This is a genomic window from Paenibacillus vini (assembly GCF_018403325.1).
Lineage (GTDB): Bacteria > Bacillota > Bacilli > Paenibacillales > Paenibacillaceae > Fontibacillus > Fontibacillus vini.
This window is the reverse complement of sequence record NZ_BOSL01000017.1, coordinates 1-56,493: the sequence shown is the minus strand read 5'-3', so window position 1 is coordinate 56,493 and position 56,493 is coordinate 1. Positions and strand designations below refer to the sequence as shown.

The 56,493-nt window shown below is 51.1% G+C and carries 66 protein-coding genes, 2 tRNA genes and 1 pseudogene (1 of these 69 only partly in view); 57 read left to right on the top strand and 12 right to left on the bottom strand.

Annotated elements, in window-relative coordinates; genetic code table 11:
• From KJS57_RS21485 to KJS57_RS21435, 11 genes and pseudogenes are all read left to right on the top strand, one after another.
• On the top strand, window positions 1–9 hold the end of the coding sequence (locus KJS57_RS21485) for a fumarate hydratase (RefSeq protein ID WP_213656306.1). The gene continues 1,539 nt to the left of window position 1, outside the view; the window shows 9 of its 1,548 coding nt (coding positions 1,540–1,548); its start codon lies off the left edge, out of view; it ends in the stop codon at window positions 7–9.
• A gap of 1 nt (window position 10) precedes the next feature.
• Window positions 11–1,825 (top strand): two-component system histidine kinase PnpS, encoded by a 1,815-nt coding sequence (pnpS, locus tag KJS57_RS21480; RefSeq protein ID WP_211021009.1) that lies wholly within the window; start codon window positions 11–13, stop codon window positions 1,823–1,825.
• 138 nt (window positions 1,826–1,963) lie between these two features.
• Complete coding sequence (locus KJS57_RS21475; RefSeq protein ID WP_211021010.1) at window positions 1,964–2,689, top strand: response regulator transcription factor; 726 nt, start codon at window positions 1,964–1,966, stop codon at window positions 2,687–2,689.
• Window positions 2,690–2,835: 146 nt separating this feature from the next.
• Window positions 2,836–3,945: a methyl-accepting chemotaxis protein gene (locus KJS57_RS21470; protein ID WP_213656305.1), complete on the top strand. Its 1,110-nt coding sequence runs from the start codon at window positions 2,836–2,838 to the stop codon at window positions 3,943–3,945.
• A gap of 149 nt (window positions 3,946–4,094) precedes the next feature.
• Window positions 4,095–4,850 carry a phosphate ABC transporter ATP-binding protein PstB gene (gene pstB / locus KJS57_RS21465; RefSeq protein WP_211021012.1) on the top strand — a complete coding sequence of 252 codons (756 nt, stop codon included), beginning with the start codon at window positions 4,095–4,097 and terminating at the stop codon, window positions 4,848–4,850.
• Between the two features lie 18 nt (window positions 4,851–4,868).
• Window positions 4,869–5,528: a phosphate signaling complex protein PhoU gene (phoU, locus tag KJS57_RS21460; protein ID WP_211021013.1), complete on the top strand. Its 660-nt coding sequence runs from the start codon at window positions 4,869–4,871 to the stop codon at window positions 5,526–5,528.
• 190 nt (window positions 5,529–5,718) lie between these two features.
• A pseudogene (locus KJS57_RS21455) lies at window positions 5,719–6,569 on the top strand (manganese catalase).
• Between the two features lie 202 nt (window positions 6,570–6,771).
• Window positions 6,772–9,432, top strand: a complete 2,661-nt coding sequence (gene polA / locus KJS57_RS21450; RefSeq protein WP_213656304.1) for a DNA polymerase I — start codon at window positions 6,772–6,774, stop codon at window positions 9,430–9,432.
• Between the two features lie 283 nt (window positions 9,433–9,715).
• Window positions 9,716–10,657 (top strand): DNA-formamidopyrimidine glycosylase, encoded by a 942-nt coding sequence (gene mutM, locus KJS57_RS21445; protein WP_213656303.1) that lies wholly within the window; start codon window positions 9,716–9,718, stop codon window positions 10,655–10,657.
• Window positions 10,654–11,250 (top strand): dephospho-CoA kinase, encoded by a 597-nt coding sequence (gene coaE, locus KJS57_RS21440; RefSeq protein WP_213656302.1) that lies wholly within the window; start codon window positions 10,654–10,656, stop codon window positions 11,248–11,250. The genes mutM and coaE overlap by 4 nt, the downstream gene beginning before the upstream one ends.
• Window positions 11,247–11,810 carry a lytic transglycosylase domain-containing protein gene (locus tag KJS57_RS21435; protein WP_211021018.1) on the top strand — a complete coding sequence of 188 codons (564 nt, stop codon included), beginning with the start codon at window positions 11,247–11,249 and terminating at the stop codon, window positions 11,808–11,810. Before coaE ends, KJS57_RS21435 begins: the two co-directional genes overlap by 4 nt.
• A 56-nt stretch (window positions 11,811–11,866) precedes the next feature.
• Here KJS57_RS21435 and KJS57_RS21430 read toward each other — a convergent pair whose 3' ends face one another.
• A complete protein-coding gene (locus KJS57_RS21430) occupies window positions 11,867–12,091 on the bottom strand; it encodes an alpha/beta-type small acid-soluble spore protein (RefSeq protein ID WP_211021019.1) in 225 nt (74 codons plus the stop codon).
• Window positions 12,092–12,224: 133 nt separating this feature from the next.
• Between KJS57_RS21430 and nrdR the strand changes: the two genes are divergently transcribed.
• From nrdR to pstB (KJS57_RS21400), 6 genes are all read left to right on the top strand, one after another.
• Window positions 12,225–12,695, top strand: a complete 471-nt coding sequence (gene nrdR, locus KJS57_RS21425; RefSeq protein WP_211021020.1) for a transcriptional regulator NrdR — start codon at window positions 12,225–12,227, stop codon at window positions 12,693–12,695.
• 59 nt (window positions 12,696–12,754) lie between these two features.
• A complete protein-coding gene (locus KJS57_RS21420; protein WP_211021021.1) occupies window positions 12,755–12,949 on the top strand; it encodes a hypothetical protein in 195 nt (64 codons plus the stop codon).
• A 163-nt stretch (window positions 12,950–13,112) separates the two neighbouring features.
• Window positions 13,113–14,051, top strand: coding sequence for a phosphate ABC transporter substrate-binding protein (locus tag KJS57_RS21415; RefSeq protein WP_213656301.1), 939 nt, complete (start codon window positions 13,113–13,115; stop codon window positions 14,049–14,051).
• A 77-nt stretch (window positions 14,052–14,128) separates the two neighbouring features.
• Window positions 14,129–15,031, top strand: a complete 903-nt coding sequence (gene pstC / locus KJS57_RS21410; RefSeq protein ID WP_211021023.1) for a phosphate ABC transporter permease subunit PstC — start codon at window positions 14,129–14,131, stop codon at window positions 15,029–15,031.
• Complete coding sequence (gene pstA, locus KJS57_RS21405; protein WP_211021024.1) at window positions 15,028–15,915, top strand: phosphate ABC transporter permease PstA; 888 nt, start codon at window positions 15,028–15,030, stop codon at window positions 15,913–15,915. The genes pstC and pstA overlap by 4 nt, the downstream gene beginning before the upstream one ends.
• Window positions 15,916–15,925: 10 nt before the next feature.
• Window positions 15,926–16,684, top strand: coding sequence for a phosphate ABC transporter ATP-binding protein PstB (gene pstB / locus KJS57_RS21400; RefSeq protein WP_211021025.1), 759 nt, complete (start codon window positions 15,926–15,928; stop codon window positions 16,682–16,684).
• 76 nt (window positions 16,685–16,760) lie between these two features.
• Here the strand turns inward: pstB (KJS57_RS21400) and baiCD are convergent, their stop codons facing one another.
• Complete coding sequence (gene baiCD / locus KJS57_RS21395) at window positions 16,761–18,686, bottom strand: bile acid Fe-S flavoenzyme BaiCD (protein WP_213656300.1); 1,926 nt, start codon at window positions 18,684–18,686, stop codon at window positions 16,761–16,763.
• 206 nt (window positions 18,687–18,892) lie between these two features.
• Between baiCD and KJS57_RS21390 the strand changes: the two genes are divergently transcribed.
• Together KJS57_RS21390 and KJS57_RS21385 are read left to right on the top strand one after the other, a co-directional pair.
• The gene (locus KJS57_RS21390) at window positions 18,893–19,432 is read left to right on the top strand and encodes a PadR family transcriptional regulator (protein WP_211021027.1); all 540 of its coding nucleotides are present in this window, start codon (window positions 18,893–18,895) and stop codon (window positions 19,430–19,432) included.
• 128 nt (window positions 19,433–19,560) lie between these two features.
• Window positions 19,561–20,202 carry a DedA family protein gene (locus KJS57_RS21385; protein ID WP_211021028.1) on the top strand — a complete coding sequence of 214 codons (642 nt, stop codon included), beginning with the start codon at window positions 19,561–19,563 and terminating at the stop codon, window positions 20,200–20,202.
• Window positions 20,203–20,235: 33 nt separating this feature from the next.
• Here KJS57_RS21385 and KJS57_RS21380 read toward each other — a convergent pair whose 3' ends face one another.
• Window positions 20,236–20,442 carry a hypothetical protein gene (locus KJS57_RS21380; protein WP_211021534.1) on the bottom strand — a complete coding sequence of 69 codons (207 nt, stop codon included), beginning with the start codon at window positions 20,440–20,442 and terminating at the stop codon, window positions 20,236–20,238.
• A gap of 203 nt (window positions 20,443–20,645) precedes the next feature.
• Between KJS57_RS21380 and KJS57_RS21375 the strand changes: the two genes are divergently transcribed.
• From KJS57_RS21375 to KJS57_RS21355, 5 genes are all read left to right on the top strand, one after another.
• Window positions 20,646–20,762 (top strand): sporulation protein YjcZ, encoded by a 117-nt coding sequence (locus KJS57_RS21375; protein ID WP_211021029.1) that lies wholly within the window; start codon window positions 20,646–20,648, stop codon window positions 20,760–20,762.
• Window positions 20,763–20,945: 183 nt separating this feature from the next.
• Complete coding sequence (locus KJS57_RS21370; RefSeq protein WP_211021030.1) at window positions 20,946–21,785, top strand: patatin-like phospholipase family protein; 840 nt, start codon at window positions 20,946–20,948, stop codon at window positions 21,783–21,785.
• A 518-nt stretch (window positions 21,786–22,303) separates the two neighbouring features.
• Window positions 22,304–23,653 (top strand): lytic polysaccharide monooxygenase, encoded by a 1,350-nt coding sequence (locus KJS57_RS21365; RefSeq protein WP_213656299.1) that lies wholly within the window; start codon window positions 22,304–22,306, stop codon window positions 23,651–23,653.
• A gap of 216 nt (window positions 23,654–23,869) precedes the next feature.
• On the top strand, window positions 23,870–24,367 hold the full coding sequence (locus KJS57_RS21360) for a DinB family protein (RefSeq protein ID WP_211021032.1): 498 nt from the start codon (window positions 23,870–23,872) through the stop codon (window positions 24,365–24,367).
• Between the two features lie 70 nt (window positions 24,368–24,437).
• Complete coding sequence (locus KJS57_RS21355) at window positions 24,438–25,430, top strand: helix-turn-helix transcriptional regulator (RefSeq protein ID WP_213656298.1); 993 nt, start codon at window positions 24,438–24,440, stop codon at window positions 25,428–25,430.
• Window positions 25,431–25,542: 112 nt separating this feature from the next.
• On the opposite strand, the gene fabV is transcribed toward KJS57_RS21355, so the two are convergent.
• Complete coding sequence (gene fabV, locus KJS57_RS21350; RefSeq protein ID WP_213656297.1) at window positions 25,543–26,736, bottom strand: enoyl-ACP reductase FabV; 1,194 nt, start codon at window positions 26,734–26,736, stop codon at window positions 25,543–25,545.
• A gap of 285 nt (window positions 26,737–27,021) precedes the next feature.
• On the opposite strand from fabV, the gene KJS57_RS21345 reads away from it, so the two are divergent.
• The gene (locus KJS57_RS21345; RefSeq protein WP_213656296.1) at window positions 27,022–28,011 is read left to right on the top strand and encodes a glycoside hydrolase family 43 protein; all 990 of its coding nucleotides are present in this window, start codon (window positions 27,022–27,024) and stop codon (window positions 28,009–28,011) included.
• 115 nt (window positions 28,012–28,126) lie between these two features.
• On the opposite strand, the gene KJS57_RS21340 is transcribed toward KJS57_RS21345, so the two are convergent.
• From KJS57_RS21340 to KJS57_RS21310, 7 genes are all read right to left on the bottom strand, one after another.
• A tRNA-Lys gene (locus KJS57_RS21340) sits at window positions 28,127–28,199 on the bottom strand.
• Between the two features lie 12 nt (window positions 28,200–28,211).
• Window positions 28,212–28,287 (bottom strand) — tRNA-Ala (locus KJS57_RS21335).
• A 225-nt stretch (window positions 28,288–28,512) separates the two neighbouring features.
• On the bottom strand, window positions 28,513–28,848 hold the full coding sequence (locus KJS57_RS21330; RefSeq protein ID WP_213656295.1) for a hypothetical protein: 336 nt from the start codon (window positions 28,846–28,848) through the stop codon (window positions 28,513–28,515).
• Between the two features lies 1 nt (window position 28,849).
• Window positions 28,850–29,605 carry a hypothetical protein gene (locus KJS57_RS21325; RefSeq protein ID WP_244861661.1) on the bottom strand — a complete coding sequence of 252 codons (756 nt, stop codon included), beginning with the start codon at window positions 29,603–29,605 and terminating at the stop codon, window positions 28,850–28,852.
• Window positions 29,606–29,675: 70 nt separating this feature from the next.
• Window positions 29,676–29,897, bottom strand: a complete 222-nt coding sequence (locus KJS57_RS21320) for a helix-turn-helix transcriptional regulator (RefSeq protein WP_213656294.1) — start codon at window positions 29,895–29,897, stop codon at window positions 29,676–29,678.
• Window positions 29,898–30,600: 703 nt separating this feature from the next.
• Entirely contained in the window at window positions 30,601–31,140 is a 540-nt protein-coding gene (locus tag KJS57_RS21315; RefSeq protein ID WP_213656293.1) for a hypothetical protein, read from the bottom strand.
• Between the two features lie 535 nt (window positions 31,141–31,675).
• Window positions 31,676–31,909, bottom strand: a complete 234-nt coding sequence (locus KJS57_RS21310; protein WP_213656292.1) for a helix-turn-helix domain-containing protein — start codon at window positions 31,907–31,909, stop codon at window positions 31,676–31,678.
• Between the two features lie 151 nt (window positions 31,910–32,060).
• On the opposite strand from KJS57_RS21310, the gene KJS57_RS21305 reads away from it, so the two are divergent.
• From KJS57_RS21305 to KJS57_RS21255, 11 genes are all read left to right on the top strand, one after another.
• The gene (locus tag KJS57_RS21305) at window positions 32,061–32,561 is read left to right on the top strand and encodes a hypothetical protein (protein WP_213656291.1); all 501 of its coding nucleotides are present in this window, start codon (window positions 32,061–32,063) and stop codon (window positions 32,559–32,561) included.
• A 96-nt stretch (window positions 32,562–32,657) separates the two neighbouring features.
• Complete coding sequence (locus KJS57_RS21300; protein WP_213656290.1) at window positions 32,658–33,011, top strand: glycosyltransferase family protein; 354 nt, start codon at window positions 32,658–32,660, stop codon at window positions 33,009–33,011.
• A 122-nt stretch (window positions 33,012–33,133) separates the two neighbouring features.
• On the top strand, window positions 33,134–33,469 hold the full coding sequence (locus tag KJS57_RS21295) for a hypothetical protein (protein ID WP_213656289.1): 336 nt from the start codon (window positions 33,134–33,136) through the stop codon (window positions 33,467–33,469).
• Between the two features lie 137 nt (window positions 33,470–33,606).
• The gene (locus tag KJS57_RS21290) at window positions 33,607–33,783 is read left to right on the top strand and encodes a hypothetical protein (protein WP_213656288.1); all 177 of its coding nucleotides are present in this window, start codon (window positions 33,607–33,609) and stop codon (window positions 33,781–33,783) included.
• 557 nt (window positions 33,784–34,340) lie between these two features.
• Complete coding sequence (locus KJS57_RS21285) at window positions 34,341–34,775, top strand: hypothetical protein (protein WP_213656287.1); 435 nt, start codon at window positions 34,341–34,343, stop codon at window positions 34,773–34,775.
• 139 nt (window positions 34,776–34,914) lie between these two features.
• A complete protein-coding gene (locus KJS57_RS21280; RefSeq protein ID WP_213656286.1) occupies window positions 34,915–35,805 on the top strand; it encodes a phage antirepressor KilAC domain-containing protein in 891 nt (296 codons plus the stop codon).
• Window positions 35,806–35,865: 60 nt separating this feature from the next.
• On the top strand, window positions 35,866–36,744 hold the full coding sequence (locus KJS57_RS21275; protein ID WP_213656285.1) for a hypothetical protein: 879 nt from the start codon (window positions 35,866–35,868) through the stop codon (window positions 36,742–36,744).
• A 60-nt stretch (window positions 36,745–36,804) separates the two neighbouring features.
• Complete coding sequence (locus tag KJS57_RS21270) at window positions 36,805–37,245, top strand: hypothetical protein (RefSeq protein WP_213656284.1); 441 nt, start codon at window positions 36,805–36,807, stop codon at window positions 37,243–37,245.
• A gap of 76 nt (window positions 37,246–37,321) precedes the next feature.
• The gene (locus KJS57_RS21265; RefSeq protein ID WP_213656283.1) at window positions 37,322–37,543 is read left to right on the top strand and encodes a DUF5659 domain-containing protein; all 222 of its coding nucleotides are present in this window, start codon (window positions 37,322–37,324) and stop codon (window positions 37,541–37,543) included.
• Window positions 37,506–37,979, top strand: coding sequence for a helix-turn-helix domain-containing protein (locus tag KJS57_RS21260; RefSeq protein WP_213656282.1), 474 nt, complete (start codon window positions 37,506–37,508; stop codon window positions 37,977–37,979). The genes KJS57_RS21265 and KJS57_RS21260 overlap by 38 nt, the downstream gene beginning before the upstream one ends.
• Window positions 37,980–38,636: 657 nt before the next feature.
• Complete coding sequence (locus KJS57_RS21255) at window positions 38,637–39,038, top strand: phBC6A51 family helix-turn-helix protein (RefSeq protein ID WP_213656281.1); 402 nt, start codon at window positions 38,637–38,639, stop codon at window positions 39,036–39,038.
• Window positions 39,039–39,190: 152 nt separating this feature from the next.
• Here the strand turns inward: KJS57_RS21255 and KJS57_RS21250 are convergent, their stop codons facing one another.
• The gene (locus KJS57_RS21250) at window positions 39,191–39,751 is read right to left on the bottom strand and encodes a recombinase family protein (RefSeq protein WP_213656333.1); all 561 of its coding nucleotides are present in this window, start codon (window positions 39,749–39,751) and stop codon (window positions 39,191–39,193) included.
• A gap of 463 nt (window positions 39,752–40,214) precedes the next feature.
• Between KJS57_RS21250 and terL the strand changes: the two genes are divergently transcribed.
• The 21 genes from terL to KJS57_RS21145 all read left to right on the top strand — a co-directional run.
• Window positions 40,215–41,930 carry a phage terminase large subunit gene (gene terL / locus KJS57_RS21245; protein WP_213656280.1) on the top strand — a complete coding sequence of 572 codons (1,716 nt, stop codon included), beginning with the start codon at window positions 40,215–40,217 and terminating at the stop codon, window positions 41,928–41,930.
• A 13-nt stretch (window positions 41,931–41,943) separates the two neighbouring features.
• The gene (locus tag KJS57_RS21240; RefSeq protein WP_213656279.1) at window positions 41,944–43,383 is read left to right on the top strand and encodes a phage portal protein; all 1,440 of its coding nucleotides are present in this window, start codon (window positions 41,944–41,946) and stop codon (window positions 43,381–43,383) included.
• Window positions 43,383–44,222, top strand: coding sequence for a phage minor capsid protein (locus KJS57_RS21235; RefSeq protein ID WP_213656278.1), 840 nt, complete (start codon window positions 43,383–43,385; stop codon window positions 44,220–44,222). Before KJS57_RS21240 ends, KJS57_RS21235 begins: the two co-directional genes overlap by 1 nt.
• Before the next feature lie 86 nt (window positions 44,223–44,308).
• Complete coding sequence (locus tag KJS57_RS21230) at window positions 44,309–44,929, top strand: phage scaffolding protein (RefSeq protein ID WP_213656277.1); 621 nt, start codon at window positions 44,309–44,311, stop codon at window positions 44,927–44,929.
• 43 nt (window positions 44,930–44,972) lie between these two features.
• Entirely contained in the window at window positions 44,973–45,884 is a 912-nt protein-coding gene (locus tag KJS57_RS21225) for a major capsid protein (protein WP_213656276.1), read from the top strand.
• Between the two features lie 14 nt (window positions 45,885–45,898).
• Entirely contained in the window at window positions 45,899–46,135 is a 237-nt protein-coding gene (locus KJS57_RS21220) for a hypothetical protein (protein ID WP_213656275.1), read from the top strand.
• Window positions 46,136–46,151: 16 nt separating this feature from the next.
• Complete coding sequence (locus tag KJS57_RS21215) at window positions 46,152–46,550, top strand: hypothetical protein (protein WP_213656274.1); 399 nt, start codon at window positions 46,152–46,154, stop codon at window positions 46,548–46,550.
• A complete protein-coding gene (locus tag KJS57_RS21210) occupies window positions 46,550–46,867 on the top strand; it encodes a hypothetical protein (protein WP_213656273.1) in 318 nt (105 codons plus the stop codon). The genes KJS57_RS21215 and KJS57_RS21210 overlap by 1 nt, the downstream gene beginning before the upstream one ends.
• Entirely contained in the window at window positions 46,867–47,289 is a 423-nt protein-coding gene (locus tag KJS57_RS21205; RefSeq protein ID WP_213656272.1) for an HK97 gp10 family phage protein, read from the top strand. Before KJS57_RS21210 ends, KJS57_RS21205 begins: the two co-directional genes overlap by 1 nt.
• Before the next feature lies 1 nt (window position 47,290).
• Window positions 47,291–47,713 carry a hypothetical protein gene (locus KJS57_RS21200; RefSeq protein ID WP_213656271.1) on the top strand — a complete coding sequence of 141 codons (423 nt, stop codon included), beginning with the start codon at window positions 47,291–47,293 and terminating at the stop codon, window positions 47,711–47,713.
• A 50-nt stretch (window positions 47,714–47,763) separates the two neighbouring features.
• Entirely contained in the window at window positions 47,764–48,810 is a 1,047-nt protein-coding gene (locus tag KJS57_RS21195; RefSeq protein ID WP_213656270.1) for a phage tail sheath subtilisin-like domain-containing protein, read from the top strand.
• A 14-nt stretch (window positions 48,811–48,824) separates the two neighbouring features.
• Window positions 48,825–49,274 carry a phage tail tube protein gene (locus KJS57_RS21190; RefSeq protein WP_244861660.1) on the top strand — a complete coding sequence of 150 codons (450 nt, stop codon included), beginning with the start codon at window positions 48,825–48,827 and terminating at the stop codon, window positions 49,272–49,274.
• 71 nt (window positions 49,275–49,345) lie between these two features.
• A complete protein-coding gene (locus tag KJS57_RS21185) occupies window positions 49,346–49,744 on the top strand; it encodes a phage tail assembly chaperone (RefSeq protein WP_213656269.1) in 399 nt (132 codons plus the stop codon).
• Between the two features lie 283 nt (window positions 49,745–50,027).
• Entirely contained in the window at window positions 50,028–52,037 is a 2,010-nt protein-coding gene (locus tag KJS57_RS21180; protein ID WP_213656268.1) for a phage tail tape measure protein, read from the top strand.
• A gap of 3 nt (window positions 52,038–52,040) precedes the next feature.
• On the top strand, window positions 52,041–52,715 hold the full coding sequence (locus KJS57_RS21175; RefSeq protein WP_213656267.1) for a LysM peptidoglycan-binding domain-containing protein: 675 nt from the start codon (window positions 52,041–52,043) through the stop codon (window positions 52,713–52,715).
• A complete protein-coding gene (locus KJS57_RS21170; RefSeq protein ID WP_213656266.1) occupies window positions 52,712–53,704 on the top strand; it encodes an XkdQ/YqbQ family protein in 993 nt (330 codons plus the stop codon). The genes KJS57_RS21175 and KJS57_RS21170 overlap by 4 nt, the downstream gene beginning before the upstream one ends.
• Before the next feature lie 39 nt (window positions 53,705–53,743).
• Entirely contained in the window at window positions 53,744–54,043 is a 300-nt protein-coding gene (locus tag KJS57_RS21165) for a DUF2577 family protein (protein ID WP_244861659.1), read from the top strand.
• A 2-nt stretch (window positions 54,044–54,045) separates the two neighbouring features.
• Entirely contained in the window at window positions 54,046–54,459 is a 414-nt protein-coding gene (locus KJS57_RS21160; protein WP_213656265.1) for a DUF2634 domain-containing protein, read from the top strand.
• Window positions 54,459–55,517 (top strand): baseplate J/gp47 family protein, encoded by a 1,059-nt coding sequence (locus KJS57_RS21155; protein WP_244861658.1) that lies wholly within the window; start codon window positions 54,459–54,461, stop codon window positions 55,515–55,517. Before KJS57_RS21160 ends, KJS57_RS21155 begins: the two co-directional genes overlap by 1 nt.
• A 26-nt stretch (window positions 55,518–55,543) precedes the next feature.
• Window positions 55,544–56,179 carry a putative phage tail protein gene (locus tag KJS57_RS21150; RefSeq protein WP_213656264.1) on the top strand — a complete coding sequence of 212 codons (636 nt, stop codon included), beginning with the start codon at window positions 55,544–55,546 and terminating at the stop codon, window positions 56,177–56,179.
• Window positions 56,172–56,493, top strand: a 322-nt coding sequence (locus tag KJS57_RS21145; protein ID WP_213656263.1) for a hypothetical protein, incomplete at its 3' end; no start/stop codon positions are given. The genes KJS57_RS21150 and KJS57_RS21145, both read left to right, overlap by 8 nt.

Below are 56,493 nucleotides of genomic sequence, written 5' to 3'. Positions count from 1 at the left end.
TTCAAATAACATGAAAACATTTCGTTCCCGCCTGATTTTCATCTTAATGAGTTTAATCGGAGTCTCAATGCTTGCGGCGGGATTGTCGATGGCGCAGGTGTTCAAGGATTCCCACATCCGTGCCCTGGAAGAAAATATGGCACGGGAAATCAATTTGCTTGAAAGTACATTTTCTTTTATTCCAGTGGATGACCCGGGAGCAGTATCATACTACACTGCCAAAGCGCAGGAACTGGACCAACTGATCGATTCCCGGATCACCTTTATTAATCTGGACGGCACAGTCATCGGTGATTCGGAAATGCTGCCCGGGGAGATGGACAACCACAAGAAACGCAAGGAGATCGAGTCGGCGTCCAGCGACAAGGTCGGCAGCGCAATCCGGCATAGCGAGACGATCGGCGAAGACATGCTCTATGTCGCCCGGCATGTGAAAACCGATGCCGGATTCGACGGTTATATCCGGCTATCGATGAGTTTGGCGGCCGTTGGCAAAGAATTGAATAAAGGATGGTACCTGATGGGAGGAGGTCTGTTGCTTCTTTTCCTGGCAGCAGCCTTCGTCAGTTATCGGGTAGCCTCAGGGCTAACCAGACCATTGGAGCATATCACCCGGGTTGCGAACCGGATTTCCGGGCTTGATTATGACGCCAGGGTGAATTTGGACCGCCGGGATGAAATCGGGCAACTGGGCCAGGCTATTAACGGAATGGCCGACAGTCTTCAGCAGCAGCTTAAGGTCATCCATGACAATGAAGACTTGATGCAAAGCGTGCTGGCTAATATGACCGGCGGCATCATGATGATCGATTGTGCCGGTAAAATTGCCTTGATCAACCGTGAAGCGGAATCCATCCTGCATGTCCGCAGCGAGCATATTCTTGGAATGCCTTATGAGGACTTGAAGCAGAATTACGAGTTCATGAAATTCGTTGAAGAAGGAATTTCTCGCAAGGAGTTCCTTCGCGTCGAGCGGAATGTATATGCGCCCGAGGAGAGGGTCCTTCAATTTGACGGGGTCCCTATGTTTGAAGATGACAATAGCTACAGGGGTATGCTGTTTCTCCTTCAGGACGTGACGGACATCCGGCGCCTGGAAGGCATGCGAAGCGAGTTTGTCGCTAATGTGTCCCATGAATTGAAGACGCCGATTGCGGCGGTCAAAGGGTTCGCGGAGACGTTGCTGGCCGGCGGCGTGCCGGATGAGGAAACCCGGCGCTCCTTCCTGCAGATCATCCATGATGAGGGAGAGCGTCTGAACCGGTTGATCGGCGACATTCTGGAGCTGTCCAAGATCGAATCGAAGCGGGTGCCGCTCGAATATGCGCCGGTCCATTTGAAGGAGCTGTTCGGCAGCATTTTTGAAATGATGCAGCCTGCCGCCGCCAAGAAGTCGATCGTTATGGTGCAGGATATTCCTGAACATCTGTTCATTGAAGGCGATGAGGACCGATTAAAGCAAATTTTCATGAATCTGCTCTCCAATGCGATCAATTACACGCTGGAAGGCGGCAGGGTTAAAGTTGATGTCGATGTTATCGACGTCGACGGGGATGAGGAGAAAGTCCGGATCGCAGTCAGCGACACCGGCATCGGGATTCCTAAGAAAGACCTGCCGCGGATCTTCGAAAGGTTCTACCGGGTAGACAAGGCGCGTTCGCGCAGCTCCGGGGGAACGGGCCTGGGGCTGTCCATCGTCAAGCATTTGACGGAGCTGCACCACGGCACGCTCCGCGTAGAGAGCAAGGTCGGCGAAGGCTCCTCCTTTATTCTGGAGCTTCCGTTTATGCAGCAGCATGAAGAGGAGGGCTATGAGGCCGAATAATTACATCAAGAAAACATAGTATGCGACTTTTCAGTATTTTTATATTTTTACACCCCGTTAACATATCCATGTTATGCTTGGCTTGTTTGATAACGTGTAACGGATAGGTCGTAACTTTTGGAGAAAATGGGGGTAACTATGACGCAGCGATTGTTGGTAATAGAGGATGAACCGACGCTTTCGAGACTGCTGTCTTACAATTTAACGAGTGAAGGATACCAAGTGGTTGTGGCCGAGCATGGGCAGATCGGCTTTGATACGGCGATGCAGGAGGAGTTTGATCTCATTTTGCTGGACCTGATGCTTCCCGGCATGAACGGGTTTGAAATCATGTCCAAGCTGCGGGGAGAAGGCGTAAAGACGCCGATCATTATTCTGACAGCCAAAAATGCGGAGGAAGAGGTCGTCGAGGGATTGAAGTCAGGTGCGGATGACTACATCACCAAGCCGTTCGGCGTTGCCGAGCTTTTGGCCAGAGTAGCTGCCGTTCTCCGGCGTTCGAATGGGCAGGAAGAGCGGGAGCCTTCCCCAGTGCAGTCTGAGGCTCAAATATCCCTTGGCGCATTGACGGTTTATCCCGAGAAATACGAAGTGACTCTTAACGGAGAACAGATCACGCTTCGGCCTAAGGAGTTTGAAGTGCTGCTGTACCTGGCCCGCAAGCCTGGGGTGGTAATGACCCGGGACGATCTGATGAACGCGGTCTGGGGATTTGATTATATCGGTGGCCAGCGCACGGTCGACGTACATGTCAGTTCGCTCCGCAAAAAGCTTGAGCTCGATCCGGGATCCGTTCATATCGATTCGATCCGGGGAGTCGGGTACAAGCTTGTGGTTAATAAGAAAAAAACGGTCCATCATTGATTTTGGAATGATGGGCTTTTTGTTTATCAAACCAAGGAATATCGGCCTATTTTACATAGTGCTTTCGTCCTGTAAACATTCCCCTAACACTATTGGTCTATCATTCAGGCATACTCTAGTTTTATTAGGGATGAGGAGTGGTAGAATTGAGCAACCAGGCAATCCTTGAATTAAAAAGAGAAAGTGGGGTCTCAGCGGAGGCTTATTGCCGGACCGTGCCGGTAATAAATCCACGGGAACTGTGCCAAGAGGTGCTGCGGATGTTTCAAAAACAGCCGGATCTTCCCTGTATCGTAATCTGTGATGATTATAGCTCTCCGGTCGGCCTGATTATGCGGGATACGTTTTACCGCCACCTGGCGGGAAGGTTCGCAGCCGACCTGTTCTATGAACGGCCCGCCAAGGACTTCTCGGAGCGGTGCCCGCTTGTATGCGAGCTGTCCATTTCCGCTGCGGAGCTGCTGGATGCCGCATTAAACCGTGAAGGCCACCAGTTCTATGACAGCATGATCGTAACGGAGCAAGGACGGTTTAGGGGCATATTGACCGTTCAGGATTTGATGCTGCTGTCGAGGGATCTGCAGCGGGAAGCGGAGCAAGCCCGCCGTTCGGCGATAAGCGAGACACGGAATCGGGTGGAGGAAATATTGCGTGCGGTGGAAGAGGCCTCGGGAGCATCGAAGCGGAACTTAACGGAATCCGGAAAAATGACTTCACTGGCCTCCGCAGGCAGGCTCGAGCTTGAAGAAGTGAAAGCTTCATTTACCCGGGTAGCGGACATGACCCGTTCGCAGGAGCAGCAGGTCACCGAGCTCAGCGCACGTGCTGCAGAGATATCACAGGTTGCCGCAAGAATCCGGGAACTGGCTGACCAAAGCGGTATGCTGGCGATGAATGCTTCCATCGAAGCGGCGCATGCCGGGGAGCATGGGCGCGGTTTCGCGGTTGTAGCCAGCGAAGTACGAAAGCTGTCCCAGCAGACGAAGAAGCTGTCCGGGGAAATCGGAACGACGCTGGAGCAGGTAGGCGGCCTGGTCGATCAAACCGCCAACTCCGCAGTGTCCACCGCTAAAGAAATGGAAGAGAGTCTAGGCAGGGTTGAGAAGGCCGAAAATACTTTCGGACTGCTTGTCGAGTCTGCTTACCAGAACGAGAAGCGGGGAGAAGAGGTTGTACGTTCATCCGGGACCGCTGCGCTCACCACCGGTTTGGTGCGCCGGGAATTATCGAGGCTTGCCGAAACGGGAGGAGTATAAATTTTACACAGCGTTTACAATTCAGCTTAATCCTCTTTACATAAGAAAGGTAAAATCGTCATGTACCTAATTACCTAAGATCCGGCACGGGCTCGCTTCAGGGCGATGTCCGTGTTTCATATTTGACAATATACTATGGGAGAAATGTCATGACGCCGATTATTCATATTGAAAATTTAAATTTGTATTATGACCAGTTCCATGCGCTGAAAAATGTTAAGCTCGACATTCCGGAAAAAGCGATCACCGCCTTCATCGGACCGTCGGGATGCGGGAAGTCGACCTTGCTCCGGACCTTGAACCGGATGAACGACATGATTCCGGCCACAAGAATCGAAGGGTCCGTTAAGATCGCAGACAAAGAAATTTACGGCGACGATGTCCAAGTGGAAACGCTGCGCAAACAGGTAGGAATGGTGTTCCAACAGCCCAATCCTTTTCCTAAGTCCATCTATGACAATGTGGCTTACGGTCCAAGATTGCACGGAACGAAGAACAAGGCCGAACTGGACGAAATCGTCGAGCAAAGTCTGAGGCAAGCGGTGCTTTGGGATGAAGTGAAGGATTTCCTCAAACGCTCTGCGCTGAGCTTGTCAGGAGGACAACAGCAGCGGCTTTGTATTGCCCGGGCAATCGCGGTTCATCCGCAAATTTTGCTGATGGATGAAGCGACCTCCGCGCTGGACCCGATTTCCACACTGAAGATCGAAGAGCTCGTCCAGGAACTGAAAGATAAATTTACGATTGTTATGGTTACGCATAACATGCATCAGGCAGCTCGTATTTCGGATCGAACCGTCTTCTTTCTGAATGGGGAAATCATTGAGGCTGACGATACGAGGACCCTGTTCTCGACCCCGCGGGATTCGCGTACTGAAGATTACATTTCCGGCCGGTTCGGATAATAAAGGAGGCAACTTGAGATGATTCAAAGAAAGGAATTTGATCAGAATCTGGAGGATTTGCGGCAATTACTCAGGCAAATGGGAGAGCATGTGGAGCGTGCGCTGACCGAATCGATTACGGCTCTTCAAACCTTTGACGCCAAGGAAGCAAAGAAAATCGTTGAGCGGGATATCATCCTAAATCAAATGGAAGAACAGGTGATGGATCTAGGATCAAGGCTGATTGTTACCCAGCAGCCGGTAGCCAAGGATCTGCGTCGTATTATCGTGGCTTTCAAAATTTCCAGCGACCTGGAGCGGATGGGCGATCTGGCTATCGATATTGCGAAGGTGACGATTCGCCTGGAAGGCCAGTCATTGATCAAACCGCTTGTGGACATTCCGAAAATGGCCGAACTGGTCGTCGTCATGGTTCAGGAGTCGCTGCAATCCTATTTGGACGAGAACACGGATTTGGCTTATAAGATGGCAAAGGATGACGATGAGGTTGACCATTTGTACAGTCAGATCATCCGGGACTTGTATGCCCATATGGTTGAGCATGCCGGCGAGCTTCAGCAGGCGATGCTTTTGACTCTGGTAGGACGTTACATCGAACGGATTGCCGACCATGCCACCAATATCGGGGAAAGTACGGTTTATCTCGTGACGGGACACCGCCCTGATTTAAACCAATAATCGCATCGACGGGAGCTCCAACGATGAACATGGAATAGATCCTCCTCCGCTTGCCGTATAGACCGACCTTCCTGACGAATCCAGGCATCATGCACGAATGCTTCGGCAACGTGTCTTGATTCGCCTTGTTTGAGAAGGGTAAGTAAATTAACGGATCATACAGCATCTCATGAACATAAGGAGGAATATCATGTTTTTTCACATCAAAGAACTCCAGTTCAAGGCAAACCCGAAAGACCCGATCCCGCCTATGCAAGGAAGTTGCAGGAAGTATTAGGCGGTCAGTACGGAGAAATGTCGGTCATGATGCAATACTTGTTCCAAGGTTTTAACTGCCGTGCGGACCGCAAGTACCGCGATATGCTGCTCGATATCGGCACGGAAGAAATCGGGCACGTTGAAATGTTATGCACGATGATCTCCCAATTGCTGGACGGAGCTCCCGCGGATCAGGTCGATGAACTCGCGAAGGACCCGTTGATCGGAGCGGCGCTCGGCGGCATGAATCCGCAGCACGTGATCGTGTCCGGTTTGGGAGCTACGCCTTCCGATAGTAACGGATTTCCGTGGAACGGGCGTTACATCGTCTCCAGCGGCAATCTGCTGGCGGACTTCCGCGCCAATCTGAATGCCGAATCCCAAGGTTTGGTTCAGGTGGTGCGGTTATACGAGCAGACGACGGATCCCGGGATTCGGGAAATGCTTTCCTTTATGATCGCCCGCGATATCCTGCACCAAAACCAATGGTTAGCGGCTATCGATGAGATTGAACAAATGGACGGACCGATCGCGCCGGCTTCATTTCCAAGAGAACTGATCGTGGAGGAAGCCAGCCGTCAATTCTTGAACTTCTCCGAAGGGGAAGAGAGCAGTCAGGGCCGCTGGGCAAACGGGCCGCTCTACGACGGCACGGGGAACTTCGAGTATGTGGCGAAGCCGCAGCCTCAAGGTCAGGCTCCCGAGCTTAAGCCTGCTGCGGATCATCAGCATTCCACTCCGGGCAAAGCCCCTTACATTACGAATCCTCCGACATCTTTTTAATTATTAAATCTCATTTCCGGCTCCTGTCTTTGACAGGGGCCGGTTTTTCGTTCGGGCTAACTCTTGATTACAAAGCGCCAGAGGCTCCGAACGCCGAACAACGCTGATTTTTCGGCGTTCTTTCTTTTTAAAGTCTGTTTTTTATAAAAGGAGTCCATGTGTTAGAATAGGTACAGGAGTATGCTGAAGGACGAGGTGTCATATGGAAAAATTGATTCTTATAGACGGCAACAGCATTATTTATCGCGCTTTTTTCGCAATGCCCCCGCTGACTAATTCCAGCGGTCTGCACACGAATGCCGTATACGGTTTTACGAATATGCTGCTGCGCTTGATTCAGGAGGAGAATCCGACTCATATTCTGGTCGCGTTTGATGCGGGTAAGGAAACTTTCCGGCACGAAGGCTATCAGGAATATAAAGGCGGACGCGAGAAAACTCCGTCCGAGCTGTCGGAGCAATTTCCGCTGATGCGCGAGCTGCTGGAAAGTCTCGGCATCGCCTGGTTTGAGTTGTCCGGGTATGAGGCGGATGACATCATCGGCACGATCAGCAAACAGGGAGAAGACTCGGGACGCGAGGTGCTTGTCGTTACCGGGGATAAGGACATGCTGCAAGTAGTCAGCGATAAGGTCACTGTAGCGTTGACCCGGAAGGGCATCAGCGAGGTTGAGCCTTACGGTCCTAAAGAGATTGAAGAAAAATACGGGCTTAGTCCGCTTCAAATCATTGATTTGAAGGGTCTCATGGGCGATGCTTCCGACAATATCCCCGGGGTGCCGGGCATTGGAGAGAAGACGGCGCTGAAGCTGCTGCATCAGTTCGGTTCCGTGGAAGAAGTGCTTTCGCATACGGATGAACTGAAGGGAAAAATGAAAGAAAATCTGGTGAATCATGCAGAGGATGCGCGGATGAGCAAGCGGCTCGCCACGATTTTCCGGGAAGTGCCGGTTGAGCGTTCTTGGGAAGACATGACATTCACCGGTCTGAAGGAAGAAACTGCTGTTCCGATGCTGCGTAAGCTGGAATTCAAATCCTTGCTGGAGCGTTTGTCATTTACGGGCGGAGACAGCGAAGCCGGCCATGAAGCGGCCGAACCGGTCAAAGAACTGGATGTTACGATCGTGAACGCCGCCGTGATGCCGGAATTGGGTGAATTGCTGCCGCAAATCAAGGACTTGCACGTGGAATCATCCGGTGAAAATCCGCATCACGCCATTCTTATGGGTATGGTGTTGTCCACTCCGGAGCGCCACTTTTACATTTCGCCGGAGTTTTTAAAGAGCGAGGAAGCGGGTCCCATTCTGGCTTGGCTCAAGGACGAAAATGTACCGAAGCGCGGCTATAATTTACACCGGACCGACCTGACCCTGCATTGGGAAGGGATTCCTTTTGCCGGCGCGAATTTTGATATCGAGCTTGCCGCTTATCTGCTCGATCCGACCGAAAACGACCAGACGCTAAGCGCCCTGTCCACGAAGTACGGGATTTCCCGCCTGGCCTCGGATGATGACGTATATGGAAAAGGCGCCAAGTTCAAGGTCCCGAATGAAGAAGTGCTCAGCCAGCATTTGGCGCGCAAATGCGATGCCATTATGAAGCTGGTTCCTCTACAGGAGGCCGAACTGGAAAAGAACGAGATGCGTTCTCTCTTTTATGATCTGGAAATGCCGCTGTCCCGGATTTTGGCGGACATGGAGAAGCAGGGAGTGGCCGTCAACCGCGATGATTTGGTGGAATTGGGCAAGGAGTTTGAAGCTCAGATCAGCAAGCTGGTTGCGAAGATTTATGAAATCGCGGGACAAGAATTTAATCTGAATTCACCGAAGCAATTGGGTGAAATTCTGTTTGATAAGCTGGGATTGCCAGTGATCAAGAAGACTAAAACGGGGTATTCCACCGATGCGGAAGTGTTGGAGAAGCTGGCGCCTTATAACGATATCGTCCAATATATTTTGGAGTATCGCCAACTGGCCAAGCTGCAGTCCACCTATGTGGAGGGCCTGTTGAAGGAAATCCGCAGCGAAACGGGTAAGGTGCATACGTATTTCCGGCAGACCGTTGCGGCTACCGGCAGACTGAGCAGTCAATATCCGAATCTGCAGAACATCCCGATCCGTATGGAAGAAGGGCGGAAGATCCGTAAGGTGTTCGTTCCTTCCGAGGAAGGCTGGCTCATTCTGGGGGCCGACTACTCGCAAATCGAATTGCGCGTTCTCGCCCATATTTCGGGTGACAAAGGCTTGCAGGAAGCGTTCCTGCACGATATGGATATTCACACGAAAACCGCGATGGACGTATTCGGGGTTTCCGCGGATCAGGTTGACGCCAACATGCGCCGCTCGGCCAAAGCCGTCAATTTCGGAATTGTGTACGGGATCAGCGATTACGGATTGTCACAGAACCTGAATATTACCCGGAAGGAAGCGGCCCGGTTTATCGATCAGTATTTTGACGCGTTCGAGGGCGTGCGCAAGTACATGGACGAAATCGTCCGTGATGCCAAGCGTGACGGGTATGTCAAGACGCTGCTGGAGCGCAGACGGTATTTGCCGGAAATCAATGCGTCCAACTTTAATCTTCGTTCCTTTGCCGAGAGAACGGCTATGAATACGCCGATCCAGGGAACGGCCGCCGATATTATCAAGCTGGCGATGGTGCTGATGGACGAAGCGCTTAGCAGCCATGGATTAAAGAGCCGCATGCTCCTTCAGGTACATGACGAACTTGTATTCGAAGTGCCGCCGGAAGAACTTGAAGTAATGACCAAGCTTGTGCCGGAAACGATGGAAAAGGCGCTTAAGCTGTCCGTGCCGCTTAAGGCGGAGGTTAGCAGCGGCCTTAACTGGTACGAAGCCAAATAGAAAGGTAGTTCAAAAAGTCAGCTTTTGATCACGAAGTGTTGCTGTGTGGCGTATTCGGCATCGAATCTTGAATTCAGCAGGGCCTTCCGGTGCTCACGTAGGAATATCCTACGCTCCGCTCCTCAGTCCCTGCCTCATCCAACCTTCTCGGTGCTGAAAACCCGACTTTTTGAACCTCCATTGAAGTTAGGTAGGTCAAAAACTCAGCTTTTGATCACGAAGTATTGCTGTGGCGTATTCGGCATCGAATCTAGATATATCAATCATTAGAGGTGAAATTGGCATGCCGGAATTACCGGAGGTAGAGACGGTCAGACGAACATTGACCGGGTTAATTGTCGGCAAAACGATACAATCCGTAACGGTATCGCTGCCGCGGATCATTCAGCGGCCTGACGATATTCGGCGTTTTGAAATGGAACTGGCGGGACATCGGATTCTCGATGTCGGCCGCAGAGGCAAATTTTTAAGAATTATAATGGATGGACTTGTACTGGTCTCCCATCTGCGGATGGAGGGCCGGTACGGGCTGTACCGCAGCGAGGACCCCGTTGAGAAGCATACGCATGTCATTTTTCATTTTACGGACGGGACCGAGCTCAGATATAAAGATGTCCGTCAGTTTGGCACGATGCATCTATTTCTTCCGGGTGAGGAATTTAACCATAAGCCGTTGGCCAAACTGGGATTGGAGCCGTTGGACGAGGGATTTACCAAGGAGGCTTTCCGGGGTGCGATTGCCAAACGGACATCGAAGATCAAGCCTGTCCTCCTGAACCAGGAATATGTAGTGGGACTAGGGAATATTTATGTAGACGAAGCGCTCTTTCGCGCGGGGATTCATCCGGAGCAGCCTGCGAACACCTTAAGCGATACAGCTCTGGAGTCTCTGTACGAAGCGATACTTGCTACTTTGAATGAAGCGGTCAATGCCGGAGGATCCTCGATCAAGTCCTATGTCAATGGCCAAGGTGAGATGGGAATGTTTCAGCATTCACTGCGGATTTACGGACGGCAGGGAGAGCCATGTCTCAATTGCGGACAACCCGTCGAGAAGACGGTAGTGGGCGGAAGAGGGACGCATTATTGTCCAAACTGCCAGCCGTCGGATCGCACTGGAAGTTCCGTCAAAGCCGGCCATGGAGGAGGGAATGCGGTCAAAAAGCGGTTCGACAACGTCCATGCGTCATCCGGCCGCAGTACCGGAAATGGAGTGAAATCATGAATATCGGGTTGACCGGCGGGATCGCCACCGGGAAAAGCACGGTTTCGCAAATGCTCGTCCAGCGGGGAGCCGCATTAATTGATGCCGATGTCATCGCCAGGGAAATCATGGAGCCGGGTCACCCGGTCCTTGCCCAAGTGGCGGAGCATTTTGGACAAGAAGTCCTGCTTCCCGGAGGGCAACTGGACCGGAAGCGGTTAGGGAGTATCGTGTTCTCCGATCCGCAGCAGCGAAAAGCGCTGGAGAACATTACGCATCCGGCCATTCGCAGCGAAATGAAGAGACGGATGGCGGAGCTTGAAGCCAGCGATCCGAACAGGTTGGTCGTTGCGGATATTCCGCTTTTATACGAATCCGGTTTGGAAAGTCTCTACGACGAGATTATGGTTGTTTATGTGCCGCGCGGATTGCAGCTTGAACGGTTAATGGCCAGAGACGGATTGACCCGTGAAGAGGCTGAAGCGAGACTTCGGGCACAGATGGACATCGAATTAAAAAGAGAGAGGGCGGATATTTTGATAGATAACAGTCTCGGCAGGAAAGAGACGGAACTTCAAATAGACGACTTCTGGCGGAAAAAGGGACCGGCATGAGGTTTCTGCGAAAAAAGCGGGTCCTGCTTCTGCTGCTCCTTGGCTTTATACTGATTTTATTTTTTAATTCCGCTTGGTTATCATTGTTTTATCCGATTCATTACAAAGACGAAATCCGGTATCATGCCCGGAATAACGGTCTTGATCCTTTGATGGTCGCAGCGATCATAAAGGTCGAGTCGAAATATAACTCGGAGGCCGAATCCAGAAAAGGCGCGCTTGGAATTATGCAGATTATGCCGGATACGGCAGAGTGGATTGTTGAAAAGGCGAAAATGGAAGATGTGCCGCTGGACCGCTTAAAAGAGGAAACCGCAGCGAATATTCAGATCGGAACCTGGTATTTGAGGTGGTTGTCCGAGCAATTCGACGGTAATATGATTGAGGTTATCGCCGCCTATAATGCAGGACCGACAAACGTAAAAAATTGGATCAAGAGCGGACGTTGGGACGGCCGGTTGGAAACGGCCAAAGATATTCCGTTCGTTGAAACCCGTCATTACGTACAACGGGTATCCCATTATTATAATCAGTACTCCAGTATTTATGAGAATTTCTGACGCAAAAAAGGAAGCTTAGACAGCTAACGCTGTCTAAGCTTCCCGGTGATCGGTGTTTATTGGAATTGACCTGCCAGTTGTTGCTCGGCCAAAGTTACCAGACGTTTGGTAATGTAACCACCGATCGAACCGTTTTCGTAAGATGTCAGGTTACCAGCATATCCGTCTTGCGGGAAGTTAATCCCAAGCTCTTGAGCTACTTCATACTTCATTTGCTCCAGGGCTCCGGTAGCTTGTCTAACCACCAGGTTATTCGAAGAACTATTGTTGTTTTGGGCCATGATTGTTCACCTCCTTGCGGTTGGTACAAGTATTATGCTCGGGGAAGGCAAAGTTCATTACGTGTTTTTAAAGTAATTTATTGGAATTATTATAAAATGAGATTATAGCTTATTTAGAAGGGAGGGCATACATATGAAATGCCCCTACTGCGATTATTTAGGGACCAAGGTACTGGACTCCAGACCCGCCAATGAAAACAGGTCGATTCGCCGCCGCCGTGAATGCGAAAAATGCAGCCGCCGTTTTACAACTTTTGAAATGGTGGAAGAAATGCCGCTGATCGTGATTAAGAAAGACGGCAGCCGGGAAGAATTTAGCCGTGAGAAGATGCTGCGCGGTCTCATCCGGGCTTGCGAGAAAAGACCGGTCTCAGTTGAACAACTGGAAACGATCGTTTCCGAGGTGGAACGGTCGATGCGCCACTCGGCTAATGCCGAGGTGGAGAGCCGGGAAATCGGCGAACTGGTGATGGAGCAATTGTATCCGGTCGATGAAGTCGCCTATGTCCGCTTTGCATCGGTTTACCGTCAGTTTAAGGATATCAATATGTTTATGAAAGAATTAAAGGGACTTTTGTCCAAAAATACGGGAGAGGACCTCTGATAGGAGTGTCAGAAAGTCTGATCTGATCGTCCTGATTCCCAAGGAAGGAGCGGCAACGAGTGAAAACAGACGCTTTGAACGGACCGGCCATCGGCTTTTTGGCAGGAACGACCTTCGGCAGCGGACTGGCCTTTCTGTTGGGATGGCAGGCGTATCAAGTGGTGTCTTCCGTTTCGATATTCGGAGTGGCAGGAGTTTTATTAGGTGTGATTGCCGGTCAAAGGATTCGTAGGCGGAAGACGGGCGTATCATGATGAATTGAATACATTATAAGTTTACAGACGGTTGTATTAGGGCATTGTCCTATGCAATCGTCTTTTTTATTTTTAACACTGCGTTTACAAAACGAAAACACGGGATTGATACTTGCTTTTTATAATCAGGTTATACAAACAAATCAAGGGGGAAACCTTCACAATGAAAAAGAGCTTGATGCTGGTTATGGCACTGATTTTAACATTTACTTTGGCTGCATGCGGTCAAGGAAACAAAACGAACAATTCTGCTACAGGAAATAATGCGGGGACAAACAGTTCGGCAAACGGTGGAAATGACAAGGCGAGCGAGCTTTCCGGTTCTATCTTGGCCGTTGGTTCTTCCGCTTTGCAACCATTGGTGGATCAGGCTTCCAAAAGCTTTATGGACAAAAATCCGAAAGTATCGATTCAAGTTCAAGGCGGCGGCAGCGGTACCGGCTTGACTCAAGTATCGGGCGGACAAGCGGATATCGGTAACTCTGACGTATTTGCAGAAGAAAAGCTTGAAGCCGGACCGGCCGGCGAATTGGTTGACCACCAAGTCGCAGTCGTAGCTATGGCAGCTGTAGTCAACCCGGATGTAAATATCGATAATCTGACGAAAGATCAGTTGGTCCAAATCTTCACAGGCAAAATTACGAACTGGAAAGATGCAGGCGGTCCGGATCAAGCGATCCAAATCGTCAACAGACCATCCAGCTCCGGTACCCGGGCCACTTTTGAAAAATATGCGCTTGGAACGAAAACCGAAGATCTTGCGGGCGCGATCCAAGAGGATTCCTCCGGTACGGTTAAGAAGCTTGTAGGCGAAACACCTGGGGCTATCGGCTACCTTGCTCTTTCTTACCTGGACGATTCCGTGAAAACATTGAAATATGAAGGCGTGGACGCTACAGAAGAAAATGTGGCGAACGGTACTTATCCGGTATGGGCTTATGAGCATATGTACACGAAAGGCGAGCCGAATGAAGTTGTAAAAGCATTCCTGGATTACATGGCATCCGAGGAAGTGCAAAACGGCGATGTTGTTGAGCTTGGTTACATTCCGGCCAGCAAAATGCAAGTTAAACGCGACGTGGACGGTAACATCACGAAATAATTCCGGAGAACATCATACAGCAGGACAAGAGGCGGAACCATCTGCCTCTTTCTGTGCTGTAAAAAAGGAGAGGTCTCATGGCTCAGTCCAGAGAAAAACGCAAACTAAAACAGCATATTATTGAAGAGTGGACTGGTAAAGTATTTACCTCCTTATGCATCGTGCTATTGGTGGTGACTATTTTTTCCTTAGTCTATTTTGTCGCTACCAAAGGTTTTAGTTCCTTTATTAAAAATGGAATCTCGTTAGGAGAAATTTTCGGAGGTACCAAGTGGAAACCGGAAGGGGAGCCGCCGTTATTCGGTGCGCTGCCGTTTATTATAGGTTCATTCAGTACGTCGATTTTGGCGGCGATCATCGCCGCCCCGCTCAGCATTTGCGCAGCCTTGTTCATGGTGGAAATTATGCCGAAGATCGGTAGAAAATATCTTCAGCCGGCGATTGAGCTGCTGGCGGGTATTCCGTCCGTTGTCTACGGGTTTGTTGGACTCAGCGTCATCGTACCGTTTTATAGGGACATTTTTCCCGGACAAGGTCTGGGGATCGCTGCCGGGGCTAGCGTATTGTCGATTATGATTCTACCGACCATGACATCCATTGCTACGGATGCTCTAGCCGCGCTTCCGCCGGGGCTAAAAGAGGGCTCTTATGCGCTTGGTGCTACACGCTGGCAAACTCTTGCACGTACGGTCATTCCAACTACATTGCCGGCTTTAATGACCGGGGTGGTGCTGGGGATGGCTAGAGCGTTTGGGGAAGCTCTTGCCGTACAGATGGTTATCGGGAATGCGCCTCATATTCCAAAATCCCTGTTTGAGTCTGCGTCGACGCTAACAAGCGCGATTACGCTCAGTATGGGGAACACGGTTATGGGCTCGGTTCAAAATAACGTCCTCTGGACACTGGCCTTAATTCTTATGTTAATGACCTTCGTCTTCGTCTTCATTGTCCGGTTTCTTGAAAGGAGAGCAAATCGATGAGCGCAAAAACCGCCGATAAAATCGCTACCGCAGTCATTATATTTTTTGCTGGTATCATCGTTCTGATCATGGCCGGTTTGCTCGGATTTATTCTCGTGCGCGGCATTGGACACATCAGTTTTGACTTCCTGACCTCGCCTCCCGAAACGATCAAGAAGGGCGGGGGGATCGGACCGCAATTATTCAACTCTTTGTTCTTGTTAGTATTGACGATGCTTATCACGGTTCCGCTCGGGTTAGGTGCGGGCATTTATATGAGCGAATACGCCAAGCCGGGAAAAGTAACGGATTTTATCCGTTTGATCGTTGAGGTTCTGTCCTCTTTTCCGTCGATCGTAGTCGGCTTGTTCGGCTTGCTCGTCTTTGTCAATGTGTTCGGCTTTGGGTTTTCGCTGTTCTCGGGCGCGCTCGCGTTGACGGTATTTAACCTGCCGCTTATGGTGCGGATTACGGAGCAGGGCATGCAAAGCGTTCCCCAGGCCCAAAAAGAAGCCAGTCTGGCGCTGGGCTTGTCCAAATGGAAAACGATCAAATCCATTATGCTTCCTATCGCTCTGCCGATTATTCTGACCGGTACGATTCTGGCCGCCGGCCGCGTGTTCGGTGAAGCCGCAGCCCTGCTGTTTACGGCAGGTATGAGCAGTCCGCGTCTGGACTTTTCGGATTGGAATCCGCTCAGCCCGATGTCGCCGCTGAACCCGTTCCGTCCTGCGGAGACGCTGGCCGTCCACATCTGGAAGATCAATTCCGAGGGACTTGCGCCGGATGCTCCGGAGATTGCCGCAGGAGCTTCCGCAGTGCTGATTCTTATGGTGCTGCTGTTCAACCTGTTGGCACGATGGATCGGCCGTCTGTTGCACAAGAAATTTACGGCTACGAAATAGGAGGACTCCCATGCAAAATATAGAATTGTCCACCAAGGATTTGAGCGTGTTCTATGGGGAAAAGCAAGCGGTCAAAGGAATCTCTCTCGACTTTGCCTCCAGGCAGGTAACGGCTTTGATCGGCCCGTCAGGCTGCGGGAAATCGACCTTTTTGCGCAGCTTGAACCGGATGAATGATTTGATCGGAGGCGCCCGGATCACCGGGGAAATCTGGATCGGGAATGAAAATATCAACGATCCCAAGACCGATGTGGTTCTGCTACGGCAAAAAATAGGGATGGTTTGGCAACGGCCGAACCCGTTTCATAAGTCCATTTATGAGAATATTGCCTTTGGTCCGCGTTACCATGGTATCCGCGATAAGAAGAAGCTGGATCAGATCGTGGAGGAATCGCTAACGAAGGCTGCTTTGTGGGAAGAGACGAAAGACAGGCTGAACCGCTCGGCGCTCTCTCTGTCGGGCGGCCAGCAGCAGCGTCTTTGCATTGCGAGATCGATTGCGGTCAGTCCGAGCATCATCTTGATGGATGAGCCGGCGTCCGCGCTGGACCCGATCTCGAGTGCAAAAATCGAAGAGCTGATCGCTGAGCTGAAGCGCGACTATAGCATCATTATCGTGACCCACAATATGCATCAGGCGGCCCGAGTATCGGAGAAAACGGCGTTCTTCCTGATGGGCGAAGTGGTTGAATACGATGATACGAGCAATATTTTCACGAACCCGTCGGATAAACGGACGGATGATTATATTTCCGGACGTTTCGGCTGATACGAAAAAGGATAAAAAAAGCAACCCGGCTGGCTCAGTGCCTGCCGGGTTGCTGTATGTTCGGATGGTGTTAGTGTTAGATGGATCGTGCCACTTTGGCGCCTTCCCATACCGCGTTGAGGGCACGGCGGGCCTGTTTGGCGTCGCCGATGATATGGTAAGGGATGCTGCATTCCTCAAGACAATCGGTAAGCTTTTGTTTGTCCAGGGCCCGGGAGCCGGCGGCCAGAACGACGTAATCGGCCGGGATGGATGTCTCCTCTTCGCCTTGGAGGACGAGGACGCGGTCCGGTTCAATAGCGAGGCAATTGGTGTTCGTCATAAGCTGTACACCGTGGCCGTAAAGACTTTCCATCACGCATATTTTGCGAAGCAGTCCAAGATCCGCGGCCACCTCGTTTTGCATTTCAACCACGGTCACCTTCTGGCCGCGCTCGACGAGCAGCTCGGCGACTTCAAGGCCGACGAGGCCGCCGCCGATGATGACGATGTTGCCTACCGGGCGTACCGTGCCCCAAAGGACATCATGCGAGCCTACGACATGTCCGCGGTCCACACCTTTCACAGGAGGGATGACCGGTGTTGAGCCGATGGCGAGGATCACTTCATCCGGTTGAATCTCCCGGATCAATTCCGGCGTGACCTCCGTGTCCAGACGGATCTCTACGCCAGCCCGCTTCGCAGCCTCGCCCATGCCGAGCGCCGCACCGGCCATCTCTTCTTTGCGCGGAGCCGCGCCGGCGATATACAGCTGTCCGCCGAGCATATGGCTCTTCTCGCAAAGGATCGGCTCATGTCCGCGCCGCTTCAATGTTACGGCCGCTTCCAGCCCGGCCGGTCCTCCTCCGGCGATGAGGACCCGTTTCGGCCGCTCGGCCGGTACAAGCTCATATTCGCTTTCCCGGCCGGTGGCGGGGTTGAACATGCAGCTGATAAACGGCACGTTCGGGTTGACGAACCCGTCGAAGCAGCCTTGGTCGCAGCCGACACACTTGATGATCTCGGCTTCGCGGCCGCTTTCCGACTTCGCGCAGAATTCCGGGTCGGCAAGCTGCGCCCGGCCGATAGCGACAAAGTCGGCCAGCCCTGCGGCGATGATCCGGTCGGCGACCGCAGGATCGTTGATGCGGCCTACGGCAATGACGGGAATGCCGACCACCGATTTGATCTGGGTCGCATTATCAACGTTAAAGCCTACCGGCAGATCGATCGGAGGCACTTCATATTTGATCGCGGCCCCGGAAGGAACTCCGCGCGAAACGTTAATCGCGTCGATCCCGGCCTGCTCTGCGAGCACAGAAAATGCCTTCATATCTTCCAGCGTCAGTCCGCCCGGCAAATCCTCAATAGCGGAGATGCGCATCAGAATCGGAAAGTCCGGGCCGACCGCCCGGCGAATGGCTCGAATGCATTCCAGCGGGAATCGGGTACGGTTCTCCCAGGAGCCGCCGTATTCATCCTGCCTGAAATTCATGGCAGGGCTCAAAAATTGCTGAGGCAAATATCCGTGTCCAGCATGGAATTCTACGCTGTCAAATCCCGCTTGCTTGGCACGGGCCGCGGTGTCCGCATAGGCTTGAACCATTTCCGGGATTTCCGCAGTTTCGAGTTCTCTCGGTACGATGGCAACGCCCTCGAACGCGATCGGAGATGAGGAGACCTGGTTCGGATTGTAGGCGACTTTTCCGCCATGCCATAGTTGCAGACAGCTCTTACCGCCAGCTTCGCGTATACTGTCGGCTAATTTTTTCATGCCAGGGATAAATTTATCGTCAAACAGCGCCGGCGAATCTTCTGTGAAAGCCGTCGGATGCACGGTGGTAACTTCTACGGTGTTCAAGCCGCATCCGCCTTTGGCGCGGGCCACATGGTAATCGATCAGCCGCTGGCTCACGAAGCCGCCGGGTTCATTCATTTTGGTACCCATGGCAGGCAGAATAATGCGGTTCTTCAACTCCATACTTCCGATCTTATGCGGACTGAACAAATTTGGAAATGCCATGCTGCATCTTCCTCTCGAGATTAAGAATGATATAACATAGGTTAATTTAACCTAATTATAAAATGGAGTAGAAGACAAATATGTGAAAAGTATCACAACTAATGTGAAAATCCTCCTATAAACAAGTGATTGGCACGTTATGGCGAATAGAGTAAAATAAAGGGATATGAAACGATGTAATTGATTCGAGGGTTCGGAGGATTTGCATGGAAATCGAGTTATTGATATTGGCCCAGTTAATGCAGGGGCCTAAGCATGGTTATGAGATTAAGAAAAATATCGTATTTGTCATGAATAATAAAAAAATCATCAATAACAATTCGCTTTACCCGAAATTAAGGCGGTTTGAAGAGCAGGGTATGGTCAGCAAAACGATGGAAGAACAGGAAGGCAGACCGAACCGGCATGTCTATGCCATTACCGAAAAAGGCCGCAAGGACTTTTACGATAAAATTAACTGCTTTACGCCGGAAATGATCGAAGTGGATGATGAATGGAGTATCCGCCTGGCATATTACAATCTTCTGAATGAGCAAACCCGCACCAGATTGTTTGAATACCGTATGCAGATGATACAGGACCGGATGAGCCGGCTGGAAAAATTGTCTCTTTCGGTCGGGGACAGCAAATACTTGATGTATTCGCCTGAATTGTATTTTTATACGCAGAACATGCTGGAGAAGGAAAAAGAATTGATCTCAGCGATGGAAGAGCAAATGAAGGACAGGTTGTCCAATTCGGACTAAAGTCCGGGAAAGATTACGACCGGAGTCTATTTTGAAATCTCGCTTCGCCGTTCATACTAATAACGAACGATCCGGCGGCGTGTTCCGGAAAGGGCCTTTGGAACAGAGAAAGAGGAGACAACCTAAATATGAACCTGCTGGAATGGATTGAAGGGATGTTCCGGGAATACGGATACTTCGTATTACTGCTTGGACTTCCTGTGGATTTTATTGCATTGCCCCTGCCTCCGGGGCAGACTACCTTAACATATACGGGATATCTGGCCTATAAAGGGGTTCTTTCTTTATTTCCCGCAATATTAGTCGCGTTCGCGGGCTCCGTGATCGGCATTACTATTACCTACCTCATTGGACATCATGTAGGGGCGCCGCTGGTTCAGCGTTACGGCAAGTGGTTTTTCCTGAAGCCTTCCCATCTTGAGAAAACGAGGAAGACCTATGACAAATACGGGAACAGGATGCTGCTGATCAGCTTCTTTATTCCGGGGGTCAGACAGTTCTTTGGCTATTTCGTCGGCATCATTCAGGTGCCTTTCCGTACTTTTGCGCTGTATGCATATCCGGGAGCGGCCCTATGGGTTGTCGTCTTTGTCGGTATCGGCTACATATTTGGAGAGCAATGGCAGCATGTCATCCTGTTGGTGGAGAAGTACCTGGTTTATTTCTTCAGCGGGTTGGGAGTGCTTCTGATCGGACTCCTGTACTTGAGATGGCGCAGATGGAAAAAATGGCGGCTAAAGCATGCCGGCCCGAAAAAGGAGCTCGGATAGAAAAAGCGTCGGGATGAGAGTCCCCACGCTTTTTTATTTCTCTTTTCCGGCTGCCGCATCTTTTTCTTCTTGTTGAACCTTGATCAGTGATAAAAAAGCAAACAGATCTCCCAGGACAGCCAATCCTGCCCCGATAATCGCCAAATCATCCGAAGTAATTTCGTCACTGATGATATTGCTGCTGCTGTTGCCGCGGTTCTTATTTCTATTTTTATTTAACGGTCTTCCTCTGTTGGGCAAACGTACCACCTGCTTCAAATCGTCTTTATTTATGATATGCGGGCCGGATATGACTTGAATAGGCTACTTTTAAAATATAGGCGCGTGAAGAAGTAAGGTACCTCTGCTAAGCGGCATTATTTTTATTGGAACTATGCTTATGCCGTTTCCTCAGTTCGGAGGACATAATATGATACCGTATATTAAAAAAGGGAGGGAAAGCCATGTCGGGCTGCGATAACGGAAATCAGGGCGGATACGTAGGCGGAATCTGGACTTCTACCGGCGTTATTTTGGTATTGTTCATCCTCTTGGTTATTGTATCTAGAACCTTCGTGTAAATACGATCTGAGTTCAACATGAACCCAAGGACTCTGCCGCGGCAGGGTTCTTTCTAATTTATCGGGATTCTAGCAGTTATTTACATATTTATCTCCTTGGACTATGATTTAGTAAGATGATTTTATTTTAAGTGTGAGTTCAAAAAGTCGCTCTTCAGCATTTGCGCAATAAGGAGGATTTAAGTGCCTAGTTTAGTATTGGAAGGGGGAACCCTCCGTCCTATTTTCAGTGCCGGGGTCATGGATGCGCTTCTGGATCATGATCTAATGTTCCCGTACTGTATCGGAGTGTCCGCCGGAATCAGCAACGGGATTTCCTATATTTCGAAGCAAAAGCGGAGAAATCTTGAAATTATGGAGAAGTATCGTCATGATCGCAGGTACATAGGTTATCGAAACTTTTTGAAGAGCCGCAGCTTGTTCGGACTTGATTTTGTATTCGGAGAAATTCCAGCCAAGCTGATTCCGTTTGATACATTAACCTATCGTAATTATACAGGCAGACTTCTGGTCGGTGTTACGAATGCACATACGGGAATGGCGGAATATATGGATGGAATGGAAGCGGACGAGCGATGGACTATGCTTAGGGCCACTTGTGCCATACCGCTTGTATTTCCGGCGATCGAGCTGAATGGTCAAAAGTATTATGACGGCGGGTTGAGCGACCCTATACCCATCCGCAAGGCCATCGCAGACGGAAATGATAAACATTTGATTGTGTTGACGCAACCTAAGGGGTACAGAAAATCGTTCAGCAAACGAAATACGCACGTGGCTCGTCTTCTTCGCCGCAAGTATCCGAACCTGGAGGAAGTACTGCTTACGAGGCATGAGCGCTACAATGAAACGGTGGCGTTTTGTGAACAGCTTGAACGAGAGGGGCGGGCGATTATTCTTCGTCCCGAGACACCTTTAGACAGCTTCGAAAAGGATATCGGCAAACTGAGGGAGACCTGTCAACAGGGCTACGAATTGGCGAACGGGCGAATCGAGGACATCCGGAGGCTGTTTGAGATCTAGTGAACGACGAATAAAATATCTTTCTACCCTAAGCTCCGGACTCTGTTCGGGGCTTATTTTACATTTGTGAGACAAATATAAATAAGTTAAAGTGAGAAAAATTATAAATAACTACAATTTTTGTTAAAAATCACCGTTTTTCAACGATAGTTCACACAAAGTTCATAACTAGCGTTATAATTGGACAAGAATACAATATTTACTTTTTTCTTCCTCTTTTTATAGAATCTCCGGTTTTGTCTATTTGCTTCCGATTCAGCTTCTTCTCTATTTTCTTACCCTATTTCCAGCAATCATCCACGGTATCTTTGTCATGTTGTATATAAACCTATCAAGGTTTATATAAATTTGCTTAGAAGGGAGTGCGCGGCCATCGAGTTTGCCTGAGATTTTTTCATAACGGCTAATTCAGAGACGGGAGGGGGAAGGCGTTTGGTCGTTAAGAGCGACAGGAAAGTATAACTATACAGCGCTTTAAAATGATAAGACATGTCCAAATTATAAGGAGGTATTTGATAATGACTTCTATTCGTTTATCGAATTCTTTGTTATTGAAGGCGCTTACTTCTTTCGGGATTATGTTGATTGCTGTTTTTTGTATGTTCCTGTTAGCTGAAAAAGCTTCTGCTCACGGATATATAGATTCACCGGGTAGCCGGGGTTATCTCTGCAAACTTGGTCAGAATACGGACTGCGGTGCGGTAGTCTATGAACCTCATAGCTTGGAAGCGCCGAAGGGATTCCCTGCTGCAGGACCGGCTGACGGCAAAATCGCCAGTGCGGGCGGCATCTTCCCGAAACTGGATGAGCAATCGGCTAACCGCTGGACGAAAGTCAATATGTCTTCGGGGACGAATACGTTCCACTGGACGTTGACCGCGGCCCATGCAACGTCTAGCTGGAAATATTATATTACCAAACCCAATTGGAACCCGGATGCCCCGTTGACTCGGGATTCTTTTGATCTGACACCGTTCTGCTCCGTGGATTACGGCGGCGTACGGCCTCCGTTTACGTACTCCGATACTTGTAATGTACCGGCTCGTACCGGTTATCATGTCATTCTGGCGGTTTGGGAAATCGCAGACACGGCCAATGCTTTCTACAATGTAATCGATGTTAATTTTGGCGGAAGCAATCCGGTGGATACGCAAGCGCCAACTGCTCCATCTTCCCTCGCATTCTCCGGAGTTACTTCAACCAGCGTTAATTTATCCTGGAATGCCTCCTCGGACAACGTGGGGGTGACGGGTTATCGTATTTACAATGGAACTAATCAAATTGCAGCGGTCTCTGGATCGACTTTGAACTATAATGTAACCGGTTTGACGGCAAATACGGCTTACTCCTTCCAGGTGAAGGCAGTGGATGCTGCGGGCAATTTGTCCGCTGCCAGCAATACCGTGAACGTTACGACAAGCCAGGTTGTAAATGATACGCAGGCGCCTACTGCTCCAGGCAATCTGCATGTCATGGGCACTCCCACTTCTTCCAGCGTTACGCTCATGTGGAATCCATCCACTGACAACGTTGGGGTAACCGGTTATAAAATCTACCGCGGCACAACGCTTGCTGGAACCGTATCCGGTACGACGACCGAATACACCGTTTCCGGCCTGAGTGCCAGCACGTCGTACACCTTTACGGTTCGTGCCATAGACGCAACCGGAAACGAATCGGCGGCCAGCAATTCCGTGAGCGCCACGACGGCAGCACCACCTGCCGCGCAGCCTTGGGCGCCGAATGTAGCTTACACCGCCGGGACGCTCGTAAGCTACAACGGAAACACCTATGAATGCCGCCAGAGCCATACCTCACTGACAGGCTGGGAACCTTCCAATGTGCCAGCCCTCTGGTTGTTGAAATAATAGATATGATATAAACATCTGCTTTAGAACAATATATTGATTGAGTGGAGCTGTGCTTCAGTAGGGTAACTACTGGAGTACAGCTTCTTTTTGTAGCTTCTGATTGTAACTTAATAATAATTTTTTAATTACTTTAAAAATCACTGACCGAATCTGTCAGTGATTTTTTTATATACTCGGTTTGTAAAAGATCCCTTAACTAATGGAGGAATGATGATGTTCGTGAAAATCAATGACTTTGCAAAGGAATGGGAAGAGGAGCTTAAGCTAACGGAAAAGGTAATGGGGGCGCTCACGGACGATTCGCTGTCCAGGGAAGTGATTCCCGGCCGGAGGACGCTTGGGGATATCGCCTGGCATCTGGTTCTTTCTCCGCACTATATGACAGGATGCGGTCTGGTTTTTGACGGACCGGCGGGCGGAAAGGAAGTTCCTGCTTCGGCGGCAGTGATTGCGGAGGAATACGGCAGGATCAGCCGGGCACTCCTTGAAGCGGTGAAGACTCAGTGGAGCGACGATAGTCTGCTGGAAACCGTAGATATGATGGGAGAAAGTTGGGCGAACGGGGTAACTTTACGGTTTACGCTAATGCATCAGGCTCATCATCGGGGACAGATGACGGTTCTTATGAGACAAGCGGGACTTCGTATCCCGGAAGTATACGGACAAACTTATGATTCCTGGATTGAAGCAGGAATGGAACCGCTCAAGTAAACAAGTTACAATAGAATAAAATAACGGGGATTGGCTTGCGGTTCCCGGAAACAACCGAAAGGAAACCGATATGTCCAAGTCCGACCACATGCTGTCCATCCTGTGGCTGCTCCGCTCCGGGAGGAAACTGACCGCTAGGGAGCTGGCAGACAAGCTGGAAATTCATATTCGAACAGTATACCGTTGCATAGATTCATTGTGCGCAAGCGGTGCCCCGATTATCGCGGATTCGGGCCCGGGCGGCGGATACCGCATATTAGGGCGGTTTGCTGAATCACCCTTACTGTTTGATCAGGAGGAACAAAAAGCCTTGGTCCATGCTTCGACCTTTGCCAGGGAGGCTGGCTACCCCCATTCGGAAAGCCTGGAGCGGGCGATCGACAAATTGAAGCTTTATACGAATGATGAGCAGCTTCTTCGGCTGGAGCTCCATGACCAAGGGGTGTCGGTGATTTATCCGCCTTTGGAGGAGCGAGAACGATCCTTTCTTCAACAGCTTGAGGAAGCGGCGGCCCAGGGAATGACTCTTGAAATGGTTTATGATAAAGGCCGGAGCGAGCCGCCGGTTTCAAGAGATTTCGATCCCTATGGCATTGTCCATTGGAAAGGCTGCTGGTATACGGTTGGATACTGCCGGCTGCGGCAAACGATACGGAGCTTTCGGGCCGACAGGATCGTGGAACTGCGTCCGACGGAGCAAAGGTTTGATAGGCCTGGCGGCTTTTCCGCCAAGGCCCACCTGCTGGAGAGCCTGCTTCCCGGCTCACTTGATGGAGAGACTCTGGTCAATGTGCGGATTGCCGGGCCCGAACAGGCCTTGCATGAGCTTGGCCGCCACTGGTTGTTCGGACACGCGCTGATCTCCCGCGAACCGGAAGAGGCGCTGTTCCGGATTGGACAAGCCGCATTGGTATCCTACGTACCGTATTTTTTATTGCCTTACGGCAAAGCGCTAACGATTCTCGAACCATTATCTCTGGTTGAACGACTGGTTCAGGTCAGCGCGGATGTAGCGGCGCATTATGCCGAGATGAAGGACAATTTGGAGAAAGACCCGACTTAAGCGCAATGCCGCTGACGATCTGTAATCCGATCGCATTCATACGATTTTAATTAAAAAACGGTTGGAACAGAGGGGATTTCCCTTTGTCCAACCGTTTTTTTGCATGTGCGGTTTATTTTTGATTGACTACTTCAACAATCGGATCGGTGTCCGCTTCATAGTCCACGCCATCGACCTCAAAGCCGAACAGCTGGAAGAACTCGCGACGGAAGCCTTCGAGATCGGACAGATCATAAATATTGTCCGTCGTCAGTTTATCCCAGAGCTTTGTGACTTCCGCTTGCACGTCCTCGCGCATCTCCCAATCATCAAGACGAATTCGGCCTTCCTCATCGACTGGAACGGCTTGCGGCCCGTACAGTCTGTTGGAGAATAACCGGTACATCTGCTCGATGGTCCCTTCGTGAATCCCTTTTTCTTTCATCGTTTTGTACAGCGCCGACATATACAGCGGAACGATGGGAATCGCGGAGCTGGATTGCGTAACGAGCGCCTTGCTCACGACGACATAGGCATGCCCGCCGCCGTTCGCTGAGAGCCGTTCGTCCAGCTTCCGGGCGGTTTCCTCCAAATGATCCTTCGCCCGGCCGATCGTGCCTTCCCGGTAGATCGGCATCGTAATTTGCGATCCGATGTAAGAGTAAGCGACGGTGACAGCATTCGGGGCCAGCGCTCCGGCATTTTCCAGAACGTTGATCCATTCCTGCCAATCCTCGCCTCCCATCACAAATACCGTATCCTCGATTTCTTGCTCTGTGGCGGGTTCAAGAGTAATATCGCTGATTTCTCCGGTATGGAAGTTCACCGTTTTATTCGTATACGGTTTGCCGATCGGTTTCAGCACGGAGGTGCGAGGCTGCCCGGTAACCGGGTCGGTCCGGCGAGCGGTAGCCACGCTGTATACGACCATATCAACTTGGCCCAGCTCGCTTCGGATTAATTCGGCAGTTTTCGCCTTAGTCTCTTCAGAGAAGGCGTCTCCCGTCACGCTGAAGGACTTAAGTCCGGCCGCCTGAGCGGCCTTTTCGAATGCAGCGGAATTGTACCAGCCTGCCGAGGCAGTCCGGGTTGCGCTGGCGGCGCTTGGACGGTAGACGCCCACTGTGTTGGCCTGCGCTCCAAAAGCGGCAACAATGCGGGAAGCAAGGCCATATCCCGTCGAAGCTCCGATGACAAGCACATTTTTCGGCCCCTGAATGGCCGTTTGGTTTTTGACGTAATCAATTTGCTGCTCTACCTGGCGCTCGCATCCTGCCGGATGCGACGTCGTACAAATAAAGCCGCGTGTCCGTGGTTTAATGATCATAGATTGATGTTTTCCTTTCTAATGTGAGTACAGCATTCTTTAAATTTTTATTAATCTTATCTATTGTACCTGTATTTTTCATTTTGAAAAAGAGCGCACGGATTCCGGGGGTCAAATGATGGAATTTTGCTGCTAAAGACTCTGTGCGCCCCTAAACCCGGACTGAGCAGATGAAGGAACAACTAAAGTTTTTGGGATATAACCTATACTTTCATGAATTCACAGGATACTGTTTATCTGATACGATGAAAACGCATGCATTTCAGTTAAATAGGAGGAAAAGACGTGACAAAACCTGCACAACCCAATGAGCCTATCGTGACTCATATTTATACAGCAGATCCTTCGGCTCATGTTTTTGAAGGTAAAATCTTTATCTATCCTTCCCATGACTTAGACCATGAGAAGCTTTCAAATGATAACGGGGACCAATATGACATGGAGGATTATCATGTTTTGTCCATGGACGATGCAGGGGCTCCGTGCGTGGATCATGGTGAGGTGCTTCATCTTAAGGATATTCCTTGGGCCAGTCAGCAGCTATGGGCCCCTGATGCCGCTTATAAGAACAATACCTATTATTTATTCTTCCCGGCTAGAGACCATGAAGGCGTGTTCCGAATCGGCGTAGCCAAGAGTTCTTCCCCTGCGGGTCCGTTCACACCAGAGCCGGAGTATATACCTGGCAGCTTCAGCATCGATCCTGCCGTTTTCATTGACCAGGACGATAGAGCCTATATGTATTTCGGTGGACTATGGGGCGGTCAGTTAGAGAAATGGCAAACCGGCACTTACAATCCTGATGCTGAAGGTCCGGCTCCTACGGAACCAGCGCTTGGTCCGATCGTCGCGGAATTAAGCGAAGACATGCTTACATTTAAAGCACAGCCGCAGGAGATTTCGATTGTGGATGAGGACGGCAATCTGATCCTTGCCGGAGATGAAGAGAGACGTTACTTTGAAGGACCGTGGGTTCACAAGTATAACGACTATTACTATCTGTCCTATTCCACAGGAACTACACACAGTATTGTATACGCTATCAGCAAGAATCCGATGGGTCCTTATCAATATCAAGGAAAAATCCTTACTCCCGTAGTCGGATGGACCACTCATCATTCCATCGTCCAGTTCAAGGAGAAATGGTACTTATTTTATCATGACAGTTCCTTGTCCGGCGGAGCAGACAATAAGCGCTGCGTCAAGTATACCGAATTAAAATACAATGATGACGGTACGATCCAGACGATTGAGCCTTATAAAAACGAAGAATAACAAAAGCAAACAGCTACTCCGAATCTTGTATCGGGGCGGCTGTTTTTTTATTTATATGGCCGGAAAAAACAAAAACATCCAGCATTTCTGCCGGATGTTTCATATAAACTCGGTATGGATCGTCAGGGACTCGAACCCTGGACCTGTCGATTAAGAGTCGAATGCTCTACCAACTGAGCTAACGATCCGTAGAAGTAATATGGTGGAGCCTAGGGGGATCGAACCCCTGACCTCATCGCTGCCAGCGATGCGCTCTCCCAGCTGAGCTAAGGCCCCGCAAATTTATCCCGAAATGTCAACGCACAGTCATCGCAAAGCCCGCTATATCAACGGTTTGTCGCCGCACAGTCATTTCGTCGTTTTCTTTCCGCTCCAATAATATATCACATAGGAGCGCATCGCTGCAAGTCCAAATTACGGATATCTGCGTAACTTATAGAGCCCGCATATATTCGCAAGTTTTGCGTTCGTTTATGCGGACTCTACGATATCTTCTCGTATTTACGCAGCCACGTCGGTATCATACCGCCAGCCCCGAAAAACGGCCGCTATCTTCTTCGCGGCGGACTCTAACGCGCTACTATCGATTTCGGCGTGTGACACGTTGGTGACGGTCAGGTACGCGGCCTTGCGCTCGCACTCCGTCAATTGAGCGAGCTCTAACGCGTTATTAAAGTCCGCGAGCAGCCCGGCCAACTCGACCGATCCGTTGTATTTTCGGAAATTTAACTCCCGGTATCCGCGCAACACCTTCATGACGCCGGCCTCCGTCTCCATGCGATAGTCCGCGTCAATTTTGCGTTGCTCCTTATGAATGTCCACTCTAATCAATCCCATATTAAGCGGCCTCCCTGCGGAAATTAGCCTTCCGGCTCAGTAATTCGTCGCGAATCTCCCGGTATCCGTACCCGAGGCGGAGCAGCGAACTAATCGCGGTTTCAACGTCGACAACGCTGCGCAGGTCATCTGTACTGAGCGCGTCGCGGATATTATCGTCGGGCTCTAGGCCGTAGAGTTTGCGCAGGCCTGGCGCATCCGTATCGAACAGTACCCGGTAGACGAGGTTCGTATAGTTAGCGTAGGCAAAAGTGCTCCCGTCACCAAACGTCTGAACCGCGTCCGTTAATCGGCGGCGTTCCCGCTTGGATACTTCGCGCTGCATTGACCACATACGCTGCTCTTTACTTGCGATTCCCTCAACGTTAAGGAGGTAATTGCGGACGGAACGTGCGACTTCTGACTCCGTAAGTAACATGCCAATGCGGAGTAGCCCCCGACGTGTTACAAGAGATAGAGAGTTGAGTCCCTTAAACGATGGTTCACCTTGAACCTGCGTCTTAAAGCTCTCTAAGACCTTACCCTTAAGTAATCTAACTTCCCCGTAATCGTTAAACTCCGCCCGATTCCGCTTTAGTACAGTCCTAACTGTTTCAATAGGAACCTCGTAAAAGTTCGCGGCCATTTCTACCGTAACCTCCAACGTTCCCGACAGCACCGGTACAGCCTTTACGCGCTCAAGAACACTGTCCTTGAACACGTAATCGTCACGCAGAGTGCGGCTTTCTGTTAAAATGATCTCGTTTTGTACACTCACGATATTCTTCGCCCCTTAATTGAAGTTTTCCGCACGATAAGGTATCTTCGGATAGAAAAGACACGGTAACTTACCGCGCCCCTTCGAGTTTTTTAGCATTCTCAATAATTGCCGCAGTCCCGCTGTCCATCGGAAAACGCCGCGCAATCTTAAAACGCAGCTTATCCGTAACCCTCCGGCCGCCGGACTCAACCATTGCGATTGTCGAGAGTGCAACTCCGATTTCCTGCGCCATTTCTTTTTGAGTAAGTCCGTTCGCGAGTCTAATTTCTTTTACTGTTTTGTTGTCCATTTTTACCCCTCCATAATTTTATGAACTTGATTTATCACATAAAAAGCGAACGCAAAAAGGACCGGGCGCTTGTCTGGCCCGATCGTTGTTCGCCTACTCACTATACCTAATATGCAAAAATGGGAACGAAACAGATAAAAAGAGATAAAAATAAATAAAAGGCACTCGTGGTAAATTTGCACTATATTACACTTTCAAAAATTAGTAAACGTTTGCTGTGGTGTCGATACCGTTTGTTCGCGCTGAAAACCGCTCCCTTATCATTTCTCGCTGAAATCACGTGAAATTAACGGTTTTGATGACGGAGGGGAGCAAATATATCTCCACGCGGTCAAATCGTCTAATTTTGCGGTAATTTTACGGAAAATGTACGGGTGTGGGCGGAGGAGGTTCGGCGGCAGGCGGAAATGGAGGCGGCTGGCTGGCGTCGTTGTTGTTTTCTTCTTCGAGTAAACTCTCATTCACGCGGCAATAAATGTGTTCCTCGCACGGTTTCGGTATATTCGACTCGGATCGGTTTTTATCCGCGGCGTACGAACTTATAAGACCGTAAGGGATTATAAGTGAGTAAAGTCTTTAAATCTTTTAAGACCTTAGTTCTTAAAATCTTTTAAAGATATATGCAAAAATAGGAACGTTGCTTCGGGCGGACTTGTTCCGTCGGCGTGGTACAGACAGCGAAACGTAAAGTTTATTTGCACTATTATACATATACGTATTCCACACGCAGAGGCTGCTCGTCGATCGATTCGAGCGTGTCGCGCACCGTTTCGTAATCAGCCTCCGCTTTATGTGCGCGTGCTTCCGCTTGTTCTAACCGTTTGACCAATTCGCGATAATCCTTTAGCGTTTTGACTTCGCCGGACAGGACGGCTTTTTTCGCTCGGCGTTTTGGTTCCGTGGACTCAGCGGATGGTGCGGCGATTTCATACGTAAGGGAGACCGGAAGGTCTTCCAATAGCTCCTGCTGACCCATGTCCTCGCAATTTGCGATAACATCAAACCGGTGTATCATTCGATAAACGGCATCCCTCCTAAATCCCAACGCGGTGTACCACTTCTCGAACACTCCGCTATACTTATTGTGGCTTGCGAGTACGTTCTGGGCTTCCTTTAACTCACGTCCCAAATCCGTATATGCTTTCCCTACAATTTCGCGCATGTTCCTTTCTTTCTTTTGAAGGAATTCGGAGATTGGCGCGTTAAGCTGGCTGTAGTCAAATGTAGTTATTTCTAGTGTCATATTGACCTCCTTTCTGGCGGCGCGGCGGCCTGCGGAACCTCTCCGTAAGTTGGCGTTTTTATTTGCGTCAAAATAGCGTCTCAACTTCGCCACCCTTCCGTTTATACTCCTCCGCGCCCAGGATCGCTAATTCGCCGTAAATTCCACGGGAAACACGCGGTAAATGCTCGCCAGGTAACGACATAAGCAAGAAGCGGCGATCAAGCTCCGGCAGGCGGGCAAAAGTTACCGACTTATCGGCGCATGGCTCGGAATCAGCTACGGAACAGCGGTAAATTGGACGAAGGAAGCCGAGGAAATTCCAACTGATCAAAAATTAACAGTTGGAAACGTTGAGTCCGCAGACGGAAAATTCCGGCCAGCCGCCGCCCCTTCCGCCGAAACACTAACCGAGCGCGAAGAGACGGCGCTCAAACTTCGCGAAGAAGGACGCACGCTCAAAGAGATTGCGGAAGCCATCGGAGTGTCCTCGCCGCAGACCGCAAGCAATACACTGGCTCGCGCGGAAGCTAAGCGCATGAAAAAGACCGCGGACTCAACGGTCGGCGGCCGGTATGTACTCCAGTACGTCGGTCAGCGTATAGCTGCGCCCTGTCATCGCGTTTAAAGTGTCGATTATCTTGCCCAATGTTTCGAGATCGAGCCTCTTCGTTTTTCCCTCGCACATATCATATATCAAGTTTGGCCGGACTTTTGCTTCCCGCGCAAGAGCATTTTTTGATAAGCCAGCGCTGGTTAGTGTGTCTTCTAACTTCAATTTAATGGTCACGCGAATATCACCTCAAATAAAAGTATACCCTCACGATAAATATTTTGAAATAACCTATTGACGTTTAACGTTAGGCGTTGTATTATGAGGGTAAGTCATTAAACGATAGATGTTAATCATAATACGTTAAACGTTATAGGAGGTTTCAATTATGTCAACCGCAATCATCAGCCCAACTCAGGAAATTGGATACTACCGCAACGTACGCACCGGCCTAATGAATATCGTACTCGGTCGCGGCAATAAGGCGAAGCACACAACGGCAGCACCTTCGCGTTTCTTCGTAATATTCCCCGAAGTTAGTCCGAAGTGGACAGGCGGTACCGTCGAAGCGAACGCGGACCAACTTTACGCCATCGGCCTCGGACCCAAGCCGCAGCGCTTTACGGTTGAACTCGCTAATATGCCGTACCAAGTACGTTATGTCTACGCGCCTCACATCGGCCGGATTATTGCGAAATTAATCGGCACATCGCAGGAGTTGTCGTCCAATCCGCAGCACTTCCAACGCGTGACTGGCGTATCCAGCCGCGCAGTCCTCGGCTCCATATCGTTGACGGCGGCCCAGGCGCGAGCAATCGGCTTTATTGTCCCGGAAGAACAGGAGGTGTCTGTCAATGACCGCATACACGCCGAACTATTACCGGCATAGATCCGTTAATCCGCGGATAAGCAAACGCAGGATTAAAACGTTAATACGCGCGCTCGTATGGTTTATTGCGCTACTAGTAAAGGAGTTGATCGCGTAATGTCTTTGAATCTTGAGCGTGTCCTTGTTGTTGACGGCTATTACCTGGGCGATCCTCTAGACTACGAGCTGCGGCCGTCCTGGTTAATCCGCGACGACCTTGTCCTGCACTTTGTAGACGAGGATCTCGTTTTGCGCCGGGTTACTCGCCATTCTGACGTTGTGAATCATCCGCGCCTTTACATTACCCGTAAACTGAACGATTCGGTCCGCGTCGCGGTCGGACTGCCGCAAACCGACGAGATTGTCGCGGAAGTGGCCGCGTGCCTATTACGTATGTCTGCGATTGATTTTCTAATTGATTGCGTTATGAACGATTCGGAGGCTTCGGACGAGTTCCGCGTCGTCCGTTGAGTCCGCGCTCCGATGATGCCGCCGGCTGCAACCGGTCCGATAAGCGGAGGAGATGACAGAGGTAAACGTACCGCCACTATATTCGCCTAAAGCAAAAAAAAATTTGAAGGAGGGAATACCCTGTGGACGTCCTTTACCTAGCTGCCGAAAATGAAGAACGCGAAATCATGCATGATTGTGTACTCGTAAATAATGAGTTTGCACTTTTTCGTAACCAACTCGGGGACGTCGAGCTTATACCCGTTGAAAGTACGGATAGCGACGTTTTCGAAATGGTCGATTACGGGATGATCATCTTGTCCAACGAAACTCTCGCCGCAATCGCTGAACGACTACGGCAAATGAGCGCTCTAGAAATCCTCCGAATAATTACAAGTCATTGTGAGGCGCCTGAACGAATACCGGTACGTAGAGAGGACGTAATCCGGACGGTGGATCAACTGCCTAAACTCCGATGAACCTAACGCCGCTGCTACGGCAAGGTGCGCTACCACCGTAATGGGGAGGAGATGCGCGTTGTAAGTCTGTAACCGGTCGCTGTGCGCTAACACGGCGGCCATTCCCGTACCTGCCGGCGCCAAACGGTGGGGATGCCATGCGGGAAAATGTTCCCGACGTCGGGAAGTTTCAAAGTCGAGTAGCGCCAAATCTCGGCAAAAGCGAGGATGTCCTCGCAAATCCGGTCGGTCCTGCGCCAACAGTTCCGGCCGGCGTACGCAAATTCCTGCGGCTCGGAGCGGCAACTCCGGAACGTGAAAGCCGCGATTATTGATAAGGAACGGAGAGGGTGGCGGATGATTCCGCTCGGGCACGCCTTTTCCGTTTTTGTTTTATACGAGAATATACGTTCTCGTTTTAGGATGGTTTCAATTATTTTAAACGTTCACACTTTAGACACATATATTTTAATCTCAGTCTCTTACGTCCCACTTTTCTTAAAAAAGAGTCCCTATATATAGTGAGGGCGAAAACTTCTTGGGAGGTGTGTGAGATCGAAGGCAGACTTTCTATATTATTGTAGGCCCCGATTTTATCCGGAGGTTGTGCGGGAGAATGCACGGGCGTCGTCTTTATGATTATCCCGGAAAAGTGTGCGGACTTAAAATCTCGCGGCAATAATACGATATCCGGCAGAAAGTTGAACGGAACATTGTGCGAAGCATAGTCAGTAGCCCGTCGGATATATTAAGGGCCGCAAAAAGTTGGCCGGAATCTGTGCGAAACGGCAACCATCGGCAACATTTTATATAGGGGGTCTTTTACAAGATCAATTTCCGGCCGGCTGGCCGTTCACATAAATAAAATTTGAATGAAAAGGGGACGGGGATATTGAATACGACAATCGAACGCCTAGAACAAGAACGCGACAGTGTGGCGGAGGTACTGACGTGTTGGGCGGACTTAGCAGCACGGGAAGAGGAACGCGGGGAAAACGAACAGGCGCAGGTACTTACCAACCGGGGCGCAGATTTAGCGCTATTTCGGATGTTGCTCCATGAATGCACGGTATCCATTTACTTAGTGGAGCCGCTTCCGCATCTTCGAACGCTATTTCACATTGCGGATACTTGCGAATTGGAACACGCGCGTGACGCAGGGTTGGCGAAACAAGCCCGTGACTGTATCTTCGCTTTAATGAGCGGCCTGCAGGCGAGAGATTCCGATCGAATTGTGGATGCGCTTTGTGATATTTTGATGGCAACCGAAGCCGTGGATGCTGAATTGGGGGCAGTAAGGCAGGAATACGAAAAGATTAAAGAGTAGAGGAAGACTTCTCACTCTCCAACTTCGGAGAATCAACTTATGTAGGGGTAGGTCCAACTCTGGACACACCCCCACCCACTAAGTAAAATATCGGCTTCGGCCGTTTATATAAAAAATAATTTGAGAGGAGATATTCAAAATGGAGACGAACAGTTCACAAGTATTTAGCCACGATCGTTTCGGCAGTGTCTGCGTAACTTTAGTCGATGGAAAGGAAATGTTCGGGGCTACACAGATTGCTTCTGCCTTAGGCTACGTAAACCCACAAAAAGCTATACGCGACCACTGCTGCGATGATGGGTGCACGATTCGTTCAGTCACCGACTCGCTTGGACGGACACAACAAATGAAATTCATATCAGAGGGGAACGTATACCGCCTAATCGTTCGTTCAAAACTACCTGCTGCAGAGCAGTTTGAGCGCTGGTTATTTGATGAAGTGATCCCAACTATTCGCAAGCACGGAGCCTACATCGCCCCAACAAAGCTTGAAGAAATGATCCGTGACCCGGACGTTATGATCCAACTATTAACGGAGCTTAAACGCGAGCAGCAAGAACGTGCGCGGCTACAGCTCGAAACCACGCGCCAGGCCGAAGTCATCGAAGAACAAGCGGAACGCCTCACGTACCTCGACGAAATCATGCGCTCTGACGATACGTTGACCATAACGCAGATTGCGGCCGACTACGGAATGACTGCGGCAAAACTGAACGCTGCCCTTAAAGAAGCGGGAGTTCAGCGGAAGACAGGCGGCCAGTGGATACTTTGCGCGAGATACCTTCGCCAAGGACTGACGAAATCGGTGACGCACGCTATTCCGCTCGAGACTGGCGGTACAAAGACCGTCCTTCATACGCGTTGGACGCAGGCCGGGAGGCTGCTGATTCACCGGGTGCTCGAAAGTTGCGGCATCCAAGCGAATCAAGACCGAGGCATTGACGCAGGCGTGCTCGTAATCCGGCCGGCAGCGCAAGTCGAACGCCGGGAGCCGACGGAGATTAAGGTTAGCCTGCGGATTAATGCGTAAGGACGGTAGGCTGTGGGGCTCATTTCGGGCCCCTTCTCTAAACAAACGGGAGGTGTCTCTTTGGGAGAAGGACAATTCAAACGTGCGATAGGACGGTACCAAACCGAAGGTGACCGCGAAGTGATCAACGATATCTTACGGCATTTCCGGCAAGGATCTGCAACGGATGCGGACGACCCGACAACCTTTGTCGCGGACAAAATCGCCAAGACAAGCAGGTCGGAAGTTCACGGGTTCGAACACTCTGCGTTAAAAGAGTTCCGCGATGCGATCGAGAAGGGCATCGGAATTGATATCTTCGCGGAACCTGACCTCCGCACCGCTATCGACCATGCCGCCGAAATTCTCGCATTTCTAGGTAATGAGGCATTTGCGGAGTTGGAGTATGCGATAAACGAATATCAATACTACCTCCCGCTTCTTCACTTCGTCATTGTTCCCGCGCTTGAGCACGCGTTACGCAACGTTGATCCGTCCCGTACGGAGCGGGCAATCGTAAATTACGTTAATCGCGCATTTCAAACGCAATACATGCACCTATCGGCGGAACTCGACGGATTGAGACGCCTAGGCCGTCGCGGTGAGAGCGGCAATTTCTATAACGTATTCGTCAAACCTCGGCCGGCCCACGCGTGGAGCATAGTTTTCGACCGCCGGGTCCAGGACGCGGAGGTGCCTGCGTTGCTTGAGCGATTGACTCAAATACAGCGAGGATATGCGGAAAGAGCCTTCGAGATAGTATCGCAGGACATCGATTGCGGTGAAATGGACGAGTACCGCGTCGACGAGGGCGGGAATTATCGGATCAAGTTCCGCTATATGGCCGAGTGCCTCGACGTAGAAGAGAGTAACCTGCGAAAAACTTTCGGAAAAATACGTGATCGGGCGGCCGAAAACGTTCCTAATAGTGCATATAAGGTTATATGTAAGGGAGCGTAAGCCGGAGTCTACCGGCTACGAATAAACAAATCCAGAAGGGGTCGATAACGAATGGGAGCATTGACAAATTTAGTTGCGTTCGAACAGGAAATGCCGAGAGAGTCCGGAAATCTTCGTGACATATGGAACAACGGCTATTTTTGGAAGGGGCAATTTACTCGCGGCGCAGATAATCGTCTCCTTCTAACGCGTATTATCGATCGGCTTACGTCAGTTTCACTGCAGATGGCGGAAAAACGGACTGCCGCTAACGAATTAATCGAATACTACAAACACGTTACCAGTGCAGATTTTCCAGAAGCGCAAAAGGAACGTCTCGACGCGTGGGTAAGTCGCGGTTACAACCTGTACGATTACCCGATTATGACGGAAATGGAGCTAGCCCAGCACCGGAGTCGTGAGTGCTGCGAATATAACGACGCCTTAGACTTGGGAGAGAGTACCGGAAAGCGTAAAGGCGCGATGATCCCGTTTCAAGTCGCGGACGACGACGATCTATAGAGACGAAAAATAAGTGGAAGCAGTGGGGGCCCGTGTTTGCGAGGCCCCTTCAAATATCAAATGAGGTGATGTGCGCGTGAGTGATCGTTATGTAGTAACTTCACAAAGAGTGGCTGGCCATTTGATGGTTCGCGGCTTCGTCCTCAAAGGGATCGGTGACAACCGGAAGTATCCGGGCCGCAACGTATTCTTCTTTAATAAAACGCCGCAGCTTGTAGCGGCTATATCGGAATACACACAAACAAACGGAGGTCAAACAAATGGAGACGGGGATCAAGCAGAGCGGCAAGCCGTTTGAACCAGCGCGAGACTATACGAAAGTCCCTAACGCGATATTCCGGCTATATACGCGGCTCCCGGACTTTAAGGCGGAGCATGCGCTTCTTTATGCGTATCTTTGCGCGCAATATAACGCGGAATACGGTTACGCGTTCCCGGATACGTGGGACATTATGCAGGCGCTAAATTGCGGCGAACGGTCAGTTGCCGGCATTAAATCCGTGTTGGTTGCGTGCGGACTTATCGAAGTGCATCGCCATCCGACGTACGGCAATGATGTTTATATCATCAACGCGCCGATAACGGACGAGGATGAGTTCTACGCGCGGTTTCCCGAAGCGGCCGAGCACACTGAAAAGCGCCGCGTTGCGATGGTGCAGCGGAGGGAAACGGGAGCATTGCGGAAACGGGCGTTTGATGAACGAGTACGTAACCGCAATATTTGCGATCGGTAACCGCGTTTTTTGCGGTTACGTAACCGCAGATTTTGCGATGTATAAAGACTTACGGTATTAATACTTATCTATAAAGACTTACTAAAACATTACCGCATCGGTTAAATTCGCTTCGCTCATTGAACCTCGCGGGACAATTAATTATAGAATATGTTATCGCGAATAAGAGTATGGGAATGCTAGATATCTACTATTAGATTTTCTTCGCGTAAAAGAATGTGTAAGCATATTCGAAGAAGGCGGAGACCGATCCGCCCGGCCGCCGCGCTTTTCGTCCGTTTTGCTCGTACGGATGATTGGCGCTATTTTTATGCGCGGATTTCCCGTTGGATTCGCGTTGAAATAGGCGCACAACCAGCGCGGTAAGGTATTCGGAAGGGTACGAAAATAATGGCGTGATTTCGCGCTGAATATACGGAGGAATAATTATGAAGTTCGATGTAGTGGACGGTAAGGTCGCATTAATATTTGATGAATTTAGCGCGCCATCCTTGGTACTAGTTAGTGAGGACGGTGTGAATACGAGACTAATGATAAAGGGACAGGAAATTCCAATATATGAGGGAGTCGCGGTGACATCTAGGCCTAGCAGTCCCATCAAAGTTGTAGTTTCCGAGTCGGTGCGTGTACCTACTTCAACGAGTGAGGTGTTCGTTCTTGGCACTTAAACGATTAGAGACACACCATTTGATCGCGATTCATTATCTAGCGCAGCCTCGTCGCGGTGGTAAGACGATGGAGGAGATCGGAGCAGCGGCCGGAGTGTCGCGGCAATCTATTTACGACTGGCTTAAAGAGCCGCTATTTGAGCGTGAGTTAAAGCGCCAGATTACGCGCAACACGCTCGATAAGCTGCCGGAAGTGGCTGACTCGATGGCGGACGCTGCGATCCAGGACCGCAACGCTGCTGCTGCGAAGTTGCTCCTGCAGATGAACAAAATGCTGACAGATAAGGTTGACGTAGTGAGGACGGACGCGACCGGATTGGATCGCGAAGAGTTAGACCGGAGAATCGCGGAGTTTAAGGCGCGGAGAGACGGCGGAAACACAGACGTGTAAAGTGCGGAATGGCCTGCGCATTATTGGCGCATTAGATGAAGGGACACGTTCGGTTACGGTTTGACTGCGGTTGACGGTGCGGTGTTTTCATCTGCTACGCGCTCCTGACGGACGGCCCTCCGGAATTTTTCGAAACGATAAAAAGAGAGCGCCTATTCCGCGCTCTCTCGTTCCCTCACCGCCCGATATAGCGTAGCCTTGGTAACTCCGGTCATGTCCGTTATCTCGGCGACCGTATGCGCCTTGCTGTCGTATAGCTTTAGCGCCTGCGCTACCTTCTTGCGGTCAGTCTTCGGGCGACCTCCGCTTCTGCCGCGGGCTCTTGACGCTGCGAGACCGGCTTTCGTACGCTCTACGATCACGTTGCGCTCGAACTCCGCGAACACCGCAAGCATTCCGAATAGCGCTTTGCCGGCGGCGGTCGTCGTGTCAATCTTATCGGACAGGCTGACGAACTCGGCGCCCTTCGCCTTGATATCATCAAGCGTAGAGATTAGCTTAAGCGTTGACCGCGCGAGCCGATCAAGTTTATATACAACGAACACGTCGCCGGGACGCAGGCTATCTAGCGCCTTAGCGAGTTCCGCGCGATCATCCTTAGCGCCGCTTGCCTTTTCCGTGTATATGCGCTCGCAGCCATCTGCGTTAAGCGCGTCGAGCTGTAAGTCTAGCGATTGGTCCGCGGTTGATACACGTGCATACCCGATCCTCATAGCGTCAGCCTCCGATATCATTTGACTATAGTGTATCATATTCTCGTACGTTATTGCAACTATGTTTTTGATACGGAAATTGGAACGTATAATCCCGCAGGAAGCACGCCGAATTAAGCGTGTGTATTGACGTTGCATAAACGATTGTTTTTGAGACGAACTACGACCGACACAATATACTGCGAGGGGCCGGCCCACCCCCGGCACCCCTCAAAAGGCCGCCGTTTGGTGGCGAATAAATCCGCGAATCAAAATTAACTTTGGACTTTACAAATCCCAGCCGGTCGAAACACTCCCGGAAGCGTCCGTAACTTTCCCGTAGTTTTTACGGCAAATTAGCGCGTTACATATCCGGCAGGTGTATTCGGTAGGGTTCGCTTATAAATCGCTAATTTCACGGAGAGGAGACGGTAATATCGCTTGGATAAATGACCGATGGGTTGAACGGGACGAACGCGCCGAAATGATCGCGCGGCTTGATGAATTAATTGGCGCAATGACCTTGGATATTACCGCTCTGACTTCGGATGAGGAAGCGGAGCTCGCGCAATACCTTGACGAGTTCGACCGGCTGAGCCGCATTCACCGCGCAGAGGGCGACCTGCTCTTCTTCGCACTCGAATACTTTTCGGAAGCGCGCAATCCCGGTAACCCCGGAAATTGGGACGGCTTCGACATATCGGACGTAGCGGAAGCACCGGAGTTTCACCGCGAGATTTGCGCGACAATGGACGATGTTTCCTTGCGGCAGGTAAACGCTAAGGTATCGCGTGGGGCGCCACGTTCTCACGCAAAATCGACGTATTTGTCGAGAGCGTTTCCGACGAGGGAGATTGCGTATCGACACCGGAAATATATCATCAATATTTCGGAGACGCCAGCGGTATCGACCGGTAATTTGGAGTGGATCGCGAGCCAATTAAAGAGTAACGAAAAACTCCGGCGCGATTTTGGACCGCTGCTCCACACGAAGCAACAAATGAACCCGAAAGATAATTCCTCGGAGTTCGTAGCTTGGGAGCCAACGGCGAGCGGCGGACAGCGGCAGTTGACTAAAATGGAAGCCGCATCAACAAACCAGGCTCTTCGCGGACGAAATTGGGACGGGGTTCGGCCGGATTTAATCGTTTGTGATGACCTTGAGGATATTCGTTCTAACGCGGCGACGCCTGAGTTGAGACAGAAGATGCGTGACTGGTTTTCTCAAACGGTAATGCCTCTCGGTGATCCGCGAGGCAAAAAGACGGCAATCGTTTATATGGGTACTGTTGTACACCATGAGGCGTTACTTCTCACGGTAATGAAGCGGGCTGATTTTAACTCAAAGCTATATAAAGCACTTATCGAGGAACCTGAAAGAACCGATCTCTGGGAGAAATGTCGCGAAATATATCTAAATTACGAATCGGAAGACCGAGCCGCTGCCGCATTGAGTTTCTATGAAGCCAATCGCGATGAAATGGACCGCGGAGCCGTCGTGTTGTGGCCGGAAGCACAGCCGATTTGGAAGTTGATGACGTGGAAATGGGATAACGGATCGAAGGCTTTTAATACAGAGTATCAGAATACGCCGATTGACGAGGAATCCGCGGTATTTAACCCGGAGACATTCCGATATTACGACGAATCAGACCTCTTTGACGAGCACGGCCGCCCAATACCGCTCAACTTTTACGCATTTTGGGACATTGCGCAAGGTAAGAGTAGCCGGTCCGACTATAACGCGATTGTCACAGTTGGGAAACACCAACAAACTGGTGTTTTATACGTAATAGACGCTTGGGCGCGCAAATGTCCGTCTCATATTGCGTTGGATGAATCCGTTACAGCTATCGTTGAATACGGGCACAAGGTATTCGCGATCGAAACCGTTGGGGCGCAGCATGATATGTACCGTCAGCTACTCGAACGGTTACGCAAGGAACAGATTGGAACTACGCGCGTGAAACCAGTTGTATCGCGTACGAAGAAGGAAGTCCGAATCGAGTCGTTGGAGCCGCTCATTGAAAGCGGCCTTTTGCGTTTTAATCGGTCTCACCGGTTATTGCTTGAGCAAATGGAACAGTTTCCGTCCGGTACTCATGATGATTTGCCGGACGCCTTGGCCGGAGCGGTGGAAGCTGCCGGAGGGGTAGCGCGAAGAGGAAGAGTTTGGGGCAAAAAACCTAAGGGATTATAAGGAGGGTGGCGTGATGTTCGAAGTAGGAGGTTCATTTCCACCTGAGGAACATAAGGACAGGGTCTCACGGTATCGAAAAAATAGAGATATTGTAACGACCAATAAGAACCTAATCAGAAGAGTACAAGAGCAAATCGAACAGGACGGTCGGCGGTATGTTTACGCTAACTACGCCGCGCTCATCTGTAAAAAGGCCGCTGATTTGCTCTTTAGTGAGTCTCCAATATACAACGCCGGTAAAGAGGGGTCTCCGGAACAACAGGCGGTCGACCGTATTGTTAAAGATAACGCGCTGCAGGTCGTGAATTACGAGATGGCGCACGGCAACGCGTACCGAGGTGATTCGTTTTATAAGGTGAAATGGGCGCAGGATTACCGAGGCGCCCTGCCGGAAAGCGACGACCCTTACCGCGCGATTATTGAGGCGCAAAACCCGACGTACGTGTTCCCAGAACCGGTCGCAGGAAACAAGAAGAAAATTACGCGATTCCATATTGCCGTTCCTATTTACGAGGAGAGTGCTTCACGATGGGAACTTTTTGTGGAGACTCACGGACCTGGCTCAATTATTTCGAAGAGGTACCTACTTTCACCGACTTCTAATCAAGACGGTGAGGTAACTTCTTGGACTATTACCGAGGAGCTGCCTGAGTCAATTACCACTGCGACAGGCGTCCCACTTCCGTTAGTGATTCACGTTCCGAACTTCGCACTAGACGATAGCTGGGAAGGCGTGGACGATATATCGGAACATGCTGCGATATTCGAGGAGATCAACAATAGGCTCACGCAAATCGCTGCCATCTTGGACAAGCATGCCGATCCGATTTTAACCGTTCCGACCGGCGTTCTCGAAGAAGGGCCCGACGGTCAGCCTATAATGCGAGCTGCCTTTGCGAAAGTGTTCGAGGTAGCAGGGCAGGGTGAGGTCGAGCCGAAGTACGTGACTTGGGACGGCCAACTTGAGGCCGCGTTCAAAGAACTCGATAAGTTGATAGACACTCTTCTAACCACGGCCGAACTACCGCCAATCGCGTTAGGCAAGGAAAACGCAGGAACAAGCGGCGCAACCGGCCTGGCCGTTAAGTATCGCATGGGCCCGTTACTTTCGAAAATCGCGCGCAAACGTCAATACTTCGATAAGGCACTAACCGAGGCGCTATACATTGCGCAGTTACTCGAACACGCTCAGTCGAAAGAGAAACCGGGCTATACGCCGACTAAGCCGCACATCATATTCTCCGACGGACTTCCAACGGACGAGCGTGAGCAGGCGGAAATTGCGCAAATACGGACCGGCGGTAAGCCGACTCTCGCGGTTAGTGACGCAATTAGGCTCTTAGACGGCCTTTCTGACGAACAGACCGCCCAGGCTATCGCGAGAATTGACGCAGACGAGGCGCGAGTTAATGGAACCGTAGATGCTTCGGTATTTAACGAAGGTGCCGCGTAATGGCTGAACGGTTCCCGGACCCGACGTATGACCGCGAAGTTGAGCGGCTTGTTTCTGCGTACAAGGAAGCGGTAGAGGCGATTAAATCGGAGTTACTACGCGTTGACTTATCGGACATGTCGCGAGCCAATTCTGCAGCAGCATTGGCGGAAGTCGCCAAGATTTTGAGTAGTCTCAATGAAGAGGCATCTGCTTGGGTCGAGGAGAACATTCCGAAAGCGATCACCGACGGGATAATTCGTACGATTATCGACTTAGGTGCGGCCGAGACGGTGATCGAGGCAGAAAAGATCGTAAAGTTTAACCGCGCAAATAAGGAACTGATCGCATCCGTTGTCGCTGATACGCAGGCCGACCTCTTAGCCGTAACCCAAAACATCGATCGACGCGTTCGTCAGGCGGTCAGGCAAGCGACAGCCGAAGCAATGCGCGCCAATCTCGCAAAAGGAATCAACGGCCGGCGTACGATTAGCGCGGATATTCTGGAACGAATGCGTAAGACGCTCGGCAGTGCTGTCGAAACCGGCATAATTGATAGCGCGGGCAGGCGGTGGAAGCCCGAAACCTATTGCGAAATGGTTACGCGCACAAAAATGAGCTCGGCGCATAGAGACGCGACCATTAACGAAGCTCTTGGCCGCGGCGCTTTTTATGCGCGAGTCTCCCGACACGGTGCGCAGGATGCTTGTGGTCCGTGGGAAGGGCGAATCGTCAAGTTGTTGCGCGATGCTCCGGGAGACTATCCGTTCGTGGGAGACATATCAAGACGCTCTCTGTTTCATCCGCAATGCCGGCATCAATTAACCGCACTTAGAAAACCCGAGTTAGCGTCGCTGTGAAGCGGCGTTTTCTTTTTGTCCAGACGCGGAAGACGTTAAAAGCTGCGGAAAAATGTGCTGACGAGCCTTGTACGGGAGGATTGCGAATGAAAAACGCTATGAATCGCTTTAAATTGCCGTTAAATTTGCAGCTTTTTGCGGAAGACCCAACGCCAGATCCCGACCCTAATCCAGAACCTACGCCAGAGCCTCCGAAACTCGTGCCGCAAGACGAAGTCGATCGTATTGTGGCGGACAGGCTCGCGAGGGAACGCAAAAAGTACGCAGACTATGACGATATCAAAGCGAAATTAGCGGATTTTGAAGGGAAGCAGGCCGAATGGTCTACCGCAAAAGAAGCCGCCGAAAAGCGCGCTCAAGAGGCGGAAGAAGCACGCACAAAAGCGCTTGAGTCCGCAAATAAACGCTTGGTCAAGGCCGAGTTCAAGGAACTAGCGACAACCGGCGATGTTAAGATTCGCCCCGATGCGATCGATGATGCGTTCCAGTTGGCGGACATCTCCGGAGTGACCGTCGATGAATCTGGCAACGTGGTCGGTATGGTAGACGTCATCAAAGCGCTGATCGAAGCAAAACCATACTTAGCGAGTCAATCGTCCGGATCGCGTCAGATTGGCGGCGATACAAACGGGGGAACCCATAAGGCCGATCTTTCTGGAATGACGGCGACGCAACTCATCCAACAAGGGATGAAACAAAAACAATAGGCCTATTCATCGGCCTAAATAACCATATGGGAGAGGTTTATTAATGAGTCTTACACTTACCGAAGCAGCGAAGCTTTCTCAAGACATGCTCCAACGCGGAGTAATTCAAACATTTGCGGAAAGTTCCGCCTTCCTTGAAATGTTGCCGCAGATGGATATTCAGGGGAACGCTTACGCTTACAACCTAGAGGGTGAACTACCTGGTGTGGCTTTTCGCGGTGTTAATGAGTCGTACACCGAATCTACAGGTATCATTAATCCGAAAACAGAGCGCCTCTACATCGCTGGGGGCGACCTCGATATTGATACTTATATCGTCAAGACGCAGAGCGACAAGAACGATCAGCGTGCGATTCAAACTGCCATGAAAGTAAAGGCGCTCTCTTTGGCGCTGACTAAGCAGTATTTTAACGGGGATTCTGCCGTAGACCCGAAGGGTTTTGACGGTTTGAAGACTCGGATCACAGGCGACCAGGTCATTAGCGCCGGTACAAATGGCGGCGTACTGACAATCGCGATGCTGGACGAGCTCGTAGATGCTATCGAAGGGGAAGCGTCGGCTCTTTTCTGCTCCAAGGCAATGCGCCGTGAGATCAAAAAGCTGCTACAGAACCACTCGGGTTACAGCGAATCCGCACTCGACGCGTTCGGCCGCCCGATTATTACGTATGGTGGAGTTCCGATCCGTGTTATCGAAAAAGACAATGTCGGCGCTGAAATCCTGGGATTCAATGAGACGCAAGGAACTGCTAATGATACCGGTTCAATTTACGCTGTTCGTTTCGGCGCAGGTGATGCTGTTTCCGGGCTGCAGAGCGGAATCATGGATGTCCGTGACCTCGGTGAGCTTCAAGATAAGCCGGCGTTCCGTACCCGCGTAGAATGGTTCGCAGGAATGGCCGTCTTTAACGCTCGCACTGCGGCACGGTTGAAAGGCATTAAGAAGTCCGCGTAAAGGTGGTTGTAAAATTGTTCAAGATTAAAACACCAAATCCGCAGTTTAACGGTGTGCGCGAAGGTCTACATTTTGTAGGCGGCGTCGCCTATACGGAGGACACCGTACTTTGCGGTGTCCTTGTTTCAAACTACGGCTATTTGTCGGAAGAAAGCAAAGTTAAACCGGAGGAGCCGAAAAAGGACGCAGAACCGGTGGAAGTATCCGCTAAGCCTGCGCCTAAACCTCGCGCAAAAACCTCCGGAAAATAAACGGAGGTGAGCGCGGATGGCTCAAAACGTAACACTCGCGGACCATTATATTACCGCAAACTGCGCTGATATCGAAGACTGGACGGAAGCGGACGCGGCGAAAAGACAACGAATGTTAAACGTCGCCGAGCGCACGCTGATCCGGACTTATCCGAAATATACGGTGCCGGATGCGGCAGTATACGAATTTGCGAACGTACTGACGATCGCTTTTAACGATACGAACCGGTTGGCGCGCCAGGGAATAACGGGGTTTTCCGTAACTGGCGTCGCCAACTTCGATTTTAAAGACGCATATATAACGGGACCCGACGCTGATTTGCGCAAGTTGATTCCACAGACGGCGATCGATCTTATTGGCGCGGAGAATGGCATAACGCTATCGAAGCGGCGCGTTGGGTGGGTGACGTTATAATGCCGTATATTCCGCTGAAACAAAACGTAACTGTAACGAAGCCCGGCGCGGATGACGGATGGGGCGGAACAACGCCCGGCGCAATCATCCCGTATAAGGCGCGAGTCACCGAAGAAACGAACGTCGTAACGAACCAATACGGCGAAGAGGCTACGACGAGCCTGCGCATTATCCTCGATAAACTACCGGACGTATCGTACGACGACGTCATAGCGTACACGAACGAATTGGGCGTGACTGTCGCACGTAAGCCGGAAAGTATCGAGGTTAAGCGCGGCCTCAACGGAAAGCCGCTTATGACGGAGGTGTTCGTGTAATGGCGTTGTCATTCGACTTTGACATTTCGCAGTTGGCGGAATTGATCGAGAAGTCGCCGGAAGTTGCGGCGGAAGCGGCGCGGATCGGGATGCACGACGTACTCGACGCATGGAAAGCGGAAGCCGTAGACGTTGCGCCGATTGATGAAGGGACGCTGCGCCGGACAATTACAGTCGAGCAAATCGAGGGGACGGGCGCGAACTTGACCGGATCGATTAGCGCGAATGCCGTTGTCAATACGCGGAGTGGGCGTTTTAATTACGCTTATTACATCCACGAAGAGGACGCGGGCGGAAAGAATCTACGCACGCCAGGCACAGTGAAACAATTCCTCGACGAGCCGGCGAAAAAGAACGAGCGCAAATGGCAGCAACATATCGAGGACGAAATCAACTCCGGCCTTGAGAGAGCGGGGTGGTAAGTTGGCGTTAATCGAAGATATTGTCGCGATCGAAGCGCTCGTCAAGGCGAAGTTTCCAGACGCGACCACAACGAAACAGACGGTGCCGACCGCTCCCGTCCACAACTCATTTGTCATCCGCTTTTTAAACGATGATCGCGAGACGGAAACGCGCTACCATTACCGAATTGATCGCGATTATCAAATCGTTTATTTCGCGACTAAGCCGGAGCAGGTGCTTCCGAAAATGGATGCGCTGGCACGTGCGTTTTACGAAGCGGACACGATTGGGCGTATGCGCGTTGAATCGTTCGCGTTCTCGCAACCGGCCAAAACGGAGGGCGGCATTTACGTAAGCATCGGCATACTCGAAACGGCGGTGCGTGAATCCCGGACTCAACCGCAGTATCCGAAGATGAACAAAATAACGGTCAATCAACGATAGAAGGCGTTCCAATGCGGAGCGCCTTTTCTATTTCATAAGGAGGTTTTCAAATGGCAGGAGGTTCTTGGGACCCGACGGCACTTCCCGTACGGCCCGGCCTATACATTAACTTTGTCGAGGCGGCCGCGGCTCAAATTCGCGGAGGCGCGCGAGGCACCGTCGCTATTCCGCTATTGACTTACGGATCGAACGCGCAAGCCAAAACGTTTTACACGATCGAATCCGAAAAGCAGGCGGTCGACACGTTTGGCCTGGCGAATGTCCAGTCCGTATTGCTCACGCTCCAAGGCGGCGCAAAAGAGGTGCTCGTCTACACGATGCCGACTACGCCGGTTGCGGAAGATTACGTCGACATGCGCGACGCTTTTGATACGCGCCAGTTTAACGTATTTGTCTTCGACGGCGAGTACGACGTAACGGAACAAGCCGCAACAAAAACGTGGGTTTCGCGCAATCGCGAAGAAGGTAAGCACTTTATCGCGGTATTCGGCGGTGACGAAACCACTGACGCAGATCCGACGCAAGGCAACGCGCGGACAACGCTTAATAGCGACGATTACATCGTAAATCTGATTTCCGGCGTAAAAATCGGAACGGAAACGTACAACTCGTCCGAATATGCGCCGTGGGTTGCGGGCCTTATCGCAGGTACCGCAATTAACCGGTCGACGACATACGCGCAGGTTCCGGCCGATGACGTGACAAAGCGCCTGACAAACGCGCAGATTAAGACGGCGCTGCAGGCCGGTTCGCTCGTATTCGTTCACGACGGCGAAAAGGTGAAGATCGAGCAAGGGCTCGTAACGTCCGGTAAGAAAATTCGCTCGATTCGCGCACGACAATCCATTTCGACGGATATTATGCGGACGGCGGCCGACTCGTATATCGGCAAACTCAACAACAACGCGGACGGTCAAGCAACGCTCATTGTCGCGGTGAAGGCGTATCTCGAATCGCTAGAACGGAACGACGTGCTGACCGCGCCAGTTGTCGAGCTCGACCCGGATAATCCGAGCGTTGGGGATGCGGTATTCTTGCGCGTTAGTTACGGAGAAGTCGACAGTATCGAGCGAATTTTCCTCACAATCAACATTTAAGGCGGTGATAAATAGTGGGAGCAATTTTAGACGCGAGTAAAGTAATAAACGGCAACTTCGGCCAAGTCTTTGATCAAGACGGTAACTGGCTAACGAATATCACCGGCTGCGAGGCGACGATCGAAATCGGTCTGGAAGAGATCAAACTCGCCGGAACGCGCTGGCTCGGCAGTAAAGTTACGACGCTTAAAGGGGCCGGCTCGCTTAACGGTTACCTCGTCACATCCGAGTTTATCGAAAAGGCGATGCGGGTCATGGACGATATTAGCTCGCCGTTTGTTACGGAGCTCGTCGTTAAACTCGATGATCCCGAATCGTTCGGCGCGTATCGGGTCCGCTTGAAAAACGTCACGTTCGATAAGATTCCGTTGATTAACTACGAGGTGGGCGCGATTGTCGAGCATGAATTGACATTCGTATTTTCTGGCGCGGAGATCATGGATAAACTCCGGCCGACGGCTTAAGTAACGCAAAAGCAGCGGGGTCTTCGGACTCCGCTTTTTAATTTCGAAAATAACGGAGGATGACATAAATAATGGCGAAAACAGCGGTTAAAAACGGACTCGAAGCGTTACTCGGCGCGACTCTTGACGTACAGGACACGGTGTATATTCCGCGACTCAAAACGCACTTCACGGTCAAGGCGCTGGATCAGGCGGAGATGACGCGAGCACGCGATCAAGCTACGATCCCGACGCGGAAAGGCGAGAAGGAACTCGACGCTCAACTGTTTAACGCGGTGCTTATCGCGAGAGGATGCGTTGATCCGGACTTCGCGGACAAGGCGTTGATTGCGCACTATGGAGCGTCGGACGCGGCGGATTGCGTTACTAAAGCGCTGTTGCCGGGCGAGATTGCGAAGGTATTGACCGCGATCATGAAGCTCTCCGGATTTGACGATGAGGAAGAGCTTATTGATGACGCAAAAAACTAATTCGGGCGGGCGGTGTCCCGTTTCTTTTGCATGCGATTTTTCAGAGACACCATATTCCGCCCGACGAAGTTTACGCGAAGGACCGACGTCACCAAATGTTTATGTTCGCGTCGATGATGCTCGTTTTTGAAGAGGAAGAGAAAGAGCGAAAGACGGCTGAACGCGAAGCACGAGTGCGCCGGATTAATGCGGGAGGGAGGTAATTACTATCGCTTTTGATCTCGTAGCGAAACTAAAGCTCGTCGACAATATGACCGCGCCTATGCGAAAGGTCGAAAAGCAGATGGAGCGCGTCAAAAAAGCGACGGATACGTACCGAGACGCAACGGGACGCCTTCGTGACGCAAACGGGAAGTTCGTGTCTTCTAGCGATAAAACTCGCGGCAAGCTTCTCGACATCGATAAGGCCGCGAAAAACGCAGGCAAGTCGCTCGGCGGACTGGCGAAAACTGGCGCGGCGGCCTTCGGAAATCTCGCGAAGAATGCGGCGAAATTCGGAGCGCTTGCCGTCGCAGGTACGGCCGTATACGCCGGTTATTCTAGCGTCAAAAAGGCGATGAGTTTCGAGGCGCAATTATCATCGATCCAGGCGCTAACCGGCGCAACAGATGCGGAAATGGCGAAGATGCAGACGCTCGCGCTTAAGATGGGCGCAGCAACGAAATATAACGCACTTGAAGCGGCGCAAGGTATCGAAGAACTTCTCAAAGCCGGTCTAACTCCGGCAGCCGTACAAGCGGGCGGACTTGAGTCGGCGCTTAACCTCGCGACAGCCGGTGGATTGGAGCTAACGGAAGCCGCCGAAACAATGGCGACATCTCTTAACGCGTTCCGTAAAGACGGACTCACAGCCGCTCAAGTAGCGGACATACTCGCGGGCACGGCGAACGCTGCGGCGACCGATATTCGCGGCATTGGGTACGGGATTGCGGCGGCTGGCGGTGTGGCGGATATGGCTGGCGTGTCATTCCGGGATCTTAACGCAGTTATCGGTTTGATGTCTAACGACGGACTCAAGAACGGTTCGGACGCAGGTACGAGCTTTAAGTCGATGCTCATGTATCTGCAGCCACAAACGGAGAAGGCTGCGGAACTGTTCGAAAGACTCGGAATAGGCGTAGGTAAGGCAAATAAATTCTTCGAAAATGGTAACTTGAAAAGCCTTGATCAGGTTGCAGAAATCCTCCGGCAGATAACGAAAAACATGTCTAATCAAGAGCGAGTGGCGACATTCTTAGACCTGTTTGGAACCGACGGAGTAAAAGCGGCGACCACACTGTACAAGGCTGGATCAAAGGGCGTTAAAGAATTTTACAAGGACATGAGCACGACAACAGCCCTCGACGTTGCGCGTAAGAAGATGGACAACGCTGCCGGTGCGGTCGAGCAATTCCAGGGCGCGATTGAGACGTTGCAAATTTCCGCACTCATGCCGGCGATGCCGCTGATCAAGGACTTCGCTAACTCTGCGGCCGATTTCGTGGAGAAATACACTCCGCAGATTACCGCGGCGTTTGAAAAGATGTCTAGTAAAGTGCGAAATTATATCAAAACCAACTTTACGGAAAACGCGGAATTTCAAAAGCTCACTACGGTCAAAAGCAAGATTGAATTCGTCTTTGACAAGTTCAAGGACTCGTTTGACACGTGGTACGCGGGCGGAGGTCAGCAACAAATACAGGACGCAGGAAAGACTGTTGCCGATTTTATCATAACCTCGTTTGAAGCTTATGGCCCGCGTATTTCGGAGATGATGGGGACTCTCGGTAAAGATGCGATAGGTTCCTTTTTCAAGGGGATGTTTGATTCTTGGAACCTTTGGCAGGCCGATAATCCGCTCGATCGGGTGTTGTCGAAGGTTTGGGGAGAAGATTTGTGGGGCTCGAACAAAGGGTACTATTACGACGAAAACGGGAAACCGCAGCCATACAAAAAGAATGAGGGCGTTCCTTATACTCCGTCGCCGGAAAATATGAATCGCGCAATTCAACAATACCTTAACCCGCTCTCTCCGCCCAACAAACCAAACAAACCATCCAATAACGCATTTCCACAAATCCCTGGACACGCTGGCGGCCTAGACAGAGTTCCGTACAGTGGCTATGTTGCGCGACTGCACCGAGACGAAATGGTCCTCACGCGCACAGAAGCGCAATCCTACCGCGAATCCGGCGGAAATGGCGGAGGTAGTTCGCGGCCGATTCTTATCACCGGAAATACGTTCCACGTTCGCCAAGAATCCGATATTGACGCTATCGCTCGTCAGTTGGCGTTCCATTTAACGAAGGACTAGGAGGTGTTGATCACGGAATTTTGGCTCAAGTTTAATAACGGAGCGGAGACGCTGCAACTCCCGGTAAACCCGGATACTATCTCCGTAACGTCTACGCACGGCTATACGGATATCAACGTAACGAATCTCGGCGAATATACGGTGATTGGCGGCGGCCAGTTGCGCGAGTATTCGCTTTCTTCATTTTTTCCGCGCGATCATAACACCTCTTTTTGCGCTGTTCCTTCGTTAGTTGAGCCGTACGAATGCGTCGCGACAATAGAGCGATGGCAACGCTCCGGAAAACCTGTCCGCTTTATCGTTACGGGCACGCCGATTAATATCGCGGTGACGATTCGAAATTTTGAATACGGGGAACGCGGCGGGGAGCCCGGCGACGTTTATTTTACGCTCGATTTGAAGGAGTACGTATTTATTACGGTCGCGAAAAAAGGCGATAACAGCGCCGTGAGCGGGTCGGCCAGCGTGACTATGCCGAAATTGGCGGCTGCTCGACCGTCTACACGCGAGACCCCGAAGTCGTATACCGTCAAATCCGGCGATTCGTTATTTAAGATTGCCGCGAAGGTCTACGGAAAGGGCGATGATTGGCGCAAGATTTACGAGAAAAATAAAAAGGTAATTGGCGCAAATCCGAACGCGATTAAGCCGGGGCAAAAGCTGGTGATTCCGTCATGACGAAAATAACCGTATTATACGACGGCAAGTACTGGATTGAGCCGCTCATTAAATCCGCGGAATGGTCCGGAGACGTTGCGAAACCTCATCGGACTCTAACTATAACGTTGTCGAACACGCTCAACGGGAAGGAACAAGCGGTGCCTTTCGAAGTTGGTAAGGAGATCCGCTTTTATTCGGACAACGCGGGATTATTTAGAGGCATAATTTTCGAGTACAGTGTTTCGGACAAAGGCGACGCGATGATAACCGCTCACGATGAAAACGTCTATTTAACGAAGAATGCCGACTCGCGGAAGTTTACGAAAATGACCGCGGGCGCAATCGTAAAGGAAATTTGTAAGGCGTTCGAAATACCTGTCGGGACGGTCGCGAATACCGGTTATGTAATTCCGAAATTTATTTTTCAGGGGAAAACGTTATGGGACATGATCGTGACCGCGCTAACAGAGACACGCAAACAAAACAACCGAAAGTTTTCCGTATCTTCTAAGGGCGGTCTTTTGTATCTCCGCGAACGAAAAGAAGTAGTAGTCCGCTGGTATCTTGAACGCGGCGTCAACATACTATCCGCGAATCGGTCGCTTTCGATCGAGAATATGCGTACGGCAGTTAAGGTTGAGGCCGGCGAAGAAAAGAAGCGCATCACAGCAACAGCAAAAGACGCAGCAGCAGCGAAAAAGTATGGATTGATGCAGCATTATGAAACGGCAGATTCCGATATGAAAAAATCGCAACTCGACCAGCTTGCGAGCCAACGTTTAAGGGAATTATCAAAGGTCGGGGAAGAAATCACGGTCGAAGCACTTGGCAACGTTGAAGTAGTCGCTGGTGCCGCAGTCTACGCGTTCGAGTCGATGACCAAAACGGCCGGCGGCTATTACGTCACGGCCGATAAGCACACGTTCGAAGACGGCGCGCACCGGATGGACGTTACGCTTTCTAAAACGGATGACTTGCCGGAAATTAATTACGAGGAGGCGGCGTAGATGCCCGTTGAAATGATCGAAGGTGCCGGGCGGAGCAAATTGCGCCACGTCATCCAAGAACTTGGCTATAACAAAGACGTTGACATTGAGTTCGCGACGGTTCTTGCGCCGCTTCCGGATATTCGCGTTAAAGTAGACGGCCAGCCGTTCGACCTCGACGCGGACGACGTAATTGTCTGCGAGCACTTGACGAAGCATAAGCGCAAGGCGGCGATAAATGGCGCGGCACCGGTCGAAATCGAGTTCGAGGACGCATTGAAAGCGGGCGACCGCGTTATCATCGTTTCTTACGGCGCCGGCCAAAATTACGTAATACTCGACCGGATCGGGGGTGCGTAAGTATGGCGTTAAGTCCGCTGGAACCCGTTGATATAACGGAAGAATTTAACGCGGCAAACGAACCGGAACCACTCCGGACGTATGCGCTCGACTTTGAATCCGGCTCAATGGGCGGAATTATCGACGGTAAGGCCGCGCTCAAGCAGTTCGTGATCAAGGCGATTAAGACGGCGCGTTTCCGATTCGCGGTATACGACGACGAGTACGGGTGCGAGCTCGACGATTTAATCGGTCAAAACGCGACTCGAGCGCTCATGGAGTCGGAGATACCGCGCGTTATCGAGGAGGCGCTCATTTACGATGATCGGATCGAGCGAGTATATAACTTTAAAATTACGAAGGAGGCGGATGTGTTATCCGTCTCTTTTTACGTTGATACTGCGGATGACACGTTGCAAATGGAGGTGACGGTATAGTGTACGAATATCAAACGAAGGTTGCGATACTCGACCGGATGCTCGGCGCATCGCCTGCGGACATTGATAAGCGGCAAGGCTCGGTCACTTACGATTTGCTTTCGCCAGCCGCGATCGAACTGACGCAAGCATACGCGGAGCTCGACAACGTTCTGGCGTTCGGATTCGCGGATACGACATACGGTGCGTATCTCGATATGCGCGCCAAGGAATACGGATTGACCCGGAAGCCTGCGGTAAAGGCAACCGGTTCGCTGACGTTTACTGGGCCGGACGGAACGCCGATTCCGCGCGGGACGCTTGCATCTACGGGCGGCGACACTCCGGTCTATTTCGTAACAACGGCGGATGCGACAATCAGCGGTGGCTCAGTTACAGTCGCGGCAGAGGCGCAGGGAGGTGGCGTAGCGGGCAATGTCGGGGCTGGCGCAATCACTACGATGATCGGCGATCTTGTCGGGATTGTTGCGGTAAGTAACGCTGCACATTTCGAGGGCGGCGTCGACACGGAATCGGACGCATCGTTAAAGGCGCGCTATTTTGAGCGGGCATTTCGGCCGGCTACGTCCGGTAACGCGAATCAATACCGGCAGTGGGCGCTCGAAGTACCCGGCGTATCTGATGCGCGCGTCTATCCGATTTGGGACGGACCCGGCACCGTAAAAGTCGTGCTAATAGACGCTGATAAAACCGCGCCGGACCCTTCGATTGTCGCCGCTGTTGACGCACATATACGGCCGATCGCTCCGGTTGGCGCTGACGTAACGGTGGCTGGCGCTGCGGAGGTACCGGTCAATGTTGCGGCAAAGGTGACGCTTGCGGCCGGTACGCAATTGCCGGATGTGCAAGCGCAAGTAGCGTCGGGAGTGCGCGACTATCTTCGGACGCTTGCGTTTGCTGATCCGCTCATTCGTGTAACGCGAGTGGCTAACGTAATACTCGACGTGCCCGGCGTGATTGATTACGCGGACATCCGGCTTAATGGTGGCACCGCGAACATAGCGGTCGGAGACGGACAAGTTGCGGTGCTGGGCGATGTGGCGGTGGTGACCGCGTGAGGACTTTAGCGGAGATTAAGCGAGATATGCGCGATTACTTGCCGCGATATTACGACGAGATGCCGGTCGCGACGAATATAACGGACCGGGAAGCGGAGGAGGTTGCGCGGCTACGTGCGGAGATTGACGGTGTGCTGGCGCAATTCTACGTTGAGTCGGCGACGTGGGGATTAGCGCGCTGGGAGCGCATCTTCGGTCTCCCCATTAACCCGCGCGGTCAGCTCACATGGGCGGCCGTGGAGGATAGCGACCTTACGCTTGGCGACTTAGAGGTCTACACATGGGAGACGCTCGAAAAGGCGGAATTCCTGCGCCGTCCATTTACAGAGCGCCGGCCGGTGATCCTCGCCAAACTCCGAGGCAGCGAGACAACGACAGAAAAAGTGCTGCGCGATCTGATCCGGTCATTTACCGGACTGGACGTTGATATAGCCGTGGATTACCCGCATTACACCGTTACATTTACGTTTTTAGACAACATTGGCGTACCAAAGAGTTTTGCCGATGCTAAGCGAGCTGTTGGCGAGGTCATCCCGGCGCACCTGGCCTACGAGTTTAAAAACGCTGTAATCGTCACCTGGGGCGATCTACTACACACCACAAACGCTAATCTGGCCGGGTACACGGTCGCAGACATTAAAGGAGGGCTGTACAATGCCTAGTTATACACCGCGGCTTGGGCTCGGTAAATACGCCTATAACGAGCCGTTTGATATTGCCGTGCTTAACGCTAATGCCGACATCCTGGACGAGCAGATCGTTGCGGCAGGTACCGATAACAAGACGGTCAATAGTGGTACGGCGCTCAATTTTCCGATTGATACGCGGTCGACGCATCTCACCTATACAGCGGGCCGATTGACAAAGGTCGAGGAAAAAGACGGCTCGGCGGTCGTTAAGGCTACGATAATCACGTATGACGGCAATGGGCGCGTTGCTACGATTAAAGAGACGGCAGGCGGCAAAACCGTAACTA

What these genes read in the sequence shown, in the direction of transcription:
- pnpS (WP_211021009.1), top strand. Translation starts at nt 11, where the DNA reads ATGAAAACATTTCGTTCCCGCCTGATTTTCATCTTAATGAGTTTAATC.
- KJS57_RS21475 (WP_211021010.1), top strand. Translation starts at nt 1,964, where the DNA reads ATGACGCAGCGATTGTTGGTAATAGAGGATGAACCGACGCTTTCGAGA.
- pstB (WP_211021012.1), top strand. Translation starts at nt 4,095, where the DNA reads ATGACGCCGATTATTCATATTGAAAATTTAAATTTGTATTATGACCAG.
- phoU (WP_211021013.1), top strand. Translation starts at nt 4,869, where the DNA reads ATGATTCAAAGAAAGGAATTTGATCAGAATCTGGAGGATTTGCGGCAA.
- polA (WP_213656304.1), top strand. Translation starts at nt 6,772, where the DNA reads ATGGAAAAATTGATTCTTATAGACGGCAACAGCATTATTTATCGCGCT.
- mutM (WP_213656303.1), top strand. Translation starts at nt 9,716, where the DNA reads ATGCCGGAATTACCGGAGGTAGAGACGGTCAGACGAACATTGACCGGG.
- coaE (WP_213656302.1), top strand. Translation starts at nt 10,654, where the DNA reads ATGAATATCGGGTTGACCGGCGGGATCGCCACCGGGAAAAGCACGGTT.
- KJS57_RS21435 (WP_211021018.1), top strand. Translation starts at nt 11,247, where the DNA reads ATGAGGTTTCTGCGAAAAAAGCGGGTCCTGCTTCTGCTGCTCCTTGGC.
- KJS57_RS21430 (WP_211021019.1), bottom strand. Translation starts at nt 12,091, where the DNA reads ATGGCCCAAAACAACAATAGTTCTTCGAATAACCTGGTGGTTAGACAA.
- nrdR (WP_211021020.1), top strand. Translation starts at nt 12,225, where the DNA reads ATGAAATGCCCCTACTGCGATTATTTAGGGACCAAGGTACTGGACTCC.
- KJS57_RS21415 (WP_213656301.1), top strand. Translation starts at nt 13,113, where the DNA reads ATGAAAAAGAGCTTGATGCTGGTTATGGCACTGATTTTAACATTTACT.
- pstC (WP_211021023.1), top strand. Translation starts at nt 14,129, where the DNA reads ATGGCTCAGTCCAGAGAAAAACGCAAACTAAAACAGCATATTATTGAA.
- pstA (WP_211021024.1), top strand. Translation starts at nt 15,028, where the DNA reads ATGAGCGCAAAAACCGCCGATAAAATCGCTACCGCAGTCATTATATTT.
- pstB (WP_211021025.1), top strand. Translation starts at nt 15,926, where the DNA reads ATGCAAAATATAGAATTGTCCACCAAGGATTTGAGCGTGTTCTATGGG.
- baiCD (WP_213656300.1), bottom strand. Translation starts at nt 18,686, where the DNA reads ATGGCATTTCCAAATTTGTTCAGTCCGCATAAGATCGGAAGTATGGAG.
- KJS57_RS21390 (WP_211021027.1), top strand. Translation starts at nt 18,893, where the DNA reads ATGGAAATCGAGTTATTGATATTGGCCCAGTTAATGCAGGGGCCTAAG.
- KJS57_RS21385 (WP_211021028.1), top strand. Translation starts at nt 19,561, where the DNA reads ATGAACCTGCTGGAATGGATTGAAGGGATGTTCCGGGAATACGGATAC.
- KJS57_RS21375 (WP_211021029.1), top strand. Translation starts at nt 20,646, where the DNA reads ATGTCGGGCTGCGATAACGGAAATCAGGGCGGATACGTAGGCGGAATC.
- KJS57_RS21365 (WP_213656299.1), top strand. Translation starts at nt 22,304, where the DNA reads ATGACTTCTATTCGTTTATCGAATTCTTTGTTATTGAAGGCGCTTACT.
- KJS57_RS21360 (WP_211021032.1), top strand. Translation starts at nt 23,870, where the DNA reads ATGTTCGTGAAAATCAATGACTTTGCAAAGGAATGGGAAGAGGAGCTT.
- KJS57_RS21355 (WP_213656298.1), top strand. Translation starts at nt 24,438, where the DNA reads ATGTCCAAGTCCGACCACATGCTGTCCATCCTGTGGCTGCTCCGCTCC.
- fabV (WP_213656297.1), bottom strand. Translation starts at nt 26,736, where the DNA reads ATGATCATTAAACCACGGACACGCGGCTTTATTTGTACGACGTCGCAT.
- KJS57_RS21330 (WP_213656295.1), bottom strand. Translation starts at nt 28,848, where the DNA reads ATGGGATTGATTAGAGTGGACATTCATAAGGAGCAACGCAAAATTGAC.
- KJS57_RS21320 (WP_213656294.1), bottom strand. Translation starts at nt 29,897, where the DNA reads ATGGACAACAAAACAGTAAAAGAAATTAGACTCGCGAACGGACTTACT.
- KJS57_RS21315 (WP_213656293.1), bottom strand. Translation starts at nt 31,140, where the DNA reads ATGACACTAGAAATAACTACATTTGACTACAGCCAGCTTAACGCGCCA.
- KJS57_RS21305 (WP_213656291.1), top strand. Translation starts at nt 32,061, where the DNA reads ATGTCAACCGCAATCATCAGCCCAACTCAGGAAATTGGATACTACCGC.
- KJS57_RS21300 (WP_213656290.1), top strand. Translation starts at nt 32,658, where the DNA reads ATGTCTTTGAATCTTGAGCGTGTCCTTGTTGTTGACGGCTATTACCTG.
- KJS57_RS21290 (WP_213656288.1), top strand. Translation starts at nt 33,607, where the DNA reads ATGCGGGAAAATGTTCCCGACGTCGGGAAGTTTCAAAGTCGAGTAGCG.
- KJS57_RS21280 (WP_213656286.1), top strand. Translation starts at nt 34,915, where the DNA reads ATGGAGACGAACAGTTCACAAGTATTTAGCCACGATCGTTTCGGCAGT.
- KJS57_RS21260 (WP_213656282.1), top strand. Translation starts at nt 37,506, where the DNA reads ATGGAGACGGGGATCAAGCAGAGCGGCAAGCCGTTTGAACCAGCGCGA.
- KJS57_RS21250 (WP_213656333.1), bottom strand. Translation starts at nt 39,751, where the DNA reads ATGAGGATCGGGTATGCACGTGTATCAACCGCGGACCAATCGCTAGAC.
- terL (WP_213656280.1), top strand. Translation starts at nt 40,215, where the DNA reads ATGATCGCGCGGCTTGATGAATTAATTGGCGCAATGACCTTGGATATT.
- KJS57_RS21240 (WP_213656279.1), top strand. Translation starts at nt 41,944, where the DNA reads ATGTTCGAAGTAGGAGGTTCATTTCCACCTGAGGAACATAAGGACAGG.
- KJS57_RS21235 (WP_213656278.1), top strand. Translation starts at nt 43,383, where the DNA reads ATGGCTGAACGGTTCCCGGACCCGACGTATGACCGCGAAGTTGAGCGG.
- KJS57_RS21230 (WP_213656277.1), top strand. Translation starts at nt 44,309, where the DNA reads ATGAAAAACGCTATGAATCGCTTTAAATTGCCGTTAAATTTGCAGCTT.
- KJS57_RS21225 (WP_213656276.1), top strand. Translation starts at nt 44,973, where the DNA reads ATGAGTCTTACACTTACCGAAGCAGCGAAGCTTTCTCAAGACATGCTC.
- KJS57_RS21215 (WP_213656274.1), top strand. Translation starts at nt 46,152, where the DNA reads ATGGCTCAAAACGTAACACTCGCGGACCATTATATTACCGCAAACTGC.
- KJS57_RS21210 (WP_213656273.1), top strand. Translation starts at nt 46,550, where the DNA reads ATGCCGTATATTCCGCTGAAACAAAACGTAACTGTAACGAAGCCCGGC.
- KJS57_RS21205 (WP_213656272.1), top strand. Translation starts at nt 46,867, where the DNA reads ATGGCGTTGTCATTCGACTTTGACATTTCGCAGTTGGCGGAATTGATC.
- KJS57_RS21195 (WP_213656270.1), top strand. Translation starts at nt 47,764, where the DNA reads ATGGCAGGAGGTTCTTGGGACCCGACGGCACTTCCCGTACGGCCCGGC.
- KJS57_RS21185 (WP_213656269.1), top strand. Translation starts at nt 49,346, where the DNA reads ATGGCGAAAACAGCGGTTAAAAACGGACTCGAAGCGTTACTCGGCGCG.
- KJS57_RS21180 (WP_213656268.1), top strand. Translation starts at nt 50,028, where the DNA reads ATGGAGCGCGTCAAAAAAGCGACGGATACGTACCGAGACGCAACGGGA.
- KJS57_RS21170 (WP_213656266.1), top strand. Translation starts at nt 52,712, where the DNA reads ATGACGAAAATAACCGTATTATACGACGGCAAGTACTGGATTGAGCCG.
- KJS57_RS21160 (WP_213656265.1), top strand. Translation starts at nt 54,046, where the DNA reads ATGGCGTTAAGTCCGCTGGAACCCGTTGATATAACGGAAGAATTTAAC.
- KJS57_RS21150 (WP_213656264.1), top strand. Translation starts at nt 55,544, where the DNA reads ATGCGCGATTACTTGCCGCGATATTACGACGAGATGCCGGTCGCGACG.